General features: G+C 61.4%; 57 protein-coding genes and 1 pseudogene (1 of these 58 cut by a window edge). 25 read left to right on the top strand and 33 right to left on the bottom strand.

Annotated features, from left to right (window positions below; translation table 11 throughout):
- The 5 genes from AC0L2D_RS16875 to AC0L2D_RS16855 all read left to right on the top strand — a co-directional run.
- Positions 1 to 871, top strand: partial view of a terpene synthase family protein gene (locus AC0L2D_RS16875; RefSeq protein ID WP_473541590.1) — the 3' portion only. The gene continues 23 nt to the left of window position 1, outside the view; 871 of the gene's 894 nt are visible here — the last part of the coding sequence; the start codon falls outside the window, past its left edge; its stop codon occupies positions 869 to 871.
- 88 nt (positions 872 to 959) lie between these two features.
- On the top strand, positions 960 to 2009 hold the full coding sequence (gene fni / locus AC0L2D_RS16870) for a type 2 isopentenyl-diphosphate Delta-isomerase (RefSeq protein WP_473541589.1): 1050 nt from the start codon (positions 960 to 962) through the stop codon (positions 2007 to 2009).
- Positions 2010 to 3122: 1113 nt separating this feature from the next.
- Positions 3123 to 3326, top strand: a complete 204-nt coding sequence (locus tag AC0L2D_RS16865; RefSeq protein ID WP_013533227.1) for a CsbD family protein — start codon at positions 3123 to 3125, stop codon at positions 3324 to 3326.
- Between the two features lie 539 nt (positions 3327 to 3865).
- Positions 3866 to 4189: a hypothetical protein gene (locus AC0L2D_RS16860; protein WP_013533226.1), complete on the top strand. Its 324-nt coding sequence runs from the start codon at positions 3866 to 3868 to the stop codon at positions 4187 to 4189.
- A gap of 70 nt (positions 4190 to 4259) precedes the next feature.
- Positions 4260 to 4685 (top strand): c-type cytochrome, encoded by a 426-nt coding sequence (locus AC0L2D_RS16855; protein ID WP_473541588.1) that lies wholly within the window; start codon positions 4260 to 4262, stop codon positions 4683 to 4685.
- Here AC0L2D_RS16855 and AC0L2D_RS16850 read toward each other — a convergent pair.
- The 8 genes from AC0L2D_RS16850 to AC0L2D_RS16815 form a co-directional block, all read right to left on the bottom strand.
- Entirely contained in the window at positions 4657 to 6027 is a 1371-nt protein-coding gene (locus tag AC0L2D_RS16850) for a c-type cytochrome (protein WP_473541587.1), read from the bottom strand. The genes AC0L2D_RS16855 and AC0L2D_RS16850 overlap by 29 nt on opposite strands.
- A 101-nt stretch (positions 6028 to 6128) precedes the next feature.
- The gene (locus AC0L2D_RS16845) at positions 6129 to 6470 is read right to left on the bottom strand and encodes a hypothetical protein (RefSeq protein WP_063170140.1); all 342 of its coding nucleotides are present in this window, start codon (positions 6468 to 6470) and stop codon (positions 6129 to 6131) included.
- Position 6471: 1 nt separating this feature from the next.
- Positions 6472 to 7074 (bottom strand): cytochrome c oxidase subunit 3, encoded by a 603-nt coding sequence (locus AC0L2D_RS16840; protein ID WP_473541586.1) that lies wholly within the window; start codon positions 7072 to 7074, stop codon positions 6472 to 6474.
- Complete coding sequence (ctaD, locus tag AC0L2D_RS16835; RefSeq protein ID WP_013533221.1) at positions 7071 to 9011, bottom strand: cytochrome c oxidase subunit I; 1941 nt, start codon at positions 9009 to 9011, stop codon at positions 7071 to 7073. The genes AC0L2D_RS16840 and ctaD overlap by 4 nt, the downstream gene beginning before the upstream one ends.
- Positions 9008 to 10084: a cytochrome c oxidase subunit II gene (coxB, locus tag AC0L2D_RS16830; protein ID WP_063170142.1), complete on the bottom strand. Its 1077-nt coding sequence runs from the start codon at positions 10082 to 10084 to the stop codon at positions 9008 to 9010. Before coxB ends, ctaD begins: the two co-directional genes overlap by 4 nt.
- 152 nt (positions 10085 to 10236) lie before the next feature.
- Complete coding sequence (locus tag AC0L2D_RS16825) at positions 10237 to 11118, bottom strand: cytochrome c oxidase assembly protein (protein WP_127369992.1); 882 nt, start codon at positions 11116 to 11118, stop codon at positions 10237 to 10239.
- 94 nt (positions 11119 to 11212) lie between these two features.
- Positions 11213 to 12967, bottom strand: coding sequence for a thiamine pyrophosphate-dependent enzyme (locus AC0L2D_RS16820; protein ID WP_473541585.1), 1755 nt, complete (start codon positions 12965 to 12967; stop codon positions 11213 to 11215).
- Positions 12968 to 13073: 106 nt separating this feature from the next.
- Positions 13074 to 14084 carry an ATP-dependent DNA ligase gene (locus AC0L2D_RS16815; protein WP_473541584.1) on the bottom strand — a complete coding sequence of 337 codons (1011 nt, stop codon included), beginning with the start codon at positions 14082 to 14084 and terminating at the stop codon, positions 13074 to 13076.
- 148 nt (positions 14085 to 14232) lie between these two features.
- Here AC0L2D_RS16815 and AC0L2D_RS16810 point away from each other — a divergent pair, with 148 nt between their 5' ends.
- The 3 genes from AC0L2D_RS16810 (at position 14233) to AC0L2D_RS16800 (ending at position 17025) form a co-directional block, all read left to right on the top strand.
- Positions 14233 to 14898: a LysE family translocator gene (locus tag AC0L2D_RS16810; RefSeq protein WP_473541583.1), complete on the top strand. Its 666-nt coding sequence runs from the start codon at positions 14233 to 14235 to the stop codon at positions 14896 to 14898.
- A gap of 249 nt (positions 14899 to 15147) precedes the next feature.
- Positions 15148 to 16443 carry an Nramp family divalent metal transporter gene (locus AC0L2D_RS16805; protein ID WP_024502351.1) on the top strand — a complete coding sequence of 432 codons (1296 nt, stop codon included), beginning with the start codon at positions 15148 to 15150 and terminating at the stop codon, positions 16441 to 16443.
- 87 nt (positions 16444 to 16530) lie between these two features.
- Positions 16531 to 17025: a hypothetical protein gene (locus AC0L2D_RS16800; protein ID WP_013533214.1), complete on the top strand. Its 495-nt coding sequence runs from the start codon at positions 16531 to 16533 to the stop codon at positions 17023 to 17025.
- Between the two features lie 74 nt (positions 17026 to 17099).
- Here the strand turns inward: AC0L2D_RS16800 and katE are convergent, their stop codons facing one another.
- Positions 17100 to 19211, bottom strand: a complete 2112-nt coding sequence (gene katE, locus AC0L2D_RS16795; RefSeq protein WP_473541582.1) for a catalase — start codon at positions 19209 to 19211, stop codon at positions 17100 to 17102.
- Between the two features lie 291 nt (positions 19212 to 19502).
- On the opposite strand from katE, the gene AC0L2D_RS16790 reads away from it, so the two are divergent.
- Entirely contained in the window at positions 19503 to 20066 is a 564-nt protein-coding gene (locus tag AC0L2D_RS16790) for a sigma-70 family RNA polymerase sigma factor (protein WP_013533212.1), read from the top strand.
- On the opposite strand, the gene AC0L2D_RS16785 is transcribed toward AC0L2D_RS16790, so the two are convergent.
- The 10 genes from AC0L2D_RS16785 to AC0L2D_RS16740 all read right to left on the bottom strand — a co-directional run bounded on the left by AC0L2D_RS16785 (position 20067) and on the right by AC0L2D_RS16740 (position 28909).
- Positions 20067 to 20243, bottom strand: coding sequence for a hypothetical protein (locus tag AC0L2D_RS16785; protein WP_081714227.1), 177 nt, complete (start codon positions 20241 to 20243; stop codon positions 20067 to 20069).
- Positions 20244 to 20548: 305 nt separating this feature from the next.
- Positions 20549 to 21463: a class I SAM-dependent methyltransferase gene (locus AC0L2D_RS16780; RefSeq protein WP_473541581.1), complete on the bottom strand. Its 915-nt coding sequence runs from the start codon at positions 21461 to 21463 to the stop codon at positions 20549 to 20551.
- 3 nt (positions 21464 to 21466) lie between these two features.
- The gene (locus AC0L2D_RS16775; RefSeq protein WP_473541580.1) at positions 21467 to 22453 is read right to left on the bottom strand and encodes a GNAT family N-acetyltransferase; all 987 of its coding nucleotides are present in this window, start codon (positions 22451 to 22453) and stop codon (positions 21467 to 21469) included.
- Positions 22450 to 23580: a glycosyltransferase gene (locus tag AC0L2D_RS16770; protein WP_275955641.1), complete on the bottom strand. Its 1131-nt coding sequence runs from the start codon at positions 23578 to 23580 to the stop codon at positions 22450 to 22452. Before AC0L2D_RS16770 ends, AC0L2D_RS16775 begins: the two co-directional genes overlap by 4 nt.
- A gap of 25 nt (positions 23581 to 23605) precedes the next feature.
- Positions 23606 to 24538, bottom strand: a complete 933-nt coding sequence (locus tag AC0L2D_RS16765) for a glycoside hydrolase 5 family protein (RefSeq protein ID WP_027164026.1) — start codon at positions 24536 to 24538, stop codon at positions 23606 to 23608.
- Entirely contained in the window at positions 24531 to 25292 is a 762-nt protein-coding gene (locus tag AC0L2D_RS16760; protein WP_473541579.1) for a TIGR04290 family methyltransferase, read from the bottom strand. Before AC0L2D_RS16760 ends, AC0L2D_RS16765 begins: the two co-directional genes overlap by 8 nt.
- 2 nt (positions 25293 to 25294) lie before the next feature.
- Positions 25295 to 26098 (bottom strand): sugar phosphate nucleotidyltransferase, encoded by an 804-nt coding sequence (locus AC0L2D_RS16755; RefSeq protein ID WP_024502357.1) that lies wholly within the window; start codon positions 26096 to 26098, stop codon positions 25295 to 25297.
- Positions 26098 to 27198: a CgeB family protein gene (locus AC0L2D_RS16750; RefSeq protein WP_024502358.1), complete on the bottom strand. Its 1101-nt coding sequence runs from the start codon at positions 27196 to 27198 to the stop codon at positions 26098 to 26100. The genes AC0L2D_RS16755 and AC0L2D_RS16750 overlap by 1 nt, the downstream gene beginning before the upstream one ends.
- 14 nt (positions 27199 to 27212) lie before the next feature.
- The gene (locus AC0L2D_RS16745; RefSeq protein WP_024502359.1) at positions 27213 to 27809 is read right to left on the bottom strand and encodes a histidine phosphatase family protein; all 597 of its coding nucleotides are present in this window, start codon (positions 27807 to 27809) and stop codon (positions 27213 to 27215) included.
- On the bottom strand, positions 27806 to 28909 hold the full coding sequence (locus tag AC0L2D_RS16740) for an inositol-3-phosphate synthase (RefSeq protein ID WP_013533202.1): 1104 nt from the start codon (positions 28907 to 28909) through the stop codon (positions 27806 to 27808). The genes AC0L2D_RS16745 and AC0L2D_RS16740 overlap by 4 nt, the downstream gene beginning before the upstream one ends.
- Before the next feature lie 155 nt (positions 28910 to 29064).
- Here AC0L2D_RS16740 and AC0L2D_RS16735 point away from each other — a divergent pair, with 155 nt between their 5' ends.
- Positions 29065 to 30807: a hypothetical protein gene (locus tag AC0L2D_RS16735; protein WP_473541578.1), complete on the top strand. Its 1743-nt coding sequence runs from the start codon at positions 29065 to 29067 to the stop codon at positions 30805 to 30807.
- Between the two features lie 9 nt (positions 30808 to 30816).
- On the opposite strand, the gene AC0L2D_RS16730 is transcribed toward AC0L2D_RS16735, so the two are convergent.
- The 9 genes from AC0L2D_RS16730 to AC0L2D_RS16690 form a co-directional block, all read right to left on the bottom strand.
- A complete protein-coding gene (locus AC0L2D_RS16730) occupies positions 30817 to 31002 on the bottom strand; it encodes a hypothetical protein (protein ID WP_013533200.1) in 186 nt (61 codons plus the stop codon).
- Between the two features lie 93 nt (positions 31003 to 31095).
- Complete coding sequence (locus AC0L2D_RS16725) at positions 31096 to 32142, bottom strand: UDP-glucuronic acid decarboxylase family protein (RefSeq protein ID WP_013533199.1); 1047 nt, start codon at positions 32140 to 32142, stop codon at positions 31096 to 31098.
- Between the two features lie 23 nt (positions 32143 to 32165).
- Positions 32166 to 33269 carry a CgeB family protein gene (locus AC0L2D_RS16720; protein WP_473541577.1) on the bottom strand — a complete coding sequence of 368 codons (1104 nt, stop codon included), beginning with the start codon at positions 33267 to 33269 and terminating at the stop codon, positions 32166 to 32168.
- Entirely contained in the window at positions 33266 to 34360 is a 1095-nt protein-coding gene (locus AC0L2D_RS16715; RefSeq protein ID WP_027164021.1) for a CgeB family protein, read from the bottom strand. Before AC0L2D_RS16715 ends, AC0L2D_RS16720 begins: the two co-directional genes overlap by 4 nt.
- Positions 34357 to 35487 carry a CgeB family protein gene (locus AC0L2D_RS16710; RefSeq protein WP_473541576.1) on the bottom strand — a complete coding sequence of 377 codons (1131 nt, stop codon included), beginning with the start codon at positions 35485 to 35487 and terminating at the stop codon, positions 34357 to 34359. The genes AC0L2D_RS16715 and AC0L2D_RS16710 overlap by 4 nt, the downstream gene beginning before the upstream one ends.
- A 2-nt stretch (positions 35488 to 35489) precedes the next feature.
- Positions 35490 to 36590: a glycosyltransferase family 4 protein gene (locus AC0L2D_RS16705; RefSeq protein WP_063170155.1), complete on the bottom strand. Its 1101-nt coding sequence runs from the start codon at positions 36588 to 36590 to the stop codon at positions 35490 to 35492.
- The gene (locus AC0L2D_RS16700; protein WP_013533194.1) at positions 36575 to 37867 is read right to left on the bottom strand and encodes a TIGR04295 family B12-binding domain-containing radical SAM protein; all 1293 of its coding nucleotides are present in this window, start codon (positions 37865 to 37867) and stop codon (positions 36575 to 36577) included. Before AC0L2D_RS16700 ends, AC0L2D_RS16705 begins: the two co-directional genes overlap by 16 nt.
- Entirely contained in the window at positions 37864 to 38937 is a 1074-nt protein-coding gene (locus tag AC0L2D_RS16695; protein ID WP_024502366.1) for an NAD-dependent epimerase/dehydratase family protein, read from the bottom strand. Before AC0L2D_RS16695 ends, AC0L2D_RS16700 begins: the two co-directional genes overlap by 4 nt.
- Positions 38934 to 40040 carry an NAD-dependent epimerase/dehydratase family protein gene (locus AC0L2D_RS16690; protein WP_024502367.1) on the bottom strand — a complete coding sequence of 369 codons (1107 nt, stop codon included), beginning with the start codon at positions 40038 to 40040 and terminating at the stop codon, positions 38934 to 38936. The genes AC0L2D_RS16695 and AC0L2D_RS16690 overlap by 4 nt, the downstream gene beginning before the upstream one ends.
- A gap of 207 nt (positions 40041 to 40247) precedes the next feature.
- On the opposite strand from AC0L2D_RS16690, the gene AC0L2D_RS16685 reads away from it, so the two are divergent.
- Positions 40248 to 40520 (top strand): hypothetical protein, encoded by a 273-nt coding sequence (locus AC0L2D_RS16685; protein ID WP_013533191.1) that lies wholly within the window; start codon positions 40248 to 40250, stop codon positions 40518 to 40520.
- Between the two features lie 102 nt (positions 40521 to 40622).
- On the opposite strand, the gene AC0L2D_RS16680 is transcribed toward AC0L2D_RS16685, so the two are convergent.
- A complete protein-coding gene (locus tag AC0L2D_RS16680; protein ID WP_473541575.1) occupies positions 40623 to 41279 on the bottom strand; it encodes a response regulator in 657 nt (218 codons plus the stop codon).
- 271 nt (positions 41280 to 41550) lie between these two features.
- Here AC0L2D_RS16680 and AC0L2D_RS16675 point away from each other — a divergent pair, with 271 nt between their 5' ends.
- Both AC0L2D_RS16675 and AC0L2D_RS16670 read left to right on the top strand, forming a co-directional pair.
- A complete protein-coding gene (locus AC0L2D_RS16675) occupies positions 41551 to 44661 on the top strand; it encodes a CheR family methyltransferase (protein ID WP_473541574.1) in 3111 nt (1036 codons plus the stop codon).
- A complete protein-coding gene (locus AC0L2D_RS16670; protein ID WP_473541573.1) occupies positions 44658 to 45038 on the top strand; it encodes a response regulator in 381 nt (126 codons plus the stop codon). The genes AC0L2D_RS16675 and AC0L2D_RS16670 overlap by 4 nt, the downstream gene beginning before the upstream one ends.
- Before the next feature lie 422 nt (positions 45039 to 45460).
- On the opposite strand, the gene AC0L2D_RS16665 is transcribed toward AC0L2D_RS16670, so the two are convergent.
- On the bottom strand, positions 45461 to 46639 hold the full coding sequence (locus AC0L2D_RS16665; protein WP_224675420.1) for a zinc-dependent alcohol dehydrogenase: 1179 nt from the start codon (positions 46637 to 46639) through the stop codon (positions 45461 to 45463).
- Positions 46640 to 47338: 699 nt separating this feature from the next.
- Here AC0L2D_RS16665 and AC0L2D_RS16660 point away from each other — a divergent pair.
- From AC0L2D_RS16660 to AC0L2D_RS16620, 9 genes are all read left to right on the top strand, one after another.
- Positions 47339 to 47605 carry a hypothetical protein gene (locus tag AC0L2D_RS16660; RefSeq protein ID WP_063170162.1) on the top strand — a complete coding sequence of 89 codons (267 nt, stop codon included), beginning with the start codon at positions 47339 to 47341 and terminating at the stop codon, positions 47603 to 47605.
- Positions 47602 to 47820, top strand: a complete 219-nt coding sequence (locus AC0L2D_RS16655) for a hypothetical protein (protein ID WP_063170163.1) — start codon at positions 47602 to 47604, stop codon at positions 47818 to 47820. Before AC0L2D_RS16660 ends, AC0L2D_RS16655 begins: the two co-directional genes overlap by 4 nt.
- A 4-nt stretch (positions 47821 to 47824) precedes the next feature.
- On the top strand, positions 47825 to 48040 hold the full coding sequence (locus AC0L2D_RS16650) for a hypothetical protein (protein ID WP_063170164.1): 216 nt from the start codon (positions 47825 to 47827) through the stop codon (positions 48038 to 48040).
- Positions 48037 to 48558: a diguanylate cyclase gene (locus tag AC0L2D_RS16645; protein ID WP_473541572.1), complete on the top strand. Its 522-nt coding sequence runs from the start codon at positions 48037 to 48039 to the stop codon at positions 48556 to 48558. Before AC0L2D_RS16650 ends, AC0L2D_RS16645 begins: the two co-directional genes overlap by 4 nt.
- Before the next feature lie 257 nt (positions 48559 to 48815).
- Positions 48816 to 49043 carry a hypothetical protein gene (locus AC0L2D_RS16640; protein ID WP_224675419.1) on the top strand — a complete coding sequence of 76 codons (228 nt, stop codon included), beginning with the start codon at positions 48816 to 48818 and terminating at the stop codon, positions 49041 to 49043.
- 399 nt (positions 49044 to 49442) lie between these two features.
- Positions 49443 to 49904, top strand: coding sequence for a hypothetical protein (locus AC0L2D_RS16635; protein WP_473541571.1), 462 nt, complete (start codon positions 49443 to 49445; stop codon positions 49902 to 49904).
- The gene (locus AC0L2D_RS16630) at positions 49901 to 51121 is read left to right on the top strand and encodes an Nramp family divalent metal transporter (RefSeq protein ID WP_473541570.1); all 1221 of its coding nucleotides are present in this window, start codon (positions 49901 to 49903) and stop codon (positions 51119 to 51121) included. The genes AC0L2D_RS16635 and AC0L2D_RS16630 overlap by 4 nt, the downstream gene beginning before the upstream one ends.
- Complete coding sequence (locus AC0L2D_RS16625) at positions 51121 to 51480, top strand: hypothetical protein (RefSeq protein WP_473541569.1); 360 nt, start codon at positions 51121 to 51123, stop codon at positions 51478 to 51480. The genes AC0L2D_RS16630 and AC0L2D_RS16625 overlap by 1 nt, the downstream gene beginning before the upstream one ends.
- 2 nt (positions 51481 to 51482) lie before the next feature.
- A complete protein-coding gene (locus AC0L2D_RS16620; protein ID WP_013533179.1) occupies positions 51483 to 51815 on the top strand; it encodes a hypothetical protein in 333 nt (110 codons plus the stop codon).
- A gap of 30 nt (positions 51816 to 51845) precedes the next feature.
- Here the strand turns inward: AC0L2D_RS16620 and AC0L2D_RS16615 are convergent, their stop codons facing one another.
- From AC0L2D_RS16615 to AC0L2D_RS16605, 3 genes are all read right to left on the bottom strand, one after another.
- Positions 51846 to 52172, bottom strand: a complete 327-nt coding sequence (locus AC0L2D_RS16615; RefSeq protein WP_063170168.1) for a hypothetical protein — start codon at positions 52170 to 52172, stop codon at positions 51846 to 51848.
- A 90-nt stretch (positions 52173 to 52262) separates the two neighbouring features.
- Positions 52263 to 52517 (bottom strand): DUF982 domain-containing protein, encoded by a 255-nt coding sequence (locus AC0L2D_RS16610; protein ID WP_013533177.1) that lies wholly within the window; start codon positions 52515 to 52517, stop codon positions 52263 to 52265.
- Between the two features lie 152 nt (positions 52518 to 52669).
- Complete coding sequence (locus tag AC0L2D_RS16605; RefSeq protein WP_127366616.1) at positions 52670 to 52822, bottom strand: acetyltransferase; 153 nt, start codon at positions 52820 to 52822, stop codon at positions 52670 to 52672.
- Between the two features lie 190 nt (positions 52823 to 53012).
- On the opposite strand from AC0L2D_RS16605, the pseudogene AC0L2D_RS16600 reads away from it, so the two are divergent.
- The 3 genes and pseudogenes from AC0L2D_RS16600 to AC0L2D_RS16590 all read left to right on the top strand — a co-directional run.
- Positions 53013 to 53755 (top strand): annotated as a pseudogene (locus AC0L2D_RS16600) (DUF4142 domain-containing protein).
- Positions 53756 to 53775: 20 nt separating this feature from the next.
- Positions 53776 to 54378 carry a general stress protein gene (locus AC0L2D_RS16595; protein WP_063170170.1) on the top strand — a complete coding sequence of 201 codons (603 nt, stop codon included), beginning with the start codon at positions 53776 to 53778 and terminating at the stop codon, positions 54376 to 54378.
- A 710-nt stretch (positions 54379 to 55088) separates the two neighbouring features.
- Positions 55089 to 56278: VCBS domain-containing protein (locus AC0L2D_RS16590; protein ID WP_473541568.1), on the top strand; the 1190-nt coding region annotated here is incomplete at its 3' end.

Here is a 56278-nt window from a genome sequence, read left to right as displayed (position 1 = left end):
GTCGCAGGTGCTTGAGTGGGGGCGTTCCCTGACCGGGTTCGCCGACGAGCATGCCGTCGAAGCGGTCAGGGGCGGTCAGTACATCCTGCAGCAAATCCGCCCGAGCCTGTACGACACCGGCGCCCGCACTGGCCGCGATCCGCAGGACGAAACTCTGATCGTGGCGTTCTATCGCGAACTGGCGCTGCTGTTTTGGCTCGACGATTGCAACGACCTTGGCCTGATCGCGCCGGAACAGCTCGCTGCGGTGGAGCAGGCACTGGGGCAGGGCGTGCCGTGTGCACTCCCCGGATTCGAGGGCTGCGCTGTGCTAAGAGCTTCGCTGGCCGCGCTCGCCTATGATTGTCGCGACTATACTCAGCTTCTCGACGATACCCGGTGCTACTGCGCGGCGCTGCGCGCCGGAGACGCGCAGGCGGCAAGGGCGGAACGCTGGTCCTACGCCGAGTACCTGCACAACGGCATCGATTCGATCGCCTACAAGAACGTGTTTTGCTGCCTGTCGTTGTTGTGGGGGCTGGACATGGCGACCTTGCGCTCTCGTCCGGCGTTTCGCAAGGTCCTGCGGCTCATCTCCGCGATAGGGCGCCTGCAGAACGATCTGCATGGACGCGACAAGGACAGGTCGGCCGGCGAGGCCGAGAACGCAGCGATCCTGCTGCTGCAGCGCTATCCGGCTATGCCCGTGTTGGAGTTCCTCAACGACGAGCTGGCCGGCCATACGCGCATGCTGCACCGGGTGATGGCGGAAGCACGCTTACCCGTGCCGTGGGAACCGTTGATCGAGGCTATGGCAGCTATCCGCGCGCAGTACTATCAGACCTCGGCTAACCGCTACCGCTGCGACGCAGGCCAGGATGAGCCGTTCTGAACGCGCGGGAGGCGGCGGCGTGCGCGCGCTGCCGTCGGTCCGATCCAACGACGCAACAGCATCGCCCGATGCGACTCATGGAGCGAGCATGAACGACACCGCCCTGAGCCAGCGCAAGGACGACCATCTTGACATCCTGCTGGATCCGCGAACGGCGCCGGCCACAGTCGCCGCCGGCTGGGAGGACATCAGTTTCGCACACTGCGCATTGCCCGAGTTGGACCTAAAGCAGATCGACCTGCGCGCATCGCTGCTGGGCAAGACCATGCGCGCGCCGCTGCTGATCAGCTCCATGACCGGCGGCATGCCGCGCGCCGAGACGATCAACCGGCATCTGAGCGAGGCAGCGCAAGCCTTGGGTATCGCCATGTGCGTCGGTTCGCAGCGCGTGAGCCTGCAATCCCGCAACTCTCAGGGGCTGACGCGCAAGTTGCGCCGCCTGGCCCCAGACATTCCCTTGCTGGCCAATATCGGCGCCGCGCAACTACGCGAGGCCGACGGGCTGGACTTGGCGCGCCGGGCGGTGGATGCGCTGGAGGCGGATGGACTCATAGTCCATCTCAATCCGCTGCAGGAAGCGGTACAGCCGGAGGGCGACCGCGACTGGCGCGGCGTCCTGGCGCAGATCGCTCGCGCCGCGCGCAGCGTGGGCGTGCCCGTCGTGGCCAAGGAAGTGGGGTCCGGCCTGTCCGCGTCGGTAGCTTCTGCGCTCGTGGAGGCGGGCGTGGCAGTGATCGATGTCGCCGGCGTCGGCGGCACCAGCTGGGCCGCGGTGGAGGGCGAGCGCGCCCGCGATGCCGCCGATCGTGCAGTGGCGATGGCGTTCGCCAATTGGGGGATTCCGACCCCGGCCAGCGTGCAGGCGGTACGTCGGGCGCTTCCAGCGGTGAAGCTGATCGCGTCGGGCGGAATCCGCGACGGTGTCGACGTGGCCAAGGCCATCCGCCTGGGCGCGGACATCGCCGGGCAGGCGGCCGGCGTGCTACGCGCGGCGACGGTGTCCACCGAGGCGGTTGTCGCGCATTTCGAGATCGTCATCCGCCAGTTGGCCGTCGCCTGCTTCTGCACCGGCTCGGCTGATCTGGCGGCGTTGCGTCAGGCGCGCTTGTTGCCCTTGGCGCGTCCGCCCGCCGGTTGATGCCGGCATCACCCGCACATTACGGCAGGGCGCCGAGGCGCTAACACGATGGTGAGAGGTCTCGACGCGCCTGTCGAGCAGACGATGCGCCTATTCACGTGTTCGACGACTGTCTTACAGTTCAGGTTACAATCGCGCTTCTTCGAAGACCGACGCTCAGGCCGCAAGTCTTTCCGTCGGTGCGCCACTCATGCCCGTGTTCCCCGTCTTTCAAGCAAGGGGGCCGCAAAAACCTCTCCTGGCATGCCGGTTGCAAAGATACCGTAGAGGACCCGCACGACTACGGCGGTCTTGCAGTCCTTACGCCCGGAGTTCGATACGATCAAATCGATGCCACAGACCTGCACCGTTCAGTCCATCCCTTGACCTTCATCCGCGTCGCCTGGAAGCACCGAGCGGGACCGCTCGTGCCTGAGCCGTGCTCGGCAAGCTGGCCAGCTTGCCGACGACCGATCGCCGCGTTCAAAGTCGCCGAACACGTTTTCCCCAGACTCGGCTCTGCAGCACCGACCGACCGTACTGGGACCCTCGAATTCGGAGCCGGCGTGCGGACCATGGCAATCGCTGCTCATTCGTGAAATCTTGCGAGCTGAGCCGGCTGGGGCACGCGCAACGCGGCGATAAATGATGCAGTCAAAAGTGTGCATGCCGCACGAGCGGCCAAATTGTTATAGCCTTTTCAACAGCGTAGAAATCCGACGGTATTTTAGACGGTAATTTGGAAAATGTCCACAAATTTTAGATGTAAAATCAAATAGTTAGAGTGTCAGTTGATGATTGAGTGGGAGTAGGGGGATTAGGCGGCGATGGTGTGTTGTCGCCTCCGCTGGAGTTAGCGCTGATTGCCTGACAGCACTCAAACGTGATCGGGCACGAATGTAAAGCATCGTCGGAGCCGTTTAGAGCCTTGGCATATGACGTGCAATACGCGGGTTTGAGCGAGCGACGATGGCTCGGCTGAAAGTTGGCTCGAACGTACTTTGCGGACCGCAAGGGGCGATAACTTCTGGCAACCGATTCGGCATCGGGCAGCACGTTGGCTGTTTCCAGGAACATCCTTGACTGGATTGCGTTTCCTATTCCGGACCTTTCCAAAACAGGGAGAACGGTGTCATGGACTGGAACCGCGTGGAAGGAAACTGGAAACAGGTGAAAGGCAAGGTCAAGGAGCAGTGGGGCAAACTCACCGATGACGACCTTGACCGCATCGCCGGCAAGCGCGATCAACTCGAAGGCAAGATCCAGGAGCGTTACGGCATCGAAAAGGACCGCGTGCGGCGCGATGTCGACGATTGGTACGGGCGGCAGGGTTGGTAGGCATGTGAGCCCCGGCTGTGGCCATTCCAGGACGCGGCCCAACAGTCCGGCAGGACCATGCGGGCGCTGAGCCTTGTCGTCGGTTGAGTTTTGCAGCAAGGATTTCGTACTGTGGCTGAAAATATCTCTCGCAAGCAGGAGCAACGGGGGACAAGAAGAATTGTCACGTGGGCGATCGCAGTTGTCGCCGTGATTTTTCTTGCTCTACTGGCTATATTCGTGTTCGGCCCGTTGCTATGACTTTCATGGCGATGATTGAGCTGTCTCCGATCCGGGGATGATCGGGCATTGGTCGGGGACGCGGGCAGCGGCCACCAGTGAGCAACTATGCTTCAGGCGAGGGCATGCGGCCAGCGCTGCTTCCGCGGCCGGACGACGCCAAGGCGGCGCACCTATATCGACCGCCGTCGCGCGGCTAGCCGGTCTGCAGTGCCGGCACAAAAACCTGCTTCACAAGAATCTTGCTGAACACGATTTCGCCGGGAACATATCAGGAAACGATTGGTTTGGTGGCGGTACACCCAACCAGGAGATCCACCATGATCGTCAAACTTCTGTCCGCCGCTGTGCTCGCGCTCACATTGGCCACATCGGCAGTGGCACAGTCGAACAGTTCCGGCTCCAACAGCGGTTCTGGCTCGAACGACGGCACCGGCGCTACGTCTGGAAATACCGGCGGCAACAGCGGCACCGGCTCTGGAACGTCCGTGAATCCTTCCGATCCGAGCACTACAAATTCGACAAATTCCACAACGAAATCAGGTGGTATGACTGACCGCTGCAAAGATTCGGCAGGCAACGACATCGACAACAACACCGCGACCGGCACGACAACATCGAATGTGCAGAACTGTAATAAATGAGCCGGCTCCTCAATCCGTTGCCGGACCAGTGCTTCGGCAGCGCATTGAGCGCTGAGAGCGGTAAGCGCAGATGAACCGGCAGGCCGCCAAGCAAGCGCCGCCCCGATTCTGGTGGTTGGCAGGAGCATCATCGGCTGTCGTCATCGGTTTTGCCGTCTTTGCCAGCGGTTTGGTTCGCAGCAACAGTCTGCGAGAAACCACGCTTGTGCAGGCGATCGGCGGCGACCCTCAACGAGCCATCCCGGCCATGATCCGCAACGGCTGTGGCGGATGTCACGAAATCCCGGGGGTGCCCGGCGCCCGTGGTACCGTCGGTCCCTCCCTGCGGGGCGTCGTCGAAAGAGGATATATCGGGGCATCGCGAGCCAGCCCGGATGCGATGATGCGCTGGATCAGCAGAGCGCGGGACGTAGACCCGAACACGGCCATGCCCAATACAAATCTGTCGCCTCAAGAGGCGCGCGACATCACCGCCTATCTCTATGCGCGGACATGAGGCGCACTGAACTGGTCCGACGGCGCAGGCGCCTTGCCAGCAGAAGCAGCAGCCCAGGCATCAACACGGCGGCGCACGCCACAAGTGATTGAGCCGCCAGAACCATGATTGTCTGGCCTGTTGTCGAGCCGGCCCGCATCTGGCGTATATCGGCCGCGGTAACGCTGACGTCGGGATTTCCGAACCGAGCGGTGACGTAATTTGCAAGGGCTGCCACCTGGCCATCGTCCAGCCAGCCGCCGAAGGCCGCCATCGATTTACGCCCCGCCACGTCGCCAGCTTTGACGCCTTCAAGGATGGTCATGGCGACATCCTCGGGCGTGGCCGCGCCGGGGGTGCTGTTGCGGGTCAAGGACGGATAGGATCCGTCTGACGATCCGCCTCCGTTCGCCCCATGGCACGTCGAACAGAGCGATCGATAGAGATCATCGCCGGCTGCGGTCCCGCTGCCTTGCGTCATCCCTTCGGTTCCAGCATCGCCGTCGACCGTGGCCGCGTTACCCCATGAGAACCGCGGCTGCTTTTCGTCTCCCGATTGGGCGGGCACGTCCCTGAGATAAGCGACGATGGCCTGGATATCGTCATCGGAAAGATGTTGCAGGCTGTTCATGACCGTTTCCGCCATCGGCCCGCCGGCATAAGCCTTCCCGGGCACTGCGCCGGCTTTGAGAAATCGAGACAGCTCTTCGTTGCTCCAGCCGCCGACGCCTGCGATCTTGTCGCTGGTGATGTTGAAGGCCTGCCAGATGCCGGCGGTGCCGCCGGCAAGCTTGTGGTCTTCATCCATGCCGAACGTCGCATTCCTTGGCGTGTGGCAGGCACCGCAGTGGCCGAGCACCTCGACCAGGTAGGCTCCCCTGTTCCATGCGGCGGTCCGGTTCCGATCGGGCGTGAAACTGCCGGTATGCAGGTTCGCGAGCTTCCACAGCGCAACTGTCCAGCGCTGGTTGAATGGAAAAGGCAGGATGTTTCGCGGCTGCGGCTGGGAGATCGGCGGCTGCGCCAGGAGGTAGGCCCGGATCGCAAGCACGTCCTCGCGGCTCATCGCGGCGAAGCTGTCATAGGGCATGGCGGGATAGAGATCGGCTCCATCGCGCCTGATACCTTTCCGCACGGCCCGCACGAACTCGTCCGCGGAGTAGCGTCCAATGCCCGTGTCAGGATCAGGTGTGATGTTGGTCGAGTATACGTCGCCGAAGGGTGTCGGCACGCGATAGCCTCCAGCGAACGGGCGGCTCGGATTGGACGTGTGGCAGCCGATGCAGTCGGCCGCTCGGGTAAGGTATTCACCCTTCTGGATTTCGCTCGCCCGCAGCTCAGTGCAAAGCGCCAACGATGCCAAGACGAGCGCGACCGCCCGGGAGGTGACGGCCGGGAATGGAATGCCCGCGGCAGGCCAAGGCGGGCACCGGCGGACGGCCAATCTCCGGGTCTTTGACCTCGTCACAGTTCGCACCCGCTGAAGATCAGCCCTGCCATCAGCTGCGCCAGCAAGATGAGCGTGAACAGCGCCCCGATGCCCACGGAAGTCCTTGCAAGGAATGCGCGCGTGCGCGCCTTCCGGGGCGGAACCGTACCATGTCCGCGGTCATGAACGGCGTGCCACGACAGCAGCGCGCCTGCCAGGGCGACCGCGGCGCCTATCAACGAGAACAAGGCAGTGGGACGAAAGCCGGCATGGCATTGCCAGGATGCAATCGAATAATCGAGCTGCAGCGTTATTGCCCACGCAACTGGTCCGCTGACCAGGCCTGCCCAGGAAACGCCGGTACGGATCGCCTGCATCTCACATCCTCGGAGCCCAATAGATAACAAGATAGAGCACGACCCATGAGACGACGACGAAGTCCCAGTAGAAGGCGTTGTCCGAGACGTCGCTGAAGCGGCGGCCTGCCTTGCCTTTTTGCGTGAACATGAGAACCGCCAGGACGATCGTGTCGCCGACATCGGTAAGGAGATGCGTCGTATGCAGCCCGAGCAGGAACCAGACGATCGATCCGTAAGCGTTCTGATCCCAGGAAATCCGCAGAGCCGGAAATTCCCAGATGCGAACGATCAGCGGAAGAATGCCGACGATCGACATGACGACCATGCCAAGGCGAACTTTCGCCAGGTCCTGGCGACGTGCCCAAACCTCGATCATGTGGTTGGGCACGACGCTCACAACCAGAATAACCAGTACTGCCGTCCCCGGCAGCAGATCTGGCGCAGGGGCTCCAATGGGCCAATGCCGGGCCAGCACGGCCAGATAGAAGTAAGTGCCTATCGCCAAGGCAAAACCGGTTGCCTCGAGGGCAATGAAGGCAAGGGTTCCCCACCACATCGGGCTCGCTGACCCGAAATCGTATGTGGGCAGGTGACTGACGTCGGCGACGGGGCGGTGCCTCATTCCTCGTCCTCCGGTTCGCCTTTCGGCCAAAACCAGCAGATGAAGCCGATCGAAACCGGGATCGCTCCCCAGACCACCGCCCACGGCGTGTATATCGAACCGAGAAATGCGCCGCCGACTGCGATGGCCGACAGCAACGGCCAGATCGAGTTGTCAGCCGATGGTACCCTTACTTGCGGCATCGCATCGGCGACCGTGCCGGCGAGCACCTCGCGGGCGTCGACACGCAGACCTTCGACCACTGGGAGCACATCGGGCTCGGCCCAAAGCGGTTCGCGGTGAGTTACCACGGGCAGCCGCGAAAAATCGTAGGAGGGCGGCGGCGACGTCGTCGCCCATTCGAGCGTGCTCGCGCCCCAGGGATTGCCTCCTGCAATGCGGCCGTTGCGGAGGCTGAGAAAGAGATTCAGGAAGAAAAGCGCGAAGCCCGCGAACACCACCAGCGAAGAGAGGCTGATGAAGAGGTTCATCTCGCCCCAGCCGCTCGCCGGCGGATACGTATAAACGCGGCGCGGCATGCCTTGCAGACCGAGAATATGCATGGGGAAGAAGGTGAGATTGAACCCGAGGAAGACCAGCCAGAAATTCCAGCGGCCGAGCCTCTCGGACAGCATGCGTCCGGTGATCTTGGGAAACCAGTAATAAACGGCGCCGAGCAGGGGGAAGACGGCGCCCCCGACCAGCACATAATGGAAATGGGCAACCACGAAATAGGTGTCGTGCACCTGCAGGTCGAGCGGCACCGAGGCGACCATGACGCCGGTCAGGCCGCCGATCACAAAGGTGAAGATGAAGCCGAGAACGAAAAGCATGGGCGTGGCGAAGATCGGCCGGCCGCCCCAGATCGTCGCAATCCAGCAGAAGATCTGAACGCCGCTCGGAATGGCGATCATCATCGAGGAAGCGGTGAAGAAGCTCTCGCCGAGTTGCGGCAGGCCGGTAGCGAACATGTGGTGCACCCACAGGCCGAAGGAAAGAAAACCGATCGCGATCAACGACAGCACGATCCCGAGATAGCCGAACACCGGGCGGCGAACGAAGGTGGGCAGGATCGCGGAAACGAAGCCGGTCGCCGGAATGAAGATGATATAGACCTCGGGATGGCCGAAGAACCAGAACAGATGCTGCCACAGCAGTGCATCGCCGCCTGCTGCGGGGTCGAAAAATTTTGTGCCGACCAGGCGGTCGAGGATCAGCATTGTGCTCGAGACCATCACGGCCGGCATGGCGAACAGGATGACGAAAGCCGTAACGAGGACGGACCAGACATAGAGCGGGATGCGGTCGAGCGACATGCCGGGGGCGCGTTGTTTGAAAACTGTCGCGATGATCTCGACCGCTACCGCGAGCGCGGACACTTCGGTATAGGTCACCATCTGCGCCCAGAAATCGGGGCGCTTGCCGATGCCATATTCGGGTCCGGCGAGCGGCACGTAGGAAAACCAGCCGGCATCCGCACCGGTTTCGAAGGCGAAGGCGATCCAGATCATCAGCCCGCCGGAAAGATAGACCCAGTAGCTGAATGCATTGAGCCGCGGAAAGGCGACATTGCGAGTGCCGATCATCAGCGGCACCAGGTAAATGGCGAAAGCTTCCATCACCGGCACGGCAAACAGAAACATCATCGTCGTGCCGTGCATGGTGAACAGCTGGTTGTAGAGATCGGGACCGATATGGCCGGCCTCAGGCTGGGCAAGCTGGAAGCGCATGGCGAGCGCTGACAGACCCGCAAGGATGAGAAACAGGAAAGCCGTCACGATATAGCGCCGTCCGATCAGCTTGTGATCGACCGTGACCAGCCAGCCGTAGAAGCCTTTCGGCGTTCGCCAGGCATGCGCCAGAAAGGCGCGCAGTCTCACCTCTTCGAGACCGGTGTCACGGATGCCTTTCAGGGCCTCCTGAGTGTGCTCGGCCGGCTTTCCCGCAAGGCCACTCATTCGAGGCTTCCGAGATAGGTGACGACCGCGTTGAGATCGTCGGCGCTAAGGGCAATGCGCGGCATCTTGGCGCCGGGCTTTATCGACTGTGGATCGGCGATCCAGGCGGCGAGCGCGCCAGGGGTCATGGCGAGCGTATCCGCGGCCAGTGCGCGTCGGCTGGCGAGATGAGTTAGGTCAGGTCCCACCGTTCCGCTGGCAGGCGTGCCTCTTATCGTGTGGCAGAGCGCACAGCCGGTGGACAGAAATGCCTGTTGGCCGCGGCGCTCTTCGTCGCCGCCAGGCGCGGATGCGACGGCGTTTTGCCTGGATTGCCATGCTTCGAACGCTTCGCGGCTTTCCGCGATGACGGTGATGGCCATATGGGCGTGCTGATAGCCGCAGAATTCGGCACACTGGCCACGATAGATGCCGGGCTTATCGGCGACGAGTGTGAGCTCACTCGGCCGGCCCGGAATGAGATCGCGCTTGCCGGCAAGGTTCGGCACCCAGAAGCTATGAATGACATCGAGCGAATCGAGTTCGACCTTGACCGGTTCGCCAACCGGGACATGGATTTCATTTGCCGTGACGATCGATTGGGACCGATCATCTCCGGGATACCGGACCTCCCACCACCATTGGTGCCCGGTGATGCGCACGGCAAGCGTTTCCGTTCCACTCAGCGAAGCAATGGATTTGCCGGCGAAAAAACTCGCTATCGTCATCATGACGAGCACCAGAACGGTCAACGCAATGGCGCTGCCGACAGCGCGGGTAAATCGGCGCTCCTGACGAGAATCGATCTCGAGCGGCGAGCGCGTTGTCTCGGACAGGCGACGACGCAAAAGCGCTGCCGCCAGGATCAACATGACAAGCAGCCACGTGGCCACTGCGATTGCGCTGAAAGACCAGATCAGATCAAGGATTCTCCGGGCATTCGCACCATGTGCATGGAGGGCCGATTGCTTGTCGCCGCATCCTGCCAAGGCCAATATCGGCGCTGCGCTGATCGCCCTCAAACGCCGTTGCGCGGCCGTTCCCTGAACGGTGCCAGGCAAGATTTGCCTAGGACATGTGGGGGCAAGCGACATTCGCGGTCGTGTCAGCCTGCGAGAGCTGGCCAACGGACTCATGCACCTCGCCATGAAGGATCCACCATCGTTGCCAAGGCCATAACGCGGCTGACTGAAAAAGGATGCTTGGCAACACCGCCCGGCTGAAAACCGACGCGAAGCGGTGCGGGTTAGACGATGCGCAACTGCTGGAAAGCCTGTTGCCGCCGACCGCTCGTTTGAATCCAGAGAGCGACCAGGAGCAGTGCGGCCCCGCCATAGATCAGGCCGGCGGGAATCCACATGATCAAGCCTGCAAGTTGCTGGTCCTCGAGCGGGTTGAGCCCCCATAAATCCGAGCCGATCGCATTATCCGGATACCACAGCCTGGGCGAGACGACGAGCAACACCCCGAGCAGCCCGGTGTGGAGGGAGGTGAAGAAAAGATGCATCACGGCATTGCCGCAAGCCTGCTCGCGGCCAAGGCGAGGCAGCAGCACCCACCAGAACAAAAGCCCGCTACCGAGGAAACTCGCGTGCTGGGCATAATGCAGGAAGCCCTGCTGGAGGGCAGCCTCGAACAGCGCCGGGACATGCCAGATCCATATCGCGGCTCCGTGCAGGACGGTCGCGACCACAGGACGGCTGATGAACGCCCAGACCGCCCGAAGCGCATTTGCATGTCCGGCCGCTCCGAATATCTGGCGCAGCTGTACCGGCAGGGCCCACATCATCGCCGCCGTCGGGCGGGAGGCAACCAGCAGAGGCGCTGCGACCGCCATCAGCAATTCGTGCTCGATCATGTGCGCCGCAAACACATGTTCGCCCAATGCATGGATCGGGCTTACAAGGGCGAACGCCAGGACGGACCAGCCGGCAGCAAACAGCAAGGCCTGCCGGGATCGCAAGCGACGTCCACGTCCGCTCCGTCGCCACAGCCGGCCAGCGCCGGCAACATACAGCAAAAGGATTGCCGCCAGTGGCAATGTGATGGGTAGCGCCAGAGTCCAACCAGCCTGCGGAGCGCCGTTGCCATAGCAAATCGAGGTCGAAAAGAGCGCGTCGAAGCTCATGATCCGCATCCGTCACCCGGAAGAGCGCGGGTTCATCTGGAAAGATTCGGAATGAAGCCACTGAGGCGCGCTGTTCCACCTCCCTGCGCCGCCTCTAGGCATCCATCATCGATTTCGCCGGCTCACGGGCGATATTTTCTTCTATGCGTTCGTGTCCCGGCGTCCGCGGCAGGGCCTGGCGGAAGTTCTTGGCGTAGTCTGCCGGCATTTTGGGCGGCATCAGCGGCTCATAGGCATCTACCAGCGCTTCGATCACGACAGGGCCTTGCGTGGCGAAAGCCTGGTCGAGAACCGTCTCGATCTGATCGGGCCGCTCGATGCGAAAACCCTTTGCGCCCATTGCTTCTGCCGCCTTGGCAAAATCGATCGGCTGCAATTCGCAACCGAATTGCGGGTTGCCCAGAAACATCATCTGCTCCCAGGCGATCTGATTGAGCATGTTGTTCTTGATCACCAGAACCTTCAGCGGGATCTTGTAGCGCACCGCCGTCGAGAATTCGCCGAGCTGCATGGCAAAGCCGCCATCGCCGACGATGGCGGCAATCGGTCGACCGGGAAACGCTATGCCGGCAGCGATGGCGTAGGCCAGACCGCAAGCCATCGACGCCAGTGATCCGGACACCCCGAATGCCTGGCCGCTGCGAAGATCGACATGGCGGGCGGCCAGCTCCGTATTCTGACCGGAATCCGTGGCCAGCACTGTGTCGTCGGCCAATCTTTGTCCGAAAGCCCGGGCAATCGCTTGTGGCTTCAATGGTTGCGCCTGCATGTCTTCCGACTGCCGCATCATCTCGCGCCATTTTCTCATGGTCTCCTGGGAACGGCGCAGGAATTCATCCGAGGGCTTTTGCGTCAGGCGCTGGTTGAGCGCGCGCAATGTCTCGGCCGCGTCGCCGACGAGGCCGGCCTCGACCGGAAAGCGCAAGCCGATCCGTTGCGCATCGCAGTCGATCTGGACGCCACGGGCCTGTCCGGGCTGCGGGTAGTATTCGATGTAGGGGAAGGTCGAACCGACAATCAGCACCGCGTCACAGCTCTCCATCGCCTCTTGCGAAGCCAGGGTTCCAAGAATGCCGATCCCGCCGGTGGTGTAGGGATGGTCGTCCGGCAGCACCGCCTTGCCCAGCAAGGCCTTCGCGACAGGCGCCTGCAGCAGGCGCGCCGTATGTTCGAGTTCGGCTGCCGCGCCGATGGCGCCGCGTCCGGCCAGGATCGCAACCCGCGAAGCGTCATTGAGAATGGCGGCGGCTTTGTCGAGCTCAACGTCCAGCGGTACGCTGTGACCGGCGAACATATCCTGCGGCGTGTGCGCCGGGCGATTGCGCTTGGAGCGCTTCGACGGATCACGCTCCTGCTCCTGGATGTCGCTGGCAATCGAAAGATGGGCGACGCCCTTGCGCGCCAGCGCGGTTCGACAGGCAAGGCTGGCGACGTTTTCCATATGCGCGGCGTCGGCAACATGGGCGTTATAAACGGAGACATCGTTGAACACGCGCGTCAGATCGACATCCTGTTGCGTGAACGTCTCGATCAGATCGTGGAACTGCATGCCCGTAATCGCCAGCACTGGAGCCTGGTCGAGCTTGGCGTCGTAGAGGCCGGTCAGAAGATGTGTTCCGCCGGGGCCGGACGTCGCAAGGCACACGCCCAGCTTTCCTGTCCACTTGGCATATGCACATGCCATGAAGGCAGCCGACTCTTCATGCCGGACCTGAACGAAGGCAATTTTGTCGCGCCGCGTCCGCAACGCTTCCATGACGCCGTTTATGCCGTCTCCCGGCAAGCCGAACACCACCTCCACGTCCCAGGCGGCGAGTGTGTCGATCAGAATTTCTGCTGCATTCGGCATGTCAGGGTAGCTCCGGGTGGATGGTGTCCGAACCGGTGAATCCCGAGTTGGTTCCTTCATCGCAATAAATCGTGACAAGTTTCTGGGGCGATCTTCCTGGGGCGGTCTATTCGATCTGCTCGAACGTGCATTGCCGTGGCGCCTTGTCGGGGCGCCAGCGCAGCAGTTTGGTGCCATGGCGAAACCGATTGCCGGTGACGTGGTCGAAGCGGACCTCCACCACCAGTTCAGGTTCCAAAGGCTCCCATTGTCCGCTGCGCTCCGTGCTCCAGCGGCTCGGGCCGCCAGGCGCCTTGCCGGTGAATCCGGGCTCTGACCGCAGCGCCTCCAGCCGGCGCGTGAGCGCTCCTCTGTCGGTCCTGGCGATGGTCGACGTGAAGCCGACGTGATCGAGCTTGCCGTCGTCATTGTAGAGGCCGAGGAGCAGTGAGCCGACCTCACGGCTATCCGCGAGATAGCGGAAACCGCCGACAACGCAATCGGCGGTGCGCCTCGGCTTTACCTTCACCATCGCACGTTCGCCGCACAGATAATGCTCGTCGAGCACTTTGGCCACGATGCCGTCGGTCGATGCATGGCCGGCCCCGTTCAGCCATCGAGCCGCCGTCGCTGCATCATAAGTGCACTTCGACAGGCGAAGATCCGGACTGTTCGAGGAGGTCACGAAGTCCTCGATCGCTCGCCGCCTTTCGACAAGTGGTTTGCCCGTGATGACCTCGCCGCCCGGCCTGGCAAGCATGTCGAAGAGGATCAGACTGGCAGGCGTCTGCGAACTCAGTTTGCGGATTCTGCTTTGTGCCGGGTGAAGACGCATCTGCAGCGCCTCGAAGGAAAGCTCACCGTCCACCTCGATGACAATCTCGCCGTCGATGACGAAATGCCCGCGCTTGAGGTCACGCAGGATCTCCGTGATTTCCGGAAAATAGCGGCCGAGCGGCTTGCCGGATTTGGCGCGCAGGTCAACGGTGTCGTCGCTCTTGAAAGCAAGGCAGCGGAATCCGTCCCATTTAGGCTCGTACTGCCAGCGGTTCCCATCCCTTGGGATTGCATCGGCAAGCCTGGCCTCCATCGGAGACGTATCCAGCGGGAGCGGGAAGGGGTTTATCGGTTCATGCACGGATCAGGCCTCCAAAACCGGTTCAGGAACGGCTCCGGCTTTTCAACTTCCAGGACAGCACCGCGTTCCATCTGACGGGTTCATGGCAGGTCCTTCGCGATGGACATTTTCATTTGCCGCCGGAACCCGGTGACGGCTGGCCGCTTTGATGTCATCGGCGGCGCGAAAGGAGATGCCCATCGACCTCTCATTGTGGACAGCTTTTGTCGGAACCGTCATTCTGATGCAGGTGCCGCCAGGCCCCGACAGCATGCTGGTGATGGCCCGCGGCATCGGACACGGGCGCGGCGTGGCGTTGTTCACGGTACTCGGCATGACGCTGGGCGCCGGACTGGTGCAGCTTCCGCTGATTGCATTCGGCCTGTCTTCGCTTGTCCACGCCTCGCCGGTGGCGTTCAATCTGCTTCGATGGGCCGGGGCGGCCTATATCATGTGGCTGGGTTTCCGGCTGCTGCTTTCAGCCTCGGCAACCATTCCCACAGGTGACATCAAGGCCCTGCGGCCGCTCGCCGCCGCCCGGGAAGGAATGATCGCCAATCTGAGCAATCCCTGGCCTTTGATGTTCATGGTTGCGTTCCTGCCGCAATTTGTCGACCCGCATGGGGGCTCCGTCACGTTGCAACTGGTGCTGCTTGGCGCAACACAGAAGATAACCGGTGTGCTGGTGCTGGGAGCCTACGCCTTGGCATCGGGCGCGGTCGGCGCATGGGTCATGCGGCACCCTCGCGCAAGGCTTTGGCAGCAGCGGCTCGCCGGCTGTCTCATCATCGGCCTCGGCGTGCGGATGGTGATCGGCGGCAGTACGAGCCGCTGACTTCAAGAAATAGCTTGCCACGTCGCCTGAAGGATTGGCTTCGACACAAGCATTGTCTTCTTCAGGGGGACGGAGCATTCGCTTTGACGTTCGGCTCCGCCGCCGTCGCGGGCCGGGACCGTGTCCAGGAACAAAAAACCTGACCGGAGGTTCGAACCTCGATCTCAATGCAGCTGCAACGCTTCATCGCCATCCGATTGGAATGTTCGTCATGATTTCTTGCGTGGCCTCGGTAAAGACGCGCCTTCAATGAACAAGCCGCCTGAGAATGCTGGCCAAAGGGAAAGCAGGCGAAAAGGGGGCGACGTCGTTCGGGCGCTTGGGCTTGGCCTGATCACCGGCGCGGCCGATGACGACTGCTCGGCCATCGGTACCTACGCAAGCGCCGGAGCGCGGTTCGGCCCCGACCTGCTGTGGACGGCACCTGTCACGCTGCCGATGATGTATCTCGTCGTCTACCTTTCATCCAAACTTGGCCAGGTTTCGGGTCGCGGGCTTTTCCAGGTCATATCGGACTTCTATCCGCGTTGGCTGCTATGGTCCGTGCTGGTGGGCGTGCTGATCGGCAACACGATCGAGGCAGCCGCCGACCTTGGCGCCATGTCGGCGGCTATTGTGCTGTTCGTTCCGCTGCCTGCTCCGTTGGTCGTCACTGCCGTTGCGGTCGTCATTTTTGCCCTGCAGGTGCTCGGGTCGTACAAATTGATCCGAAATGTGTTCCGGTGGCTGGCTCTGGCTCTGCTTGCCTATGTGGTCTCCGCAGTGCTTGCCAAACCGGATGCCGCTTCCGTCCTGCGTGGCACGCTGTTGCCACAAATCGAGTTCAGCCGAGAGTACCTGTCCATCCTCGTCGCCATCGTCGGGACCACCCTCTCCGCATACCTTTACACGTGGCAGTCCAATCAGGAGGTGGAGGAGGAGATCGCCAAGGGTCGAACGAGCCTCGAAGAGCGCAAAGGCGCCACCGAGGGTGAACTGCGCCGATCCCGCCGCGATATCCTGATCGGCATGACGTTCTCCAATCTGATCATGTATTTTATCATCCTTTCGACCGGGTCGACGCTCTACAAGGCCGGACACACGCAGATCGAGACAGCGGCACAGGCGGCCGAAGCGCTGCGGCCGCTTGCCGGCGACGCTGCCGGCATTCTCTTTGCGGCCGGTGTAATTGGCGTCGGCTTTCTGGCCGTGCCGATCATGACCGCTGGCGCTGCTTTCGATTTCGCCCAGGCGATGGGATGGAAGAATAGCCTGCATGCCAAACCCCGGCAGGCTCCCAAATTCTACATCGCGATCGGGGTCATAACGCTGGTGGCGGTAGGCCTCAATTTCTTCGGCTTCAACCCGATGAAAGCTCTCGTCTGGTCCGGCATCGTGCAAGGATTTTCAACGCCGCCGCTACTGCTTCTCATCCTCATCATGACCAACAATCGCAAGATCATGGGCGACAAGGTCAACAGCACAAGCACGAACATCCTGGGCGGCGTGACGACCCTGGCGATTTTTGCGGCGTCGGCGGGATTGGTGGCAAGCTGGTTCCTGTAGCTCGCATGGCATGACAGATGTTCAGGCACGGTGGAACATCGGCGGTCAAATCCCGTTGAGACGCTTGTGGGAGAAAGGAGGTTGTCCATGTCAAAGTTGCAGGCCGCAACTCCGGACCGTTTAAGGCAGCTCAGGCTTGAAGCTTCAGCACATTTCGCTCCGTTGATGCTGAACGAAGCCCTGTTGCGCCTTTCCCATGCCTGCGGAGGCGACAGCCTCGACCGCTTCGAGAAAGCCATGGTTGATCAAATCGAGGCTGCCAAGGACGATCGGGCCGATTTCGAAACGATCAAGGAACTCGCGATCGAGCAGCTTTACGCCCTGGTCCGGAACGCCAACGATTCGCCGAAAAAGAAACAGTCGCTGGAGAAGATCGACACGCGCAGAACGCCCGGCCGGTCCGAAGAACCACGCACGCTCGAGGACCAACTGCAGGCGGGGTTGGAGGATTCCTTTCCGGCGAGCGATCCGCCTTCGGTGGTGTCCACGACCATTTCAGGCGGAGCAAAGAAGCTGGTCGGGACCGACGAGGTCCTGGAGAAGCAGCGGCGACAAGCGTCCAGCAAGGAAGATCGCTCGTAGACCGCGGTGCCGGCTGGGTTGGCGGCAAACCAAAGAGTGCGGACGCGCCAACGGAAACAGCTGACGCCATCGCATCAAAGCTTGACAGCCACCTCCCGCGCCCAGAGCCGCAGTTTGCGGCATGACTGCACAAACGCAGCTACCGAAGCTGCCGAATCCAGCCGCCTCAGCCCCTCATCGGCATCGGGAGCGACGCCTGCTTTGATCAGGAGCGGCTCGGCCCCGGAGGTGAAGCCGATGAACTTGCAATGCGCAAACGCATCAGACACGAAATCCTTCGCAGCGGCCTCCGTGACCAGTAGCTCGGCGCCCGCCTCGGAGAGGAGCAGCACCACCGCGTCGAACAAAACGGATGGACCGCCGTCGATCATGTGCCTTGCTTCGATGTGGGTGCCGTCGGCGGCTTCGACGCCGCCCACCTTGGGCGCAACCACCTCCATCACCGCGCCTTCCGCTTCGATGGCGGAACGAAGTTCCTCAAACAGCGCGACATCGGCTCCATCGCTGAGCATGACACCGACTTTGCGGCCTTCGAAACTGTCGGGCCCGTTTTGGATGATGCTGAGCGCCGGCGACGGCGGCAAGTCATCGCGCGGTGGAACGGCGGCTTCGGCAGGTTCGGGCATGTCACGGATGCCGAGCTTGTCGGCGACCGTGGTCGCCAGCGTTTCATCGATGTTCAACAAATGCGAAGCCATGCGTTCGCGGATCGCCGGCGCCTGGACCTTGCTCAGTTCAAACGTCAGCGCCATCGCGATGTGACGCTGCTCCGGTGGTGTCTGGCTGTTGAAGAATTGCCGGGCCTGGCTGTAGTGATCGGCGAAGCTCTCCGCGCGCAGACGTACTTTCTGCCCTTGTTCGGCATCGGAGAAAGAACGGAAGCCACGCTGCGGATCCTCGCGCGGTCCCAGTCCCCATGAGTTCGGTTCATAGTTAGCGCGACCGGCCGGATTGCGCATAGCCATGTGCCCGTCCTGTTGAAAATGGGCGAACGGGCACTTCGGCGCATTGATCGGCAGATGGGTAAAGTTCGGACTGCCCAGCCGCTTCAATTGGGTATCGAGATAGGAAAAGTTGCGGCCCTGCAGAAGCGGATCGTTGGAGAAATCGATTCCGGGCGGCACATTCTGCGTCATGAATGCAACCTGCTCGGTCTCGGCGAAGAAATTATCCGGCATCCGGTCGAGCACCAGCCGACCGACCGGAATTGGTTCGAGAACCTCTTCGGGAATGATCTTCGTTGCGTCCAGGATATCGAAGTCAAAACTGTCGGCAAACGCCTGATCGAACAGTTGCACCGTCAACTCCCATTCCGGGAAATTGCCGGCCTGTATGGCCTCCCACAGATCGCGGCGATGGAAGTCGGGATCGGCGCCGTTGATCTTGACCGCCTCGTTCCAGACCACCGATTGCATGCCGAGCTTGGGTTTCCAGATGAACTTGACGAAGGTGGATTCGTCCTTGGCGTTGACGAGGCGGAACGTATGCACACCGAAGCCTTGCATGAAGCGGAAGGAACGCGGGATGGCGCGATCCGACATGATCCACATCACCATGTGCATCGATTCCGGCATCAGGCTGATGAAGTCCCAGAAACTGTCGTGCGCCGTCTGTGCCTGCGGAAAAGCACGGTCGGGCTCCTGTTTGGCGGCGTGGATCAGATCGGGAAACTTGATGGCGTCCTGGATGAAGAAGACCGGAATGTTGTTGCCGACCAAATCCCAATTGCCTTCCTTGGTGTAGAGCTTGACCGCAAAGCCGCGCACGTCGCGGGCGAGATCGAACGAGCCCTTGTTGCCGGCAACCGTCGAGAAACGAACGAATGCCGGCGTCTTTTCACCAGCTCGCTGGAAAATGTCGGCACGTGTGTATTTGGCCAGTGAGTCGTAGGTCTCGAAATAACCATGCGCGCCATAGCCGCGGGCATGGACGACCCGTTCCGGGATGCGTTCGTGGTCGAAGTGGAAAATCTTCTCGCGAAAGTGAAAGTCTTCGATCAGCGATGGTCCGCGTTCACCGATCCGCAATGTGTTTTGGTCGTCGGAGACAGGCGTTCCGAGCGCCGTGGTAAGGACAGGCGTGTCGTCTCCCGCAATCTGGTGCAACTCGCCGCCATTTCCGCGCGCGCTATTCTGATCCAGTCCACTTGCCGATTGGCGAGCGGAGGGGCGAGCGGATTTGGCCATGACAGGTCCTCGATCGATACTGGAAGGTTGAAGTGGCAAGCCATCAAACTGCCGGTGAACGGCTTTGTTCCCGTAAAAAAGCGGACGCTGTTAGATACCACTGTCGAAGGAGGCGTCGCTGCTGCGGCGATGGTATGCGCCGATCGCATGACAGACATCTCCGCCCGCGAAGAATTATGAAGAGTTGTCTCCAGCAAGAGGAACGAACCAAACTTCCATGCATTTAGCTGAGGCTGCGTTCACACACTCTTTCTGCTGGGAGCTGGACCATTGTCATCCGGAGGCTGCCTTTTGGCCGACCAGGAAACCAATGAAGTTTCCATCGTTGACCTGATACCCGCCCTGCGGGCATTCGCCCGCACCTTCTGCCGCGTCCCCGACGATGCTGACGATCTCGTGCAGGAGACACTGACCAAGGGGCTCGCCAACATCGACAAGTTCGAACCCGGTACGCGAATGAAGTCGTGGCTCTTCACCATCATGCGCAACACCTATTATACCCGGGTCAAGATCGCTGCCCGGGAGGCGCCAGGCCTGCTCGACTGCGCCTCTTCGAGACCAATTTCGGAAGCCACCCAGGAATGGACCGTTCAGAGCAGGGAAGTTCACGGCGCCATTCAAAGACTGCCTGAACACCAACGCGAGGTGCTGATGCTGATCGGCGTTTTGGGAGTGAGCTACGAGGAAACCGCCGACATATGCGGTTGCGCGGTCGGGACGGTCAAAAGCCGCCTGAACCGTGCGCGCGCCAACATCCTTGAACTCCTAGGGGAGAGTTCGCTGGAGACATTGATGGAGAGGAGAAACCAGCTGTCGGACGGTCAGCTCGACGTCGAGGTCGACAGCCGCAGATAGTCAGTTGTTCACGTCGCGCCGACGCTTCTCGACGAGCGCGTTCTGCAATTCGATCGCCAGCTTGGTGAGGCGGTCCGGAATCTTTTCCTGCTCTATGGCTGCCAGCAGGGAGGCAATCTCCCGATCCACCGCCATCTCGACATGCGGATCCGCGGTATCGTCGCTCGAACGAGACATCACATTCTCTTGATAGCGGTCCCTTGATCGTAGTGTGGTGATAAGCGCCCGGCATTACAAGCCTGTGTCCACCGCCGAGAAGCTGACCGGCGGACCCTTGCACAGGTTTATTTCCTTGCTCCTTCGTCGCCCCGCGGACCACAGGCCCGCGCGGTGGCGTTCAGTCCTTCGGCAATCGATTAGCGGCGTAATCCTTCGGACTTGATCCGATTGCCGTCCAGCCCGCGCTCCTCCTTCGAATCGAGGACACTCGTTGGTGCCCTTTGCTCGACGTCCGAACTGGCATCGTGCTGTAATGTTCCGTCTCACCGAGCGAGCAAAAAAGCGTTGCCATCCCATGATCGAAACGGCTTCTCACCGTCGATGAGGACCCGCAATTGATGAGCTTGCGCCAGACGGCCGATATCGTCGCGGTCTGAGAAAAGCGATCCGCGATAGGAATAGTTCAGCAAGGCGAGCCAGCCCGGCCGTTTCAGAACGCGCGCAATTTCTTCGAAATGCCGCTCTGCCATGCCGGCCAGAACCAGATAGGGAAAGCTGTCGACCGCCAGCACGCAATCGAAACTGGCATCGTCGAAATCGGCCAGATCGAGACCGGAGGTTTGTCGTAACTCGACATTGCCGAGTGCGGCGCATTGCTCTGAGGCGATGGAGATCATTCGCGACGATATATCGATACCGACCATCCGCTTGAAGGATCTGCACAGCGCACGCTCGAAACGGCCGATGCCGCAACCGATGTCGAGAATGCTCCGTTCCCTTCCGGTGAATTCTCGGGCTTCCAGCCATGCGACGATTTCGTTGGTCGTGGCTGTGAGCCTTTCCTCATCGCCGAGGGATGCCAGTTGGACACTCGCGGCTCCCGAAATCGCTGCCGCGGCATCGAAGCTGGACGCCAGCCGCATGACGACAGCGGCATTCGTCTCGTCCTCATTGCGCTCATGGCGAACGGCGCCGCCCGTCGCTCGCAACATGGCAAAGACGTCTGGTTTGCAGCGCAGCAGTCCGGCGACCTTCCGCAATCTTGCCGCGTCGCCGGTATCCGCCGGACGGACTTTCAGCACGACCTCCGCCAATTCCGCTGCCCCAATTGTGGGCGGCAGGTGGAGCGCCAGCCTGACGAGAACACCTTCGGCGCAAATACCGTCGGCCATGCAGTCTTCAACCGCCAGCCTGACCGACGTCCGGTGCTGGGCGCCTTTCGGTGCGGTTACACTCATGGGTCAACTCCGCGTCCAGACCCTGCGCATCGTCCACCTGTCGGCGGCGCCCCAGCCATATTTGTAGGCCTCCTGGCCGCGCAGGAAATCGAACTCGCGCGCATCTTCGCGGATCGACTCCGCGATTGCGTGGCCAATCAGGATCGCGCCCGGGCTCTCCTCGGCATAAGCAGGGTCGAACCCACCCAGATAAGCGTAGGCACGGCCGCGGTGGTGAAATCCGTAATAGGCACCGATGGTCCTGCCATCGATCGCGAGCAGCCAGCATCGCACCAGACCATGAGCATCGAGCAAGGGAAGCGAGAGCCGATGGAATTGCTCGACGGCGGGGTTGGCCAACACACCCCCTCCGTGTTCGGCCCATCGCACATTGTGCAGGCGGATCAATTGATCGAGGAAGGTTTGCGGACTGCCGCTTGCCGATGACAGCGCAATCCGGCCGCATCTTGATGCGGCCTGGCGCGCCCGACGCAACTGGCGTCTGCGTCTTGCGGGGACGCAGCCTGCCAGCGTTTCGTCGCCGGCGATGGCGAGCACGGGGCAGGCGGCATGGGCGGTCGGCCGATCAATCTCGGGATGCTTCATCGCAAGGGCGACGCTGTCCTGCGGCAAGTCCGACAAGATCCACTGCGCCCACCTGATCGAGAAGATCGACTCGGTGATAATGCCGACAACCTCGGCTTCGATCCCAGGGACAGCCAGGATGTCCAGATAGTCGCTGAGCGAAATGCCGACCGGAAGCAGCTTCGAACCGGCCGTCCCGTGCTCGAGATAGAGCGGCGCCAGCCCGACCAGATCGCCGCCGCGCCAGACCGCGACTGTCGCCAGTTCACCGGGTGCGAATGCGTGCCACCATGGCACCAGCCAGGCGGGAGATTGAAACGGCGTCGCCGAGGGACTCTGCTGCCACAGTTTCCACCAGTGCGGCGTCAAGGCGTCGAACTGCGCGGGGTCACCGATGATTTCGCAGCGCAGCACCGCTTTGCTCACGGCGTCGCAGCCAAGCGCCGGCGACCAGTGCCAAGCTGTGCCAGCGCCTGATAGGCATCCATGTAAGACGAGATCATCCGTTCCAGCGAAAATCGCCGTCGCGCTTCGGCCCTGCATGTCTCGGCATCCAAGCTGGGCGCCGCAAGAATGGCTTGGGCCATCTCGTCGACCGTGTCGACGAGAAAGCCCGTTCTGCCGTGCTCTATGACGTCGGGAAGCGCACCATTTGGAAAGGCGACTACCGGGGTCCCGCAGGCGAGGGCCTCCATGGCCACAAGCGAGCTGGTCTCGGCTGCGAGGCTCGGAATGACCAGACAGCGCGCTGCGTTGAGAAAGCGTCGCTTGGCGGTGAAGCCGAGCGGGCCAAGGAAGCGGCGGCGGCCATCGAGGCGAGATTGGACCTCGTCGCGAAAGTACCGCGTATGTGTTTCGTAGGGATAGACCTTACCGCCGACGACCAGCGGAACGCCTGCCAGTTTGGCTGCATCGAGCGCCAGGTGAATGCCCTTCTCCGGGCAAACCCGGCTCAGAACCAGGGCAAAGTCGCGCTTCGGCTGCGGCAGGTTCAGTGCTTGGATGTCGACGCCGTTCGGAATCGGTGCCGTCAGCCTGGCGCCTGATGGCGCGGTTTTCTGCTGGCTGGGCGAGACCGCATGAAGCCAGAGGTCGCCACGCGTCGGGCGCAATGCCGCGGCCGGATACCAATCCAACGGCAGGTGGAGGGTCACCAAGGTCGGACCATCGTCGGGCAGATAAGCGTCGAAATCGATGCCGTGCAGATGAACCACATCGATGGGCCATCGGGCGCGGGCAGCGGCGATCGCTTTGCGATGGGCCTCTTGCGCGCGGCGCTTCGCCGCCTCGTCGAGCATGCCGTTTTCGGCCGGTATTTCCACAAGCGTGCCGCTCGTGCTGGAGCCACGGCAAGCAATGACGATAGATCGATGGCCGGCGTGAACCAACGCCCGATCGAGCATCGACAGAACCTGTTCGGCACCGCCGACAGCGTCGGGTCCGACGGGCGCGAGAGGGTAGGCGACATTGAGGACGGTGAGTGTCGCGGCCGGTTGCGTCCCGGTGCCCTGCGCCGCATCCCCACCTGTCAGTGGTGTTGCGAAGTCCGGCATCTGATGCATGGGCAGCATGACGATTTCACGCGGCCGAGGCCCGCCGCGTGGGGAGCGAGGCGGATGTCATGCCAGGCGCATAGCGGCGGATCATGGTTGAGCAGAATTCCGCGAACTCCTCCGGCACCAGTGGCGGGCTGGTGTGGTGGGGCATCATTCCGCGATGCTGAGGTGTGAAGCAGAAGGTGACCGTCACGTCGAAATCGGCGAGTGCTTCCATCTGCCGGTCGAACCAGTCCAGCGCATTCGGCCGAAAACTGTCCGCCCAGGAAAGCCCGGTACGCATATTGGTGACACCCAGCCGCTTCATCCAGGCGACAGCGTCGTCCAGCCGCGGATCTTCGAAATGAAACCACTGCACCAGTCCCATTGCGGGTGTATAGCGCAGGAATTCCTCCAGCGCGGGCTTTGGCGTGCCGTCCTGGCGCAGCAGCCCCATATGGAAATGACGGTAATAAGAGGAGCCTTCGGCTTCGCGGTGACGCGTCGTTGCTTCCCATTCACGCGGAAGATCGTAGAGGCTGTACCACTGGACGCGTGGTGCATTGCCGAGCAGCAATTCAGCTGTTCGCTTGAGCCCCCAGACCTGGATTTCCTCGGCGCCGAAGGTCGATACGCCGACTTCGCTGACCCAGATGGGAAGGTCGGTGACGGTCGCGATCTCGCCGATCTTCTGCGGCCATTCCTGGATTTGCCACAGGTTCCAGTCGAGCGGAAAGCCGTGCACGGCGACGGCGTCGACATGATCCAGCACGCCGAATTCCTTCATGCGGGTGATGAATCCCGGGTCTATCGGCGAGATGCCACCGAGCACTTTGGTCAAAGCCGGGTTTTCAGATGCGATTGCGTCCGCCGCCAGGATTGCCATCCTGGCGAAGCGGCTCCAGTCGGGGTCGAGCTCGGGATCCCAATGCGATTTGTTGTTGGGCTCGTTCCAGATCATCGCGGCTTCAATCATGGCGCTGTCCTTTCGAGGGGTAGACGGGACCGCCACCGGCCGGGTCGCCTGCGGCCCGGCAGAAATAGACCTCCTGCTCAGGGTGCAGAACGATCTCGAAACCGGCGCTGCGCAGCATCGCTTCGGTGCAGGCTCGATTGGGTATCCACCAGTTGGTCGGGTCGTCGGCATAGCGGTGCTCGATGAAATGGAGCTTGGGAAATTCCGGCCGGTCGAACAGGTCATGCGTCCAGAAATGATAGTTCTCTTCCATCTCGGGAAGATCGGTGCTGCCGCGCTGCATGGACTGGAAGATCATCAGATCACCGGCGACATGCTCACGGATAAGGTCGAGCGCAAGCAACGGGTGGCGCAAGTGATAAAGCACCCCCATGAACAGCACGATATCGAATGTTTCGCGCAGGGCGCCGACGTCGTAGACCGACAGTTTCTGGAATTCGATCTCGCAATTGGCGATCTCGGCGGCAAAGCGGGCCTGCGCCAGATAAGCCTCATCGAAATCAATGCCGAGGACACGGGCAGCACCTCGCCGTTTCATCTCGATGGAATAGAAGCCGGCATTGCAGCCGATATCCAACACCGTCTTGCCTGTCAGATCCGCGGGAATGGCCTCGGCGAATTTGCGCCATTTGATCAGCGGGTAATTGCCGAGAAAATGGTTGGGAGCGGTTTCGACACCGGCCAGTTCCATGTTGTGGAACCATGGGCCGAGAGCATCGATACGGCGGCGGATTTCGGCATGGGAATGCAGCATGGTCAGGCTCCTTCGCCGGGAACGACAGGCACATGCGGGTGTGCTCCACCCACAAGCATGGCGGTTTGGCGTTGTTCGGATGCGACGCCCTCTTCGAGCAGCCGAAGAGCCGTGCGATAGCCGTTGAAGGTGCCGACATCGACGTAGGAGACTCCGGCCCTGACACCGTAGGCTTCACCGCCGGCAGCCAGATAGGCATTGATCAGGGTGCCGATATATTCGTCACGCCGGTCCCGTTCACGCCAGAGTGCAGCGAGTTGGTGCAAGATCCGGCCCGGCATCTTGAACGCCCCCCAGATCCAGTTCGTGGCAGCGTCTTGCCGCTTGACCTGAATTTCCTTCACCCGATCTCCCTCGTCGAGAACCACGGCATCGAAAAATTCCGGGCGGTCCACCGGGAAGAGCAGAAACGATAGGGAACTATCCGGCAGGCAGGAGAAGCCGTCCTCGGGGAACCAGATCGTATCGGGCAAACCAATCAAAACCGTCTCGTCGGGCGCGACGAGAGGCGCTGCCCGAAAAATCGCATCGCAAAGTCCAACAGGGTTGGGCTGCACCACGAACAGAGCGGCAGCGTCACCATAGCCGGCGGCGTAATATTCGAGAATGTCGGATTTGCCCGATCCGATGATGAAACAGATCTTGTCGACGCCGGCGCGCACCATCCGCCGCACCAGGTACTCGCTCACCGCGCAGGGACGCTCCGTCTGTCCATCGATCCGACTGCCTACCGGCAGCAGCTCTTTCGAGAAGCCGAGCGGTTGAATGCGGCTGCCGCGCCCGGCAGCGGGCACGATGCCCAACATCAGACTGCTTCCATCATCGGTTCGCGGGGAGATCTTTGAAAGGCGTCGTTTAGAATGTGGTCCAGCTCCGCCGCGCGCCGGGCAGAAGTGTGTTCGTCCAGAACCCGTTCGCGCGCACGGGTTCTGATGGCATCGAGTTCATCTGCCGGCAAGGCGAGCGCCGCGACCACGTCATCGGTGTCGTGGGCCAGCAGGATCTCGCTGCCGGGTTCGAAGAAGCTGCTCAGGCCAGGCCAGGTGTCGGTTATGATCGGCACCCCGCATGCCGCCGCTTCAAACAACCGGCCCGAAGGACACCAGCCTTTTTGCACCATCGCCTCGCGGGTGACATTCAGCGTCAGTCGGGAGGATGAGAAAAACGCCGGATGATCGGCCGGTGGCAGATGCCTGACGAAGAAGATGTTGTCGCCCCACGGGAATTCCTGCGGATACTGTGCGCCGCCGATGATGAAGCGCTGATCCGGTAGACGCGCGGCGGTGCGGACCAGCAGCTTTTCGACGCCGGCCTGGCGATCCGCCGCGTAGGTCCCGAGATAGGACAGATCACCGGCGAATTCGGCCCGCTTCTCTGCCGGCCGGTGTTGGTCGGGATCGACGTGCCCATAGAGCGGCACCACATGGCGCGCACCCAGAACCGTCTTCAGCGCGTCGACCGCCGAGCCGCCGGTGTAACTCAGGACGAGGTCGAAATCGGCAAGACCCTCAGGGCCGAAATAGGGTGGACGCTCACCTTGTTCGATGCGGGCAAGCGTGACCGGAGTGTCCAGATCGTAGAACACACGCAGTCCGCGGCCTGCCTGCTGCGCCAGCCGCGAGGCGTCCACGGCGTCGGGACAATAAGAGGTGACGATAACGACATCCGATTGTTTGACTGTTTGCTCCGCGACCCGGCGGATGTCCTCCCAGTCCGGGTAGAGCACGACGTTGCCGCCGTTCAGGCGATCAAGATCGCGCGCTCCGGCATAGTAGGGCGTGTCGCGTTCGAAGAAGGTAACTGACCAGCCGCGCCGGGCGAGGGCTCGGATCAGTCCCCTCCATAAGGTGGCATGGCCGTTGCCCCATGAAGACGTGACGGTAAGACCGAAAATGACCATCTGCATCCGGCAAATCCTCGTCAGGCAACTTCGTTCAATCGGATCAGCTTCGCCCCCCAGTCCCCCGACACGATCGTCGTGATCGAAGCGGGATCGATGTCGAAGCGAAAGCAGTCGCCGGCCGGCAAGCCAAGGACCTTGCAGACGGCGGCCTTGATCACATCGGCGTGGCTGACGAGGGCGACACACTGATTCTGATGCTTCTCGTGGACAGCATTCATCACCGCGACGACGCGCTGCTGGACATCGTGCATGGTCTCGCCACTCGGTGTCCTTGCCACTTGCCGCTGATCATTCCAGGCTCGCCAGCTGGCGTCGCCATTCAGTTCATCGAAAGTCTTTCCCGACCAGTCGCCGAAGTCGATCTCGTCAAGTTCGGCGCAGATCGCGATTTCTCCGACACCGCAGGCGAGCGCAACTGGCAGCGCCGTCTCTCGGGTACGCTCGCGCGGGCTGCACAAGATCGCGACGATGGGCTCCCGGGCCATGCGGCAGCCAAGCTGCGTTGCCTGCGCCTTACCGGCATCGCCGAGGCAAACGCCGTCCATACGGCCTGCCAGATAGGAGCCGACATTTTCGTGTGCCGCATGGCGGATCAGAAAGAAGGTCGTCGTCATTCTGCGGCATCGAGCAAAGGCTCGTCCTTGCCTGCGATAAAAGCGAGCGTGCGCTGCCGCGCTTCGGCGTCGGTGAACTGTTCGGGAGGCGACTTCATGAAATAACTGCAGGGACCGGTCAGCGCGCCGGCTATGCCGCGATCGAGCGCCAGCTTGGCGCAGCGTACCGCATCGATCACCACGCCGGCCGAGTTGGGCGAATCCCAGACCTCCAGCTTGAGCTCGGCATTGAGCGGCACGCCGCCGAAGGTCGTGCCTTCGACCCTTATATAGGCCCACTTGCGATCGGTGAGCCAAGGCACATGGTCGCTCGGGCCGACATGGATGTTGCCCGGCTCCAGGGGAACATCGAACTGGCTGGCCACGGACTGTGTCTTGGAGATTTTCTTCGATTCCAGCCGCTCGCGTTCCAGCATGTTGAGAAAATCGGTGTTGCCGCCGAAATTCAGTTGATAGGTGCGGTCGATGCGTACGCCGCGTTCACGGAAGAGATTGGCTAGCAACCGATGCACGATGGTCGCGCCGACCTGGCTCTTGATGTCGTCGCCGACCAGCGGCAGCCCGCGCTGCTCAAAGCGCCGTCGCCATTCCGGACGTGAGGCGATAAAGACCGGTATGCAATTGACGAAGGCGCAGCCGGCCTCGAGTGCGCATTCGGCATAGAAGCAGGTCGCCTCCTCGGAACCCACCGGCAGGTAGGAAACCAGCACGTCAGCGCTGCTGTCACGCAGGATCTCGGTGACATTGGCAACCGGCTCGGGAGCTTCCTCAATCTCGTCGCGCAAATATTTGCCGATCCCGTCCAGCGTCGGTCCGCGCTCGACGCGAACGCCGGTTGTCATGGCGTCGGCAAAGCGGAACGTGTTGTTGGGGGCGGCGTAGATCGCCTCCGCGACGTCGAGGCCAACCTTGCTCTTGGCGACATCGAATGCGCAGACAATCTCGATGTCGTCGACGTGGTAACCGCCGAGGTCGGCATGCATCAGCCCAGGGATTGGTTCGTTGCTTTTAGCGTGACGATAGAACGAGAGGCCCTGCACCAGGGAGGATGCGCAATTGCCGACCCCAACGATACCAACACGAACCTTTTTCGATCCCACGAAACCGCCACCCTATGTTGTTCAAAGGTAAGTTCCTGGCGCCGAACCATCAGCTTGCCGGAATGTTCCTCCACCCATCGAAAAATTGCGCGAGACAGCATGGATCGAAGCCGCATCCGATGCGTTCCCGCACGGCAAGCATTGGAAACCGATCGATGATCGTCTACGGCGACCACAAGCGGACGCAGGACGCACAACAACTTCGCGAAGCAGCAGGCGAAATGGCCGTAAGACTTGATCGGATGTCTCATGGCATCCGACGCCATGCTGCATTGGTCGGACTGTTCATCAGCGTGTCGGAGCTGGTTCAGGCGCTTGCCGACGTCGATTTCGGAACCTGCGGCATCGACATTTTTTCGCCACGGCAACAGCAAGGCGCCAGGCTGCTGGTCGGACTTGCCGCCGAGGTAGCGAAGTCGTGGCGAAGCGGTTTCAACGTTGGCGGTGGCATCGATCCGGGACTTCTCAAGCTGCTGGCCGGGCTCGACTGTCAGGCCGAGGTTCTGACCGGCTCCGCCGAGGGTTATGCGCATTATGCGCTTTATCCCGAAAGCTATTTGGACGCGGCGCAGAAGTCGGGGCTCGATGCGAACACATGCGTTATCGGTGTCCGCAGCATTGGCCTTGGGCTCGCAGCTATGGTGGCGGCCTCGATTGGCGCGCCGGCGCCATTCAGCGTTCGTCCGATCGGCCATCCCTTCCACAGGCACATCAACGCCGATCCGCGGTCGATCACCGCCTGGAAGAACAATCCATCGGCGCGTTTCGCCGTTGTCGACGAGGGTCCCGGCCTGTCCGGCAGTTCGATGCATGCCGTTGTCGTTTGGCTGCGTGAACTGGATGTCGATACGGACCGCATTCACCTGTTTCCCAGCCATTCAGGCGGCCCGGGCAGCGAAGCGTCGCCGGAGGCTCGGGAAACGTGGTCGCGCTGTCCGAAACATGTGGCGACGGCGTTTGAATGCACCTTCTCCGAAAGCTCGAAAATTCCCACGCTGCGCGATTGGGTGGCCGAGGCGGTCGGCAGGTCGGAATTAAACCTGACCGAACTATCTGGTGGCGAGTGGCGGGCCGCCCACTACGCCGACGAACGACGCTGGCCGCCGAGCCCACGCGGTACCGAGCGGCGTAAATTCCTGGCGTCCGCAGGGCGTGACCGCTGGCTCGTCAAATTCGCCGGCCTCGGCGAAACCGGACCGCGCAAGAAACGAGCCGCGGCGATGTTGCATGAAGCCGGGTTCGGATCGCAAGTTGTCGCGCTTTGCCATGGCTTTCTGGTTGAACGGTGGATTGATGGCAGCACGATGGATCAGGCGCCGCTGCCCAGGGAAAAACTGATCGCGGAGCTCACAAACTACCTAACCTGGCGTGCGCTCAATCTTCGAACTTGCGAACCGGGTGCATCATTACTTGCTCTCGCGGAGATGGCTGTTTCCAATGCCTCGGAAGCCTTGGATGAGAAACGCGCAGCGACGTTGCGCGGTTGGCTCTCGAAACGGACCTCCGCGCATGTGCTGCAGCGCGTTGAAATCGACGGAAAGCTTCAACCGTGGGAGTTTCTCGTTCGTGCAGATGGCACGGTGCTCAAGACAGATGCTGTTGACCACTGCCGGGCACATGATTTGATCGGCTGCCAACCGATTGAATGGGACATTGCCGGCGCCCGCGTCGAGTATGGACTGTCCGACAGCGATGTGAGGACCTTGGTCGAGGGAATGGAACTTGCCATCGACCGTGACCACATCGGCTTTTTCGAACCATGCTATTTGGCATTCCAACTCGGGCTCTGGAGCACGGCTGCGCAATCCGAAAACGGCGGGGAAAAAACAAGGCTGGCCGAGATGGCAGACCGATATAGGATGCCGCTGATACGGTTCCTGGACGAATGCCGGATATGATCGTTCCGATCAGTCCAGCCTTCGCAGCATGTCTGCTTCCTGCTCGAGAATAGTGGCCACTTCCTCGCGCTGCAGATGCGTCATCATCAGGCTGACGCAGCACTCGAGATAGGTAATCGAGGCGCGCCGCAGATAGGCAGCGGTCTCGCGTTCGGCCATCTGGTCGATATCCCTCGAGGGGCGCTTGGGTTGCATGAGGGTGATCCTCCGTATCGGGTCCTCCTGCCAAACCACAAGCCTGGGCGGATGTTCCGCACGATCTCGGGAAAGGTTCGGCGCCATCTCGCATCACGCCGGAAGGTTCTGCAGCCCTCCGGGTGCGGGCCTCGCTCTTTTGGCAAAGCCCGTCATCTGATCGCCGATGCGGCTGCCTTCGAGAGCTGCGAAATAATCGATCGTCAGCTTGAGCCCTTCGTTGAGGGGCACCTTCGGCGTCCAGCCGAGCAGCGCTTTTGCACGCGAAATATCGGGCTGCCTGCGCCGAGGATCGTCTTGCGGCAGCGGTAGAAATCTCAGATCCGATTTGGTACCCGTCATCGCCTTCACCAACGCAGCCAGTCGCACGATGGTGAATTCTCCGGGATTGCCCAGATTGACCGGCTTGCCTGGATTGGGATCGATATCCATCAGGCGCCTCAATCCATCGATCTGATCGGAGACATAGCAGAAGGATCGCGTCTGCAAGCCGTCGCCGAAGATCGTCAGGGGACGTTTCTCGAGCGCCTGCATGATCAGGTTCGAGACGATGCGGCCGTCCGCCGGATCCATTCTCGGGCCGTAGGTGTTGAAGATGCGCGCGACGCGCACGTCGGCTTTGCCGGCTCTCAGATAGTCGAAGCAAAGCGTTTCGGCGGTGCGTTTGCCCTCGTCGTAGCAGGCGCGCGGACCGGTGCAGTTCACATGGCCGACATAATCCTCCCTCTGGGGATGCTGTTCCGGATCGCCATACACTTCGCTCGTCGAGGCCTGTAGCAACCGCGCGTCATATCGGACAGCGAGTTCGAGCAGGTTGAGCGTTCCAATCACGCAGGTTCGCGTGGTGTGGATAGGGTCGGCCTGGTAACGCGGCGGCGAGGCAGCGCATGCCAGGTTGAAGATACGCTCCACGGGCTCGCCGAGATCCAATGGCCGGCAGATATCCTGCTCGATCAATCGGAAACCCGGATGGTCCATGATCGAGATGATGTTCTCCATGCGCCCAGTCAGAAAATTGTCGGCGCAGATCACGCGCCAGCCGTTGCGGAGCAATGTTTCGCAAAGATGCGAACCGAGGAATCCCGCACCGCCGGCAACAAGCACTGCCTTTGCCCTTCGCGCGTTTCGTGTTTGTCGCATCGCCGTTTTCTCCTGTCTGCTGGTCATGCTGCGCTTCCGATGTCGAAATCGAGGGCCGCCGCCCTTGGCTGTGTCAACGCCGCCACGAATTCGCGGGTCCTGGCCGCACCGGTGTGGGATGCGAGGACGCGTTCGCGGGCCCGGCGGGCCATGGCGAGGCGTGTGCGCTCGGACTCGCCGAAGAGGATCTCGACGACATCGTCCGTTTCCCCGGCGGTGTGGATCGCCGATGCAGGAAAGAAGCTGTCGAGCCCTGGCCAGCGATCGCTGATGATGGGCGTGCCGCAAGCCGCCGCTTCGAACAGGCGCACACTGGGCGACCATCCCGCGGCGATCATGGAACTGCGTGTGACGTTCAGCGTGTAGCGCTGACGGCTGTAGAACGCGGCATGATCGGCGGGCGGCAGATGTTCGATACGTTCGACATTGTCCGGCCAGATGATGTCGGATGGGTATTGCGAGCCGGCCACGACGAAACGCCGGTCCGGCATATGCCGTGCGGGCTCGAGCAGCAGCGCGTTCAGCGTTGCCTGCCGGTCGGCACTGTAGGTGCCGAGATAGCCGAGATCCCAGCGGATCGGATCGCCGGTCCGGTGGTGCCGTTCCGGGTCGACCGAGCAGTAGAGCGGCTCGGCGCGGCGCGCGCCGAAGTCCTCCACCAGACGGCCAAGCATCGGCCCGCCGGTGAACGAGAAGTAGACGTCGAAGTAAGGAATCTGCCGCCAGCTCAGATAATCGCAATCGTCGGCTGAAAGCTGCGCCACGGTCACCGGCGTGTCGATGTCGTAAAAGCAGAAGCGCCCTTTGCAAAGTGAAGCGACGATGTCGATGACCACGCGCCCTTCCGGCACAAACGAGCCGATGACGACGATGTCGGCCTGCTCCAGGCACCGGGCGTAGTCGCGTTGTAACTCCGCGGTGGTTTCGTAGTAGCGCAAGGCGCAGAAATCCGGATCGCGCAGATCGCGGTGGTTTGCGTACCACGGCACCTCGCGCTCCAGAAAGGTCACGCGGTGGCCGAGTTCGTGCAGACCTTTCAGCAGGCCTCGAAACGTCGTGGCGTGGCCGTTTCCCCAGGATGAGGACAGCGACAGGCCAAGAAAGACGATGTCCAATTGCTTGGTCATTCCGCTGCCTCCACGGTCCCCTGCTCGAAGTGACGTTTGAAGACTGCATCGGCTACCTCCGCCCGCAACGCGTAGGTGTGATCGGCCAGCACGCGGCAAAGTGCGGCCTGGCCGATTGCCTTTGCCCGACTGGAGGTCAGCGAGCACATGATCTCGGCGACATCGCCGCCGTCGCGCGCCACCAGGATCTCCTCGCCTGGTTTCAGGAACAGTTCCACGCCCAGCCACGCATCGGTGATGAGGCAGGCGCCGGCGCCGGCCGCCTCGAAGACACGCGTGGCCGGTGAAAAACCGTTTACGGCCATGCTGTCGCGGCTGATGTTCAGAACCGCCTTGGGTGTGACGTTGAAGGCATTGTGATCCCGGGTGCCGACGTGACCGAGCCAGCCGACATTGGCGGGAAGCGGCTTGTCCCCCCAGCCCGATCCACCGAGCAGAAAACGCTGTTTCGGCAGCTGGCATGCGGGATCGAGGAAAAACGCTTCGACCCGTGCCTCACGATCCGGCAGCCTGTTGCCAAGGAACGCCAGATCGCAAGCGAAACGCGCATTGCTGGTGACCGGATAATGCGTTTGGGGATCGAGCGCATTGTAGATCGGCACGCATTCGTTCGCCCCCATGGCACGGTAGGCCCATACGACGGGGTCACCGCCTCCATAGGTCAGCACAAGGTCGATTTCTTGCAGGGCGCTATGGAGCGGATGGTCCGGTTCGTCGCGCAACTGGGCAAGGGTTGCCGGAGCGTCCACGTCCCAGAATACCACCAGCGCGTCGCTGCGGGCGTGGTCGAGAACGGCGCGCAGCAGCGCCTCATCCTCGAAACCGACGCCACTCGCCTTGACGACGATGTCGGCGCTGGCGGCACGTGCCGCGACCTGCATCAGCGCGTGCTGGGTCGCTTCATAAACGACGACAGTGCACCAGTCAGGCGCCTCGATGTCGCGATTCTTCTGCCGGTCGTAGACGTCGGGTTCATAGAAGGTGATTTCGTAGCCCAATTGGGAAAGCGCCTTCAGCAACCCGCGATAGTAAGTTGCGGCACCGTTCCAGTAGGACGACAAAAGACTCGATCCGTAGAATGCCATCTTCATGCGGCGGCTTCCTTTGCGGTGGTGTTGTTGATGGTATGTTCGGTCGTGCATGCCGTGAGCACGCGGAACAGCTCGTCAACGCGGTGCTGGCAGGTATGCCGGGAGCGAATGGTCTCGAGGCCCGAAGTCACCAGGGAAGCCGCGAAATCCGCATCGGCCAATACCGCCCGCAAGTGTTGCCGCATCTGAGAGCCGTTCTCCGCAAACAGGAAGTCGACGCCGGGCCTGAACAACTGCTCGACATCGGACCAGGGTGCTGAAATCAGCGGAAGGCCGCAGGCGAGCGCCTCGAACATCCGGATCGTCGGAATTCCAGGCAATCCCTCACGATAGGGGCGCCGTGGGATGTGAACGGTGACACGATGCGCGGCGAACGCCTTCGGCACATCGGCATTGGCGATCCACCCATCATAGCGCAGTCCGGCGGCGGCCAGGTCCGCAAGTGCGGGCTTGGGATAGCGTACGCCGTGAACAGTGGCCTCGAGACCGAGATCGTGTACTGGCTCGATCAGAAATTCCTTGAGTTCGGCAGTCCGCTCATCGTCGCCCCAGTTTCCAATCCAGACCAGATCGGACATGGGATGGATCTCTGGGTGCGGCTTGAACAGGCGATCGTCCGCGGCTTCATGCCAGGTGAAGACGCGCTTGCCCCAGCCGGCGCGCAGATAGCTCTCGCGCAAGGCCTCGCCAAAGGCGAGGACGCCGTCATAGTGCTCCAACCGTAGCGCCGAGATTGCCTCGGTCGCCGATATGGCCCGGTGATGGGTGTCATGAAACAGAAGGATGAAGTTGCCGCCAGCGGCCCGGGCACGGCCGATGCGTGCGACAAGCTCCGGATCCGTCCACTCATGAACGATCACAACGTCGGCCTCGGCGATCCAGGCCTCGTGATCGAACCCGGCATTGTAGGTCACCGGCATCAACTCTGGGAAATCCTTGCGGAAGCGTTCGATGGCGAAGGATCCCTTCTCGGCCAACAGGTTCGAACGGCTCCAGCCGTCGGACGGCTCCAGCGCGACTGCCTGGTGCTGGCGCGCGATCAGATCCCGCATGATACCGCGCAGGAAATGGGCATTGCCGTGGTTCCAGTCGGATACGACCGAGTGGGTGTAGAACAAAAAGCGCATGGTCAACGCCCCGCCATAGCCAGGGCCGCCTTGTCGTAGACGCCTCGCATGGCTGCCGCTTGCCTGGCCAGTGTAAACCGGCGGCTCCGCCGCATCGCTGCCTGGCCGAGCTCTCGCCTGAGTTCGGCATCGCTGGAAAGACGATTGAGGCCGGCAGCGAGGTCGTGCGGATTGCGCGCGTCAAAGAACATCGCGGCCCCGTCCCATAGTTCGCGATAGGTTGCGATGTCGGAAAGCACCAGGGGCGTCGCCGACATGGCAGCTTCCAGCGCGGCCAGACCGAATGGCTCATAGATCGACGGCGACACGAAAATGCCGGCGCGCGCCATCAAGGAGCGCACCTCGTGAGACGGCAGTGCTCCCAGGGGAACAGCATAGCTGAAGCTGGTACGCCCGCCGTTCGGACCGTGCATCGAACCGGCGGCAAAGACGGGCCATCGCGTCAGCGACGCGGCCTGGTCGATCACCGCCGCATTCTTCCCCTCGTCCCACCAGCGGGCAGCGGCGAAGACGAGCGGTTGGCGCTTTTCGGCCTTCGGCACCGGACTGGCACTATTTCCCACCACACTCAGACGCGCGATCGGGCCGTAGCAGGTCTCAAGCATGTCGGCGTGGCTGCGGCTCGGCACGATGACTGCGTCGGCCCGATTGAAGCCACGCCTGTTGCGCTCCTTCTGCCAGGCCCATGCGCCATCCACTGCCTGTTTCCTGACGGCATGGAACCATGTCGTCACGCAGGAATGGGAGACCGCCACGGCTGGGCACGGCGCATCGAATCCCGCCGCCTGCGTCGGCGCGTTGAAATGGACTAGGTCGATGGCGTGGTCGCGCATGGGCGCAAGCAATTCTCGCGGTAGCGCATCCAGGTCGCCGCCGTTGTGGGTCATCCAATCCGGCGGCGTGTTCAACCAGATCAGCGTGGTGAAAGCCTCTGCCTCCGCAGCCTGCTGCCTCGTCGGCTGGGGACCGAGCCCGGCAAGCACCACACTGTCGCCGCCGTTCACAAGTTCCCGTGCCAGATCAAGCGCATAGCGCCATACGCCGCCCACGGCATCGACGGTCATCAGGATGCGCCACGAGCGCGGCGTCAGTGTCCGCAACATGTCGCCTCCAGTTCCGCCAGCGGCCGGGGCCGCTTCTCCTGGATGTCACTGAATTTCTGGAAGGATGCGAGATAGTGGTCATGGGCGCGCTCCCAGGCAAGGTCGTCGGGTTCGCCCCAAAGCTCGCGATAGCTGGGCGAACTCGGATACGGATAAAGCGGAACAGGTTCATTGGCCCATACGCCGTGGTCGATCAGGTGGGTTCGCCAGTGCTCGACCAGGGCGGGATCATCCTCGACCACGCCGATCAGATTGGCTTGAACGAATGGAACGTGACGTCTAGCATCGACGAGCAGCGCGGCAAGTTCCTCGGTGCCCAGCCGGCAGCGCTTGGCCAGCATCGCCCGGCCTTCAACCGTCAGGCTTTCGAGCCCTGCTTCAATGGAGACGCAGCCTGCGGCGCCCAGCAATTCCAGCAGCTCGGGCTTCCACAGATCGATGCGGGTCTGCACGCCGAATTTCACATTGCGATCGACCAAGGCTTCCAGCAACGCTTTTTGCGGCAGGAAGATTTCGTCGATGAAGTAGATGTAGCCGACACCTTGGGCAATCAGCCGATCGATCTCCGCGACCACCGCTTCGTGGTTTCGACGGCGATAGGCATCACGGAAATCGATCTTGGCGCAAAAGCTGCAATTGTAGGGACAGCCGCGCGATGCCTCGACTTCCGCACCGAACCCGACCTGATTGTCATCGAACCTGTGATGGTGATGCGAATGGGCTGCGATCCAGTCCGCAGGCCATTCGAGGGGTGGATGATCGACAAACGAGCTGGCGTGGACGCCGCCGTTCGAAACCACCCTGGCATCCCGCAGATAAGCGGTTGAGGGCACTGCGCTCCAATCGTCGCGCCGGGCAAGTTGCTCGACGACTTCTTCGCATTCGCCGCGCACGACGATGTCGACGCCGAGCTTGCGCAAGGTTGGCGCCGGCGTGGCCGAGCCGTGCGGCCCGACGGCGACCGTGCGTCCACCGCGCCCGGCGAGAAGGTTGAGGAAATCGGCCGGCACGCGCAATTCCGGCGGTGCGCAGCGCCAGAACAGATAGGTCGGCGCGGTACTGACGACAGTCATTGCCGGGGCGAAATCGGCCACCCGCTCGCAAAGACCGGAATTGTCGAGCTTCTGCAACTGCCCATCCAGCATCAGAACCTCATGTCCGGCGGCTTCGAGCAGGGCCTTCGAATAGCCGAGTTCCAGCGGCAGATGTGGTTGGCGGCAGCCGAAATAGATGCTGTCATCGTAGGTCCAGAATGGGTTTACCAGAGCGATTTTCATGCGACGTACCTCACGGCTTCGGGGTGAGGCTCGAGCCGGTGGCGCTGCAGCCAGTCGGCCAGGTCGCGGACGCCTTCGCGCCATGAAACCTGGGCCATCCAGCCAAGCGCGGTTTTGATCTTGCGGGTGTCGGCGACGAAGAAGGGCTGGTCGCCGGTGCGTTCGCCATCATGGCGGATTGAAAGCTCATGGCCGGTCAGGCCACGGATCTCGCTCAACAGCGTGCGCAGGCTGAGCGCATTTTCCGGGCCGCCGCCAAGATTGAATGCCTGGCCTTTGGTCGTCTCGATGTGGTCGAGTACGGCCCTGTAGGCGGCGACGGCATCGGAAACATGCAGGATATCGCGCACTTGCCTGCCGTCACCGTAAATGGTGATGGGGCGTCCCGTCAGCGCGCTGAGCAGGAAGTGCGCGACCCAGCCCTGGTCCTCGGTTCCGAACTGGCGCGGTCCATAGATGCAGCTCATCCGCAGCACCGCCGTCGGCATGCCGTAGGATTTGGCGTAGTCGAGCACATACTGGTCCGCCGCGCCTTTGGAGCAACCGTAGGGCGTGCAGAAGTCCAGGCCCCGAGCCTCATCGATGCCGTTCGCTTGGATGACGCTGTCGCAAGGCACATAGCGATCGCCGTCCTCGCGGACCGCGACGTCGGGCAGGCTGCCATAGACCTTGTTGGTGCTGGCGAAGACAACAGGAATACGCTCACCGCTCAGTCGCGCCGCCTCCAGCACGTTGAATGTTCCGCGAAGGTTGATGTCGAAATCCTCGCCCGGCTGGACCAGGCTTGTGGTGACGGCGGTTTGCGCGGCCAGATGGAAAATTGCCTTTGAACCCGTCAGAGCCGGCGCCAAGGCGTTGGCGTCCCGCACGTCGATGGTCTCCACGGTGAGGCGACTGGCGTGTTTTTGTGCCAGCCATTCAAGGTTCTGCTGGACGCCCGGACGGCTGAGATTGTCGATCACCAGCACCGGTTCGCCATCCGACAACAGGCTGTCGGCGAGGTTCGATCCTATGAAGCCGCTGCCGCCGACGATGGCGACCGGCGCGTCGCGTCGATTGCGTGTGTTCATGACACCAGCCCGCGTTCTTCGAGCTCGCGTTTCATGTCGGCGCCGCGGTCGACGGCGGACGTGTTACGCACCCAGGAAACGAAATCGCCGAGCGAATTCTCCAGTTGCCGCACCGGCTCGAAACCGAGCAGCTCACGGGCCTTGGAAATATCGGCGAAGCAGTTGCGGATATCGCCGGAGCGCGCTTTGCCGAGCAGTTCGGGCGAGCGGTTCGGTGTCCCCATGGCCTCGGCCAGCAATCGTGCGACTTCGCTGATCGCGTAGGCTCGGCCGCTGCCGATGTTGATGACATGACCCTTTGCCTGGCGTTGCTGCAGTGCAAGGCGAAAGGCGCGGGCGACGTCATGCACATGGACGAAATCGCGCTTCTGTTCGCCATCCTCGAAGATCATTGGCCGTTGGCCGTTGGCGAGACGCGAAGCGAAGTTGGCCAGCACGCCGGTATAGGGGTTCGACAATGCCTGGCCGGCGCCGAAGACATTGAACAGGCGCAACGCGACAGCATCGATGCCATAGGCTTCGCCGAAGATCAGCACAGCGCGTTCTTGTGCGTATTTTGTCAGCGCATAGATTGAGGCGAGATCGACCGGCTTTTCTTCGTCCGTCGGCAGCGGCGAGAGGGGGGCTCCCTCTGGCGATAGCGGGTTCCATTGCCCGCTTTTGATGTCGCTCGCCTTGCGCCGGGCATTGTCGATGCGCCGGCCGTCTGGCGTTGCATAGAGCCCTTCGCCATAGACGCTCATCGACGAGGCGACGACGATCCGTTCGACCGGGTGCTTGATCAGTGCTTCAAGTAGCGTTGCGGTGCCGAGATCATTGGCGCCGACATAGCGCGCGATCTCGTACATCGATTGTCCGACGCCGACTTCCGCCGCCAGGTGAATGACCGCGTCAACACCTTCCAGCGCACTGGCGACCGCCTCCCGGTCTCGGACATCACCCTTGATCAGTTCGGTCCCGGCGGGAAGCGCGACGGCTTCGCCTGCATGCACCTGCTCCAGCAGCGCATCGAGGATGCGAACCGAATAATCCTGCTCGACGAGTTCCTGTGCGACATGCCGGCCGATGAAGCCGCAGCCTCCTGTAACCAATATGCGTTTCACGACGACTCCTCAGACAAGTAACCTCGGCGCCCCGAACTTTTCGGCAAAAGGTTTGTTCCCTTGCTTCAACAAAGTTCCTTTGGCGGACTTCGTTGGGAGCCGGCATCGCGATCACGGCGCGGTGCTGGAACATTGACGCCCTTGTGCTGTTAGGGCGCCCGACAGCCCGCGTGTCCCATGGGGCAACGCCGATCAAAGGAGATTTCAATGTCTCAGTCGCAAACGACCACCGACCACGACGAAATTCGCAAGTGGGCCGAGGAGCGGGACGGCCGGCCGGCAGTGGTGCGCACAAAAGGCGAGGGCGGCATCCTGCGGATCGACTTCGGTGAGCCTGAGGAAGCATTCGAGCCCATCGAATGGGACGAGTTCTTCCGGATATTCGACGAGAACGATCTGGCCTTTCTGTATCAGGCCAAGACCGGGGAGGGGAAAGCCAGCCGTTTCAACAAATTCGTCGAGCGCGATCAGAAGGACTGATGACACAAGCCAAGCGGCTGATCTGTACGGCCCAGTTTTCGAGATGTGGTCAACAATGACGGCCCCGCGGCTTAGCACTTCAGCCTGAGAGGGAGGGTAAAATTAATGCATCAGGTTTGCGCCGCGGGTTTTCGCCATCTCTCGCATGATGCCGTTGAGCCAGTTTTCAGTGGATTGACCAGGCTGTCTGCGGTCGACATCCCGGATCGCTTGCTCGAGCGTCCTCTCGACGAGCCGATCCGATGCGTCGACGTCTCCCAGCAAAAGGCGCGCCGCAAGTCGCAGTTTGGGCAAAAGCGCGAAGACGTCGTCGGACGGGTCCGGTCCGGGGGTCGCCCGCCCCGATTCCTGCGGGGGAAAGAGTGCGTTGAACACCGCCTGGCTGCCCGAGGATTTCCGCAGATTGCTGGCGTAGCGGAGATGGTCGGGAATGGCGATGTCGTCATCGCCACTGAAGAACACGAAGGGGACACCCCGGCGCATCAACTCATCGGCGATTGGAAACACGCGTCGGCCATTGAGATTGACGTCGAGGATTGCAGCTTCGGCCGTCCCGGTGTGTTTGGAAGCCTGTTCCACGGTTGCAGCGGGACCAAGGATTATGGCGCCCATATTGCTGAAAAACCGCGCAAGATCTCCCGCCATCGTCCATTCGTCTTCAACTATCAGAATATGCAGCCCCCGCAGGTCGCGCACGTCGTCATCCTTTCTTGCAACGGAGGTTAGAATGCAGAGGATTTGCTTTCCGAATTCTGTCATCCAAGGCCGCCTGCAACCGCTTCGCAAGCATCAGCATGCGATCCGGGACGGGCCCCGCATCGGAATCTGCTAGCGATCCAGGCGCCCCTGACACCACTGGCGCTCGGAGTTTTATGTCAGCAGAGCGTTTCGTCATTGAACCACCATTGATATCGGGTTCAACGTCATCCCTGACGTCTTGTTCCATACCTCTTGCGCGCTATATGGTTGTGTCCTGTTCGATCCGGCCTTGAGGAGACTTCATGTCGGGTCGGCGAAAGGGGGACATGCCGTGACTGCCCGATCGACTAGATTTCCCATCGTTGGCATCGGCGCGTCCGCGGGTGGCATTCCCGCGATGGAAGGCTTGTTCAAAGGCGTTACCAGCCAGCCCGGCATGGCGTTCATCATCATCACGCATCTCAGCCCGAAGCGAGAAAGTCTGTTGCATGAAGTTGTCAGCCGCTACACCGAGATGCCTGTCGTTGTGGCCGAAGATGGCATAGCTGTTGTACCTGACCACGTCTACGTGATGCCACAAAACGTCACTCTGGCGATCGCCAACGGTGTGCTGCGCCTGCGGCGGCCCAACGGGCTTACCCAAGAGCGCAAACCCGTCGACATTTTCTTTAGTGCGCTCGCTGAAGACCAGGGCGAATATGCCGTGGGCGTCATTCTGTCGGGCGGTGATTCCGATGGAACGCTGGGCGCCAAGGCGATCAAGGAGCGGGGTGGCCTCACTGTCGCGCAAGCGCACGACGGCTACGGGCCGCGCAATCCCGACATGCCACAGAGCGCTATTGCCAGCGGGCTCGTCGACGTCGCTGTGCCCGCCGAGGAGATCGGGGCGAAGCTGGAGGCTTTCGCCCGCGGCTTCGACACGCTGAAAGGGCTGGCGGAAGAAGATGGCGACCATACGGCCGACATCGATAAGGTGCGAGAACAGATATACGCCATTCTGCGCAGCCACTCCGGCCACGACTTCTCGGGCTACAAGACCAAGACGTTCCTGCGCCGCGTGAAGCGACGCATGCAGATCGCCCAGGTCCATTCCATCAGCGCCTATATAGACTGGCTGAAGAAAGATGCTCGCGAGGTGATGAACCTTTTTCGCGATCTGCTGATCAATGTCACCAACTTCTTTCGCGACCCCGATGCCTTCGAGTTGCTCGAGCGAAAGATCATACCGCAGTTGTTCGAAGGCAAGACCGCCAGTGACACCGTCAGGGTCTGGGTTCCCGGATGCGCAACCGGCGAGGAGGTGTTCTCCATCGGCATCCTGCTGCGCGAACACATGGAGAAGCTTACGGTCGTTCCGCGCGTCCAGATATTTGCCACCGACATAGACGAGCCAGCGCTGGCGGTGGCCCGGGCGGCACGCTATCCCGAAGCCTTGCTGCAAGGGCTTTCACCCGAACGCCGACAGCGGTTCTTCAACGGCGACGGAGAGAGCTATGTCATTGGCAACGAGATACGGGAACTGTGCATCTTCTCGCCGCACAGCGTCATTCGCGATCCGCCTTTCTCGCGCATGGATCTGGTCTCCTGCCGCAATCTGCTGATCTATTTCGGCCCGAGCATCCAGAGCCGTGTCATCCCTGTCTTTCACTATGCATTGAAACCCGGCGGTTACCTGTTCCTCGGCACCTCCGAAAGCGTTGGGCAGCACGACAATCTGTTTGCCACTGTCGACAAGAAACATCGTCTCTTCCAGGCGCGCGAGCATGCCTCGCCGCATATCAGGCTGCCCGCCTTGATCGGTGAGAGCCGTTCCGGCGTCTTTCCCTCTGAAAGTGCCGGCTTAAGGAAGGGAGCCGCCGGTTATCCGCTGCGCCAGGCTGTCGAGGCGCAGGTGCTGGAGCGCTTCGCTCCGCCGCATGTCCTGGTCAACGCTGAGGGCGATGTCGTCTATTATTCGGCCAGGACCGGCAGATATCTCGAAGCGCCGCAAGGGATTCCCAGCCGGCAGTTGCTGACGATGGCTAGGCGTGGGCTGCGGCTGGACCTCCGCGCCGCGTTGCGGGAAGCGACGACGACGCGCCGCACAGTGGTGCGGGAAAACCTCATCGTAGAGGAAGACGACGAACGGGTCCAGCCGATCAAGCTCACGATCGAACCGCTCACCGAACGTGGCAATGGCGAGCCGCTTTATCTCGTCCTGTTCGAACCGTCGGGGCCGACCCAGGCCCGCTCAGAGGAAGACGGCGGCGGCCGTGACAGTGACAGCACCGCCGATCTCGAGCGGGAGCTGCGCGACACCAGGGAGCGCCTGCAATCGACGATCGAGGAATACGAGACCGCGCTGGAGGAGGTCAAATCGTCGAACGAGGAACTCGTCTCCGTCAATGAGGAGGCGCAGTCCACCAACGAGGAACTCGAAGCCTCGAAGGAGGAGATGCAGTCGCTCAATGAGGAGCTCAACACGATCAACGCCGAGTTGACGGCCAAGATAGAGGAGCTCGACCACGCCAACGGCGATCTGCGCAACCTGTTCGAAAGCACCGACATCGCGACCATTTTCCTCGACCGCAGCCTTGTGGTCCGTACCTTCACGCCGGCGGCGTCATCCTTCTTCAGCCTGCGTCCCTCGGATGTCGGCCGGCCGCTGACGGATCTGTCTAGCCAGCTCGACTACCCCGAGTTGAAGCAGCACATCGACAAGGTCTTCGAGACAGGCGAGATCCTGAATCACCATCTGGCACGCGATGCCAGGGGCCTGTTCCACATGGTCCGCATCAATCCCTATCGCGACAAGGGCAACAGGATCCAGGGCGTGGTGGTGACACTTGTCGATGTCACCACTCTGGCACAGGCGGAAGAGCATCAGCAGGTGCTCATCTCTGAACTCAACCACCGGGTCAAGAATATGCTTGCGGTGATCGCCAGCATTGCAAGCCGCACGCGGGAAAGTTCTGATACGAAGGAGGAGTTCGCGGATGCGCTGATCGGTCGCCTGCATGCCATGTCGCGGGCCTACGGCCTGCTGACCCGGGAGAGATGGAAGGAAGCCTCGGTCAGGGAACTGCTCCAGCAGGAGCTCGAACCATTCGGCATCGAGCGGATCGAACTCGATGGCGAGGATGTCAAACTAGGTCCGCAACAGGGGCTTTCCCTCAGCATGGCCATTCATGAACTGGCCACCAACGCGGCCAAGTACGGCGCTTTGTCAAAAACCGACGGCAAGGTCAGTGTGCAATGGTCGATCGAGGAGGACAGTTTCACATTTGGCTGGCGCGAAAAGGACGGCCCTGTTGTCAAGGCGCCCTTGGACAATGGTTTTGGCCTGACACTGCTGCAGGGAGAAATTGGTTACAGGCTCGGCGGCCATGTCGAGACCGCGTTCCACAAGGACGGCCTCAGCGTCCAGATCGCGTTTCCAGCAAACCACAAGGAGGCGCCGTGAGCGACGACAGGCCGCGCGTTCTGGTGGTCGAGGACGAATGGCTGATCGCCGAAGACGTCGCGTCTCGCCTGCGTGCGGCGGGTTATCCCGTGATCGGCCCGGTCTCGTCGGTCGCTGCGGCTCGTCAACTTATCGATGCAGGCAAAGTCGACGTGGCGCTGCTCGACATCCAATTGAACGGTGAAACGAGTCTGCCCGTAGCCGAAACATTGCTGGCTCGCGGCGTCCCCTTCGCCTTCATGACCGGATTTGGGCCGCGTGATGTTCCCCAACCCTTCCGAAGCTGCAAATTCGTGCCAAAGCCGGCAGGCGACGCTGCCCTTCTCAACACCCTGGCCGACCTGGCATCGCTTCGTCCCGACACGCACTCGTCGTGATTTCAACAGGCGGTTTCGATCAGTCCAGGGGCTTGTCCGTCGGCCGAGGCGTGGTGCTCGCCTGACGCGGCCGCCCGGCGTTGCGATTGGCAACCGGATTGTCAAGCGGCGCGGTCGACGGCCGGGATGTGCCTGCGGTTTTCGGCGTCTCCGGCTTGCCACCGGCATCCGTGTCACTGGCGTCCCGTCTCGGGTGCGGCAGACCATCGGCGTTCGGAGACCGGACGCTGGGTTTCGATGTGGAACTCTCATTGCTCATGGCAGCACCTTTCTTTGCATCGGGTGAGGCACGGTAGTCCCGCCGCTGTGAAGTCTGCAGGTCAAACCGTCGCCGCGATCGAAGGTTCCAGGTGCCAACGGGTCCATTGCGATCCACGGCCGCCGACTTACTCAGGGCAGACCTGGTGCGAGAGCCCGACACCTCAACCATGCGGCCGCATCACCACCTTGATGCAGCCATCCTGCTTGTCACGGAACGTCTTGTAGAGATCCGGCCCGGCTCCGAGATCCGCCCGGTGCGTGATCACGAAGGAGGGATCGATGTCGCCCTTCTGGACTATGTCCAGGAGCGGTTCGAGGTAACGCTGAGTATGGGTCTGACCCATCCGGAAGGTCAGGCCCTTGTTCATGGCGGCACCGAACGGAATATGATCGACGAGACCGATATAGACGCCGGGCACCGAGATGGTGCCGCCTTTGCGGCAGGAGTAGATTGCTTCGCGCAGTACATGCGGCCTGTCGGTGCCGAGGTAGACGGCGGCCTTGACCTTGTCGAGCATGGCGTCGGCACTGGCGCCGGGATCCGACTCGGTACCGACACAGTCGATGCAGCGATCAGGACCGCGGCCATCGGTCATCGCCATCAAGGCGTCGTAGATATCGGAGTTGCTGAAGTCGAGCGTCTCGGCCTTGCCGTGCTCGCGAGCCATCGCCAGCCGCTCCGGCACCTTGTCTATGGCAATGACGCGGCCGGCGCCGAGCATCCATGCGCTTTGGATGGCGAACTGGCCGACCGGACCGCAGCCCCAGATAGCGACGGTATCGCCTGGCTCGATGCCGGCATTTTCAGCCGCCATGTAGCCGGTCGGGAAGATGTCTGAGAGGAACAGCACCTGTTCGTCGTCCATTCCTTCGGGCACCTTTATCGGACCGACATCGGCGAAAGGGACTCGCAGATATTCGGCTTGCCCTCCCCAATAGCCGCCGACCAGATGCGAATAGCCGAACAGGCCCGCCGGGGATTGTCCCATCACTTCGGCGGCCTGTTTGGCATTGGGATTGGACCTGTCGCAAAGCGAGAACAGCCCCTTCTGGCAAAACCAGCATTCGCCGCATGAGATGTTGAACGGCACCACGATGCGGTCACCCTTCCGGAATTTCGAATGGCCGCGGCCGACTTCCACGACCTCGCCCATGGTCTCGTGTCCAAGCACGTCGCCCGATTCCATGGTCGGCATATATCCGTTCATCAGATGCAGGTCCGAGCCGCATATGGCGCAGCAGGTGACCTTGATGATGACGTCGCGATCATCCTCTATAGCGGGATCAGCCACCTGGTCGCATCGGATGTCGCCTTTCCCGTGCCATGTGAGCGCTTTCATGAGGTTGCTCCTTGTTGGAAGAAGGTTGGAAGGCAAATCGTGTAAAAGGCACCGTCTGAGCGTCTGCAGCAATCCGTCGATATACAGGTCAACACATGGGAGTTGCTGCCGTGATGCCCGATTGTTCAGTCTTTGGATGCGGAACCCGGCTCGGCCATCTTGCGGTGCTGTTCAGCCAGCGTGCCTGCCGGGATCACATGCGCCGCGGCGACCTGCAGCTTGTTCTCCAACTGCTGATGACTTGTTCCTCGCCGGCCATCATCGCCTCGTAACCGGCTATGACTACATCGGTGGGATTGTCCTTCTCATCGGTGCCGACCTTGCCCTCACCACGGCCAACTTTTCATTCGTCATAACGTCCTCCGAATTTCGCTTCGGCCGAACCACCATCGAGGCTGATTGTTCCGTACGGATAGGATTGAATGGGCGGCTTTATGCCGGCCATGAAAAGCGATTTTGTTCTGGGCACATTCGACTGTGAACAACTCATGATGGCGGTGGAACAACTCAAGTTTGTGCGAGTTCGGTAGCCGTGCAGCGTCATCGCTCCCCTTGTTTGATGCTGCACGGTCGGGTCCCCTCAGCCTGATCAGCCCGCGCGCCCTCGCGGCAGCGCGGGCTTTCTATGGGCAGGCCGCCATGTTTTAAATCTTTGGAACAACGTACCCGTTCAGCAGTTCGGCGTGCAGGAGGAACAAAATGCAATTCGCGGAAGAAATCGCGCTCAGGCGCGTAAAGATGCTGGTCGAACAATATGTTGTCGCCAGGAGCAGGAGATATGATTTCGTCTCGACCGAACTCGCCTGTAAGGCCATCCGCCAGGTCGTACGAAGCCCGATCGAGGACGCCGAACTGGACCATCTGCTGGCCAGAAGCGCCGTCAAACAAGGGCTGTCGGTGCGGTTCGACCGGATAGGTCATTGGCAGGCGGCTTCGCCCGAACTCAGCCAGGAGAAATCAGCATGAGGGCAGTGCTTTTGATGTCGGCCGCATTGCTCGCCTTGGCGGCGTGTAATGACAATGCCGATCCAGCCAAGTCCAAGACGGATACCACGAACAGCCAACCGGTCGACAAGAATCCCACGACGGACACCAACCCGACACCGCAGACCAGCACCGGCGGCGATCAGCAAGGTACGCAGCCAGCCCAGCCTGCATCTCCCAAGCCAAGTGGCGGCTAGGCCTATGGAGCGACGCAACGCGATAATCTCGCTGGTGATAGCCGCAGTCATCATTGTCGGTTTCGTCGTCGGCTTTTTCTACATTGATATGGGCTGGCAGACCTCGCCGCTGAAACGCGCGCCTGAACAGAACCAGGGTGGCAACGCCCCGGCGGATACCTCACCAGCCGCGGGCGTCCAGAAGAATCCCAAGGAAAACACCGAAATGCCTGGGCAGTGATCGACAGCTCGTCTCTGAGTAGACCTCGAACCAGGCCAGACGCGTTTATGCTGTCAGGTCCCACCGTGCTGATCCTTATGTACTTTCTGCTTCCCGTCTGGCTTGTCGCTGGCTTTGCAGACTGGCTTTGCCACCGCGCCTCACATATCGAGTCGACCACGGGCGCCAAGGAATCCTTGATCCATCTTCTGATGTTCGCCGAAGTAGGCGTGCCGTTGCTGGCAGCCATGTTCCTCGAGGTGAATGCCTTGGTCATCGCTGTCATGATCGTCACCTTCTTCATCCACGAGGCGACGGCGATGTGGGATGTACGCTATGCAACCACGGCGCGCAGGGTAACGCCGATCGAACAGCATGTGCACAGCTTTCTGGAAATGATCCCGCTGATGGGCCTGGTCAGCGTCGTCTCCCTCCATTGGACGCAGTTTCTTGCGTTGTTCGGGGCGGGGCCGGAAACCGCGCGCTTCGATATCGTCTGGAAATCGCAGCAGTTGCCACTGATCTATATCGTCGCGTGATGGCCGTGATCGTACTTTTCGAGTTGCTTCCGTATGTGGAGGAATTCGTCAGGGGCTTACGGGCCAATGCCGGGAGGCTGATCCCGCCGAAAGCCAGGCGACGCGACCCGGGCCACACGACGTTGCGGTGATGGGGCGGTCTGAAACGATGCTCCCTTGACCACAAGTACTCAGCGGTCTGAGCGCCGTCTCGCGCGGAACATCTCTGCCGGACTGGTCATTAACAGAACGGGAGAGGACAGACATGGAGCGTGATGATGGGCATCCTTTCCGACCTCGACAAAAAGCTGACGGACAACATGTATGAACATGCCAGCGAACTCACGGATGCGGTGGCGGACCTGCCGCCGGAACTCGTTGAAAGCGTCGACCGGCTAATGCCTTTCATCCAGCCCGAAGCGCGCGAGACGGTGAGAAATCAGGTTTTCGGCCTGATCCACGAATACAGGATCGTGGCCCCTCGCAGCCCGGCCGATCAGGATTGACCTACCCGTTCTGGTCTATCGCGTGAGGCGCGGGTTGGCTGCCGCCATCGTTGCTTGCTCTATGGCCGCCGAACCACAGCCAAGCCGCGACGATCACGACTGCCACGATCACTATCCAGGATATGAGACGAGGCATTGCGGGATTCTCCGTGCCAGCAGTCCATTCACGTCGACGTGATGATCAGGACGGAATTGAAGTCGGCTCCGCCGCCTCCTTGTGCTCCTAATTCCGCACGCGATCCTTTGTTCCGCTTGAGTTGCGGTGGCCGGCTGAGATCTGTCGCGTCCACATGCCCTGCAGCCGCCCCGCCGGATGGGCTTTCGTTGACGCGCCCGCTGAACGCTCTAGGTCAATTCAAGCCGACCACCGCTCGTTCGGCACTAGGGGAGACTATTCTTGTGGCGCACCAAACGCCGAATTTGATCCTCAGCGGCCGTCATTTCCGGCTGGATTGTTTGTGGTTGCTGTTGCTGTTGTGCGTGTCGGCGGGATGCTCGTCTTCCGACGAGATCGAGCAGCAATCACGAACAGCGGCTTCCGCGGCACAGACCGCATCGATGTTGCTCGACGCTTGGATGGGCGGCGCGGCGCCGACCGCATACACGGTGGGCACGCTGCAATCGATCGGCAAGACGCTTGCCGATGTCGGGGCGCAAATCCGGTCCGCCGAAACCAGTGAACCCACCGAGCAAGCTTCTCTGACAAAAGCAGTCAATGATTTGTCGGTCGCGGTGACGCGTGCCGAGGCCGGACTGCAGGCAGATGACCGGCTGGAAGTCCAAGACGCGCAACAGGATTTACGGCTGGCGTCGCGTGCGCTCGCTACCGCCTACGCCAAATATTTCGCGCCGAAGCCATGAAAAAGCTCATGGAAATATCCCTCGGCGTCGTCACCAGCGTCGGCGGCTTCCTCGAAGTTGGGTCCATGGCGACGGCAGCGCAGGCAGGCGCGATGTTTGGCTTCCAGTTGATCTGGGCGGTGGTGCTTGGCACCGTCTGCATCATCTTCCTTGTCGAAATGTCCGGCCGGTTCGCGGCCGTGAGCCATCACACGATCTCCGACGGCATCCGCGAAAGGTTCGGTTTCAACGTCTTTCTATGGCCGTTGCTTGCCGCCTTGCTGGTCAATTTCCTGGTGCTGTCCGCCGAGATCGGCGGCGTTGCCATTGCGCTCGAACTGGCCACCGGCATAGGCTTCCGGTGGTGGGCACTGCCGGTGGCTTTGCTGGCGTGGCTGCTGCTCTGGAAAGGCACGTTCGGCGTCATCGAGAAGGGCGTGTCGTTTCTCGGTCTGGTGACGCTGTGTTTCGTCGTCGGAGCGGTGATGCTGAGACCTGATTGGACGGCAGTCGCAAGGGGCGCCGTGCCTTCGCTGCCGGTCCACGATGCCGTCAATTACTGGTTCATGGCGGTCAGCATTCTGGGCGCCTCGATATCGCCCTACCTGTTCATGTTCTATTCCTCGGGGGCCATCGAGGACCGGTGGGACAAAAGCTATCTCGGCGCCAATCGGGCCATAGCGGGGTTGGGCATGACCTTCGGGGGCACCATCTCGATCGGCGTGTTGATCGTGGCCGCTCTCGTGCTCGCCACGCATGGCGTCACCCAGGTGGACGACTATCACCAACTGCCGTTGATGCTGATCCCCATATTCGGCTTCTGGGGCTTCGTGCTGTTTGTTGCTTCTCTCGCCATCGCCTGCTTCGGCGCCGCGCTCGAGGTCGGGTTGCAACAGGCCTATCTTGTGGCCCAAGGGTTCGGCTGGAATTGGGGCGAGGATCGCAAGCCGCGCGACGATCCGGGTTTCAGCGCCATCTACACGATATCATTGCTGTTGGCGGCTATTCCCATCGCGCTTGGTCTTGACCCGCTGAGGCTCACCATCTTTTCCATGGCGCTGACGGCTGCCAGCCTTCCGCTGACCGTCGTTCCGTTCCTGTTTCTGCTGAACGACAAACGTTATGTCGGCGAGCATCGCAACGGCATTTTGTCAAATGCCGCCGTCATCTTCATCATCGCGCTTGGCTTCGTACTGGCGGTGGTGACCATCCCGCTGCAGATATTCGGAGGCACATGATGAAGTTGCTGCGTGATCTCCTGGACAAGCAGGTGGTCGACCGCGAGCAGGTCAATATCGGCAAGGTCGACGGTTTGGTGGCGCAGTTGCGGCCTGGCAAGCCGCCTCGGATCATTGCCATCGAGCTCGGCTCCATCACCCTGGCGCGTCGCCTCGGCGCACGGCCCGGGCGCTGGATGGCGCGGCTCGCGGTCAAGCTGGGTGGCACGCAGCATGGCGAACCTCATCGGGTCGCCTGGCGCAAGGTGAAAGATATCGGCATCGATATCGAGTTCGACATCGATGTGCGAGAAACGTCGATCTTCGCCTGGCAGGACTGGTTGCGCGACCATATCATCGGGCGCATTCCGGGAGCTTGATGATGATCACGGTCAATCTGGAGCATCTGGCGGGGCGGCGCGTACTCTCGCAGCGCGGCAAAAATGTCGGTTATATCGAGGAGATCCGCGCCGAACGGGATGGTGACGATTTCGTCGTCACCGAGTTCCACGTCGGGGTCTACGCTGCTTTCGAGCGTCTTTCGGCCTCGGCCATAGGCGTGGCGGTGCTGGATCTTTTCCGATTACGCCGCCGCGACGGTCTATACCGCATTCCTTGGGACAAGCTCGACATCTCCGATCCCGCGCGACCGCGGCTGCTGTGCCCAATGACTGAACTCTCAGGCATGAAGGACGCGCCGGACCTCCAGGAATAGGTCGTGGGTGCTGCATCGTCGGGATTAGTCTCAGCGCAGCATGCTTGCCGCCAGGAAGACCACGGCTGCTGTCAAAACGACAGCTGCAATCACCAACACCGGCCAGTTGCCGCCAGGCCGCAGTTCCGGCTCGCCTTCGACCGGACGCATGGCATTGGCAAAGCTGGCATCGTTTTCGAATTTTGGACGAGTGCGCGGCGGACTTGTCTCAGCGACCGGATTTTGTGTGTCCGCGGCCTCTGCGTCTGTCTCAAGCGGGGCAATGGCGGGATCGAACCCCGGCGTCTTGTCGTGCGTTGCTCCTGCCTGAACTTCGCCTCTGGCCGCGGCAGCCGTGAGACCTGTAACCTTAGCCATAATCTCTCCCCTTCGAACCGATCTCGGCAGTATCGCACTTGCAGGCGCCGGCGGAACCAAGCTTGCATGCGCTGAGGCGACCCACCACGGTCAGACTTGCTCGCTCAGCAGAATCCTGGCGTCCTTGGCCGCAACGATGAACGCCTGTCGTGCCGCCCTTGTCGGCTTTTCGCCTCGCATGACGGCAAGGCACGCTCTGATCGCGGCAAGACGCCTCTCGGATGTCGGCTTTGGCCAGTCCCGCAGCAGCACTTCGGCTGCGTCCGACACCGAAACCACAACCCTGTCGCGGTCTATCCGGCCAGGTTGAATGACAATCGGCTTTCTGAAATGTCCAGTACGCACATGCCTCTCCAGCGGGATGCACTCTATTCGACACGCGACTGCAAGACTGCGCGTCGCGACGCGCTTTAACTCCGCAACCGTCGATTTGTTCCAGAGCACCTGGCGTTTGAAACAACTAGCCGATGGCCATCCGTGCGCGCCCGTCCCAAGACTTACAACAGGTCCTTGCGAAGGAAGATTCGTACATGCCCTGGAATTCCGAATTCGACTTTGCCGAATTCCTCGAACCCATGCTGCATGTAGAATAGCGGCGCCTGGAAACTGCTTGTCTCGACCACGGCTTTTTTGCAGCCACGCTGGTTCATGGTGCCGGCGTTCCTGTCGCCTGTCACTTCTCCACATTTTACGTCGATGTGGCAGATCTCACGCGAGATAATCCGGCAGCCTCATGCGTAGATCGCGGTGCTGCCGGGCCTGCAGGCATGTCGTCTGGGTATCGGAACAAAGCGCATCTTGGCCTGTTAGGGCGACGCATCCCAGGCAAGGACAAAGCCGATGAAAACACGACAATTTTTCGCATCGCTCGCCGCTGCTTCCATTCTTCTCGCCGTGCCTGCTTTTGCTGCCGACAGCGCCCAGGCCTTCGTCGACAAGGCTGCCATCGGCGGCAAGTTCGAAGTCGACTCGAGCCAGATTGCCTTGGGCAAGGTTCAGGACCAGAGCATCAAGGACTTCGCCCAGATGATGATCCGCGATCACGGCGCGGCCAATGCCAAGCTGGCAACGGTGGCCGGCGAACAAAAATTGAAAGTGCCGTCGGCGCTTGATGCCCAGCACCAGGGCGATCTCGACAAGCTCAAGAATGCGCAGGCACCGATCGATCCAGCCTATGTCGACATGCAGCGCAAGGCGCATGCCGACGCCGTCAAGCTGTTTGAAACCTATGCCAGCGGCGGCGACAACGCCGGCTCAAGACATTCGCCCAGCAAACGGTCGATACGCTGAAGACGCACCAGCAGATGATCGAAAAGATCGCAGCCGGGCAGGACGCCATCACGGGAGCGACAACACCGGCGGTGAAGACCGACAATACCCCCAATGCCGCCGCTCTCGTTCCCGGCGCAAACAGCTTCACCGAAGCCCAGGCCAAGAGCCGCATCGAGGGTGCAGGCTATACCAACGTGTCGAAGCTTACCAAGGACGACCAGGGCATCTGGCGGGGCCATGCCACCAAGGCAGGCGAAAGCCTCGCCGTCGGCCTGGACTATCAGGGCAACGTCGTTGCCGCCAGCAAGTGAGCACGGATCAGGAGAAATCAATGAAAACGGTAACTGGACTGTTCGACAACTATGACGACGCGGCCGACGCGGTCCGCGAACTGGAAGCCACGGGCGTCCCGCATGCGAACATCAGCATCGTCGCCAACAACTCGGATGACTGGTACGAGGGCGACCGTTCGGAGGCTGCCGAGGATGCCGGGGCTGGCGCGGGGATTGGAGCCGTGATCGGCGGTGCCGGCGGATTGCTGACAGGGCTGGGGGTCATGGCCATCCCGGGCGTCGGACCTGTGGTCGCGGCGGGTTGGCTCGCCGCCACCGCGACAGGTGTCGTTGCCGGGGCGGTGGCAGGCGGTGCGGTCGGAGGCATTGTCGGCGCTCTGACGGAGTCCGGCGTGCCCGAGAACGATGCCCACGTGTATGCGGAGGGCGTACGCCGCGGCGGCACGTTGGTCACGGCCAGGGTGGACGATGAACTCATTGCAAATGCCGAGGAAATTCTGGGGCAATCCAGATCGGTCGATCTTGCCGAACGCCGCAGGGCTTACGAGGCTGGCGGCTGGACCGGCTTCGATGCCAATGCCGGCGAATATATCCCTGACGAGACCGATCGCGACAGCGCTCGGGCGATCAATCGGCCTTGAACGAGGAGGTGTGGTCGCACGTACCGAACGACGAGGTTTCACGAAGTGCTACGGAGCGTGTGGGACAGATGTTCGAGTTGCCCGGCTTCAAGATCTCCGTGAGCAAGGGCATGAAGCTTCCCGGCTGTCCGGCGCGTTAAGTGATCTCAGTTGAATCCCCGACCGTTCAAGCGAACTGGCTGGCTGTCGGGTTGCTGCACGAAAAGTACTCAGCGATCAAGGTGCGGTGTTGGTATGGTGGTGCGCTGGCGGGCTCTGGTCACGCTGAGCCGCACGTCTGCCGTCTGGCTCATATCGGGCGCGCCTGTTCGATCTCACAACTCGATTCTAGTGACTGTGGCTCCCCTTATGTTCGACTATTAACTGTTCGGCCAAGTTGGGCGTTGACGCTTCCTCTCTATAAGAGTTAATAATCTCCTAATATAAGAAGCATCTAAAGTTCGTGGTCGAAAGCCACGAGTTTGACGATGTAGGTTGGGTAGGGAACGTAGCGTGACGACCAGTCGTCGCGTCCAGCAGCATCGGGTCAATATCTGTCCGTGAATGGCCAGCTTGAGGCGGCTGTTCCAAGCGCGCCGGTGTGCCTGGATGAGGGCGAAAATTCATGCCTGCCTGGATTCGCGCGGTTTTTCTTCGGCTGGAAGCAGCCGGTCGTTCAGTACTGTCGATAAAACAGATGAGGCGTCTGTTCTTAAAAGGGGGGTTGAAAAATGGCTACTCAGGTCACCGGTGCCGGCGGCACCACGACGTCTTTCTCCAACACGCCGCAGGCGAAGGATGACCTGTTCAATCTCACCGAGGATACGGTCGTCCTCGCGTCAGGTTCGCAAACCATCATAGTTCTCGATGTGATGGCGAACGATCTAGGTGGAAACGCAAAGTCCCTTTTTTCGGTGGACGACGGGATTTCCGCGTCGACGGCCACGAAGCAATACGCGCCGATCGACCTGACGAACCAGGACGTCCAGTCAACAGGCATTTCAAACTGGGAAAGCATCGGCGACGGCGTTTTGATTCGCATCAACAACGGCAAGGTCGAAATGGACCTCAGCGGGTATCTGGCGGCGCATGGTTTCGCGAACCTGCAAGCCATGGGTGCGGGCGACCAGATCAAGGAGACTTTCACCTATGCGATCAAGCTTGGTGGCGGAACGCTGAGTTGGGCCAGCGTGTCGGTCAACATTCAGGGAACCAATGACGGCGCAATCATAACCGCCGTCCCCGGCGCAGACCTGGCTGTGGTGGAGGCCGGCGGTGTTGCCAATGGCACGCTGAATGATCCCAACGCCAGTGGACAGCTGATCATCACCGACCCCGATGTCGGCCAGAATCATTTCCAGACTCCAACTTCCTCAAGCCTGCAGGGCACTTACGGCGCCTTCACCTTCGATACGACAACTGGTGTGTGGGCCTATACGCTCAATCAGGCACTTGCGGATCCATTGACGCAGGGCCAGCATGTCACCGACACTCTGACGGTAAAATCGGCGGATGGAAGCGCCAGCTACAATATCGTTGTCAATATTACCGGCACCAACGACGCCGCCGTTCTGTCGGCCGATGTCCGTAACCTTACGGAAGGCAATACAGCCGCGGCAATCAGCACCTCGGGCACACTCACCATCTCCGATGTCGACAGCCCGGCAACCTTCGTCGCCCAGGCCGCAACCCTCGGAACCTATGGCACCTTCGCCATCAATGCGGCTGGCGCCTGGACCTACACGGCATCCTCGGCCCATGACGAGTTCGCCGCCGGCACCACCTACACCGACACCTTCGATGCCGTCAGTGCCGACGGCACCGCCACAACGGTGACCATCAATATCCACGGCACCGACGACGCCACCGTGATCACCGGCACCAGCACCGCCGCGCTGACCGAGACCAATGCGGCGCAGAG

It is taken from the genome of Mesorhizobium sp. WSM4833 (assembly GCF_055811095.1).
Note: the sequence above shows the minus strand (reverse complement) of the source record. Positions and strands in the feature narration are given on the sequence as shown.

Bases quoted from the DNA above. Each gene is read 5' to 3' on its own strand.
- fni (WP_473541589.1), top strand. From the start codon at position 960: ATGAACGACACCGCCCTGAGCCAGCGCAAGGACGACCATCTTGACATC.
- AC0L2D_RS16665 (WP_224675420.1), bottom strand. From the start codon at position 46,639: ATGAAAGCGCTCACATGGCACGGGAAAGGCGACATCCGATGCGACCAG.
- AC0L2D_RS16720 (WP_473541577.1), bottom strand. From the start codon at position 33,269: ATGACCAAGCAATTGGACATCGTCTTTCTTGGCCTGTCGCTGTCCTCA.
- AC0L2D_RS16680 (WP_473541575.1), bottom strand. From the start codon at position 41,279: ATGACAGAATTCGGAAAGCAAATCCTCTGCATTCTAACCTCCGTTGCA.
- AC0L2D_RS16840 (WP_473541586.1), bottom strand. From the start codon at position 7,074: ATGAGGCACCGCCCCGTCGCCGACGTCAGTCACCTGCCCACATACGAT.
- AC0L2D_RS16695 (WP_024502366.1), bottom strand. From the start codon at position 38,937: ATGAACACACGCAATCGACGCGACGCGCCGGTCGCCATCGTCGGCGGC.
- AC0L2D_RS16770 (WP_275955641.1), bottom strand. From the start codon at position 23,580: ATGCCGGACTTCGCAACACCACTGACAGGTGGGGATGCGGCGCAGGGC.
- AC0L2D_RS16755 (WP_024502357.1), bottom strand. From the start codon at position 26,098: ATGTTGGGCATCGTGCCCGCTGCCGGGCGCGGCAGCCGCATTCAACCG.
- AC0L2D_RS16855 (WP_473541588.1), top strand. From the start codon at position 4,260: ATGAACCGGCAGGCCGCCAAGCAAGCGCCGCCCCGATTCTGGTGGTTG.
- AC0L2D_RS16760 (WP_473541579.1), bottom strand. From the start codon at position 25,292: ATGCTGCATTCCCATGCCGAAATCCGCCGCCGTATCGATGCTCTCGGC.
- AC0L2D_RS16780 (WP_473541581.1), bottom strand. From the start codon at position 21,463: ATGAGTGTAACCGCACCGAAAGGCGCCCAGCACCGGACGTCGGTCAGG.
- coxB (WP_063170142.1), bottom strand. From the start codon at position 10,084: ATGTCGCTTGCCCCCACATGTCCTAGGCAAATCTTGCCTGGCACCGTT.
- AC0L2D_RS16685 (WP_013533191.1), top strand. From the start codon at position 40,248: ATGTCTCAGTCGCAAACGACCACCGACCACGACGAAATTCGCAAGTGG.
- AC0L2D_RS16595 (WP_063170170.1), top strand. From the start codon at position 53,776: ATGAAAACGGTAACTGGACTGTTCGACAACTATGACGACGCGGCCGAC.
- AC0L2D_RS16845 (WP_063170140.1), bottom strand. From the start codon at position 6,470: ATGCAGGCGATCCGTACCGGCGTTTCCTGGGCAGGCCTGGTCAGCGGA.
- AC0L2D_RS16640 (WP_224675419.1), top strand. From the start codon at position 48,816: ATGGGCATCCTTTCCGACCTCGACAAAAAGCTGACGGACAACATGTAT.
- AC0L2D_RS16655 (WP_063170163.1), top strand. From the start codon at position 47,602: ATGAGGGCAGTGCTTTTGATGTCGGCCGCATTGCTCGCCTTGGCGGCG.
- AC0L2D_RS16620 (WP_013533179.1), top strand. From the start codon at position 51,483: ATGATCACGGTCAATCTGGAGCATCTGGCGGGGCGGCGCGTACTCTCG.
- AC0L2D_RS16715 (WP_027164021.1), bottom strand. From the start codon at position 34,360: ATGAAGATGGCATTCTACGGATCGAGTCTTTTGTCGTCCTACTGGAAC.
- AC0L2D_RS16805 (WP_024502351.1), top strand. From the start codon at position 15,148: ATGAACAAGCCGCCTGAGAATGCTGGCCAAAGGGAAAGCAGGCGAAAA.
- AC0L2D_RS16660 (WP_063170162.1), top strand. From the start codon at position 47,339: ATGCAATTCGCGGAAGAAATCGCGCTCAGGCGCGTAAAGATGCTGGTC.
- AC0L2D_RS16745 (WP_024502359.1), bottom strand. From the start codon at position 27,809: ATGACGACGACCTTCTTTCTGATCCGCCATGCGGCACACGAAAATGTC.
- AC0L2D_RS16785 (WP_081714227.1), bottom strand. From the start codon at position 20,243: ATGTCTCGTTCGAGCGACGATACCGCGGATCCGCATGTCGAGATGGCG.
- AC0L2D_RS16725 (WP_013533199.1), bottom strand. From the start codon at position 32,142: ATGCGACAAACACGAAACGCGCGAAGGGCAAAGGCAGTGCTTGTTGCC.
- AC0L2D_RS16810 (WP_473541583.1), top strand. From the start codon at position 14,233: ATGTCATCGGCGGCGCGAAAGGAGATGCCCATCGACCTCTCATTGTGG.
- AC0L2D_RS16865 (WP_013533227.1), top strand. From the start codon at position 3,123: ATGGACTGGAACCGCGTGGAAGGAAACTGGAAACAGGTGAAAGGCAAG.
- AC0L2D_RS16735 (WP_473541578.1), top strand. From the start codon at position 29,065: ATGATCGTCTACGGCGACCACAAGCGGACGCAGGACGCACAACAACTT.
- AC0L2D_RS16730 (WP_013533200.1), bottom strand. From the start codon at position 31,002: ATGCAACCCAAGCGCCCCTCGAGGGATATCGACCAGATGGCCGAACGC.
- AC0L2D_RS16825 (WP_127369992.1), bottom strand. From the start codon at position 11,118: ATGAGCTTCGACGCGCTCTTTTCGACCTCGATTTGCTATGGCAACGGC.
- katE (WP_473541582.1), bottom strand. From the start codon at position 19,211: ATGGCCAAATCCGCTCGCCCCTCCGCTCGCCAATCGGCAAGTGGACTG.
- AC0L2D_RS16710 (WP_473541576.1), bottom strand. From the start codon at position 35,487: ATGCGCTTTTTGTTCTACACCCACTCGGTCGTATCCGACTGGAACCAC.
- AC0L2D_RS16705 (WP_063170155.1), bottom strand. From the start codon at position 36,590: ATGTTGCGGACACTGACGCCGCGCTCGTGGCGCATCCTGATGACCGTC.
- AC0L2D_RS16800 (WP_013533214.1), top strand. From the start codon at position 16,531: ATGTCAAAGTTGCAGGCCGCAACTCCGGACCGTTTAAGGCAGCTCAGG.
- AC0L2D_RS16630 (WP_473541570.1), top strand. From the start codon at position 49,901: ATGAAAAAGCTCATGGAAATATCCCTCGGCGTCGTCACCAGCGTCGGC.
- AC0L2D_RS16765 (WP_027164026.1), bottom strand. From the start codon at position 24,538: ATGATTGAAGCCGCGATGATCTGGAACGAGCCCAACAACAAATCGCAT.
- AC0L2D_RS16650 (WP_063170164.1), top strand. From the start codon at position 47,825: ATGGAGCGACGCAACGCGATAATCTCGCTGGTGATAGCCGCAGTCATC.
- AC0L2D_RS16750 (WP_024502358.1), bottom strand. From the start codon at position 27,198: ATGCAGATGGTCATTTTCGGTCTTACCGTCACGTCTTCATGGGGCAAC.
- AC0L2D_RS16625 (WP_473541569.1), top strand. From the start codon at position 51,121: ATGAAGTTGCTGCGTGATCTCCTGGACAAGCAGGTGGTCGACCGCGAG.
- AC0L2D_RS16820 (WP_473541585.1), bottom strand. From the start codon at position 12,967: ATGCCGAATGCAGCAGAAATTCTGATCGACACACTCGCCGCCTGGGAC.
- AC0L2D_RS16615 (WP_063170168.1), bottom strand. From the start codon at position 52,172: ATGGCTAAGGTTACAGGTCTCACGGCTGCCGCGGCCAGAGGCGAAGTT.
- AC0L2D_RS16700 (WP_013533194.1), bottom strand. From the start codon at position 37,867: ATGAAAATCGCTCTGGTAAACCCATTCTGGACCTACGATGACAGCATC.
- AC0L2D_RS16860 (WP_013533226.1), top strand. From the start codon at position 3,866: ATGATCGTCAAACTTCTGTCCGCCGCTGTGCTCGCGCTCACATTGGCC.
- AC0L2D_RS16605 (WP_127366616.1), bottom strand. From the start codon at position 52,822: ATGAACCAGCGTGGCTGCAAAAAAGCCGTGGTCGAGACAAGCAGTTTC.
- ctaD (WP_013533221.1), bottom strand. From the start codon at position 9,011: ATGAGTGGCCTTGCGGGAAAGCCGGCCGAGCACACTCAGGAGGCCCTG.